General features: G+C 62.0%; 45 protein-coding genes (1 of these 45 running past the window's edge). 21 read left to right on the forward strand and 24 right to left on the reverse strand.

Annotated features, from left to right (window positions below; translation table 11 throughout):
- Positions 1 to 3,967, reverse strand: a 3,967-nt coding sequence (locus HX824_RS20225; protein ID WP_177054979.1) for a DUF6531 domain-containing protein, incomplete at its 3' end; no start/stop codon positions are given.
- 365 nt (positions 3,968 to 4,332) lie between these two features.
- Between HX824_RS20225 and HX824_RS20230 the strand changes: the two genes are divergently transcribed.
- The 7 genes from HX824_RS20230 to HX824_RS20260 all read left to right on the forward strand — a co-directional run bounded on the left by HX824_RS20230 (position 4,333) and on the right by HX824_RS20260 (position 11,776).
- A complete protein-coding gene (locus tag HX824_RS20230; protein ID WP_177054998.1) occupies positions 4,333 to 5,736 on the forward strand; it encodes an amidase in 1,404 nt (467 codons plus the stop codon).
- Positions 5,737 to 5,948: 212 nt separating this feature from the next.
- Complete coding sequence (locus HX824_RS20235) at positions 5,949 to 6,707, forward strand: DeoR/GlpR family DNA-binding transcription regulator (protein ID WP_008433061.1); 759 nt, start codon at positions 5,949 to 5,951, stop codon at positions 6,705 to 6,707.
- On the forward strand, positions 6,685 to 7,965 hold the full coding sequence (locus HX824_RS20240; RefSeq protein ID WP_177054980.1) for a M20 family metallo-hydrolase: 1,281 nt from the start codon (positions 6,685 to 6,687) through the stop codon (positions 7,963 to 7,965). Before HX824_RS20235 ends, HX824_RS20240 begins: the two co-directional genes overlap by 23 nt.
- 8 nt (positions 7,966 to 7,973) lie before the next feature.
- Positions 7,974 to 8,930, forward strand: coding sequence for an aminoglycoside phosphotransferase family protein (locus HX824_RS20245; RefSeq protein WP_177054981.1), 957 nt, complete (start codon positions 7,974 to 7,976; stop codon positions 8,928 to 8,930).
- Positions 8,927 to 9,862, forward strand: a complete 936-nt coding sequence (locus tag HX824_RS20250; protein WP_177054982.1) for a choline kinase family protein — start codon at positions 8,927 to 8,929, stop codon at positions 9,860 to 9,862. The genes HX824_RS20245 and HX824_RS20250 overlap by 4 nt, the downstream gene beginning before the upstream one ends.
- A gap of 130 nt (positions 9,863 to 9,992) precedes the next feature.
- The gene (locus HX824_RS20255) at positions 9,993 to 10,247 is read left to right on the forward strand and encodes a hypothetical protein (RefSeq protein ID WP_003218518.1); all 255 of its coding nucleotides are present in this window, start codon (positions 9,993 to 9,995) and stop codon (positions 10,245 to 10,247) included.
- A complete protein-coding gene (locus tag HX824_RS20260) occupies positions 10,244 to 11,776 on the forward strand; it encodes a sodium:solute symporter (RefSeq protein ID WP_177054983.1) in 1,533 nt (510 codons plus the stop codon). Before HX824_RS20255 ends, HX824_RS20260 begins: the two co-directional genes overlap by 4 nt.
- Before the next feature lie 134 nt (positions 11,777 to 11,910).
- On the opposite strand, the gene HX824_RS20265 is transcribed toward HX824_RS20260, so the two are convergent.
- Entirely contained in the window at positions 11,911 to 13,737 is a 1,827-nt protein-coding gene (locus HX824_RS20265; protein ID WP_008433053.1) for a sigma-54-dependent Fis family transcriptional regulator, read from the reverse strand.
- 237 nt (positions 13,738 to 13,974) lie between these two features.
- On the opposite strand from HX824_RS20265, the gene HX824_RS20270 reads away from it, so the two are divergent.
- From HX824_RS20270 to HX824_RS20295, 6 genes are read left to right on the forward strand one after another with little or no spacing between them, the layout of a single operon-like run.
- Entirely contained in the window at positions 13,975 to 15,069 is a 1,095-nt protein-coding gene (locus HX824_RS20270) for an ABC transporter ATP-binding protein (protein ID WP_003218524.1), read from the forward strand.
- Positions 15,069 to 16,166 carry an ABC transporter ATP-binding protein gene (locus HX824_RS20275; protein WP_177054984.1) on the forward strand — a complete coding sequence of 366 codons (1,098 nt, stop codon included), beginning with the start codon at positions 15,069 to 15,071 and terminating at the stop codon, positions 16,164 to 16,166. The genes HX824_RS20270 and HX824_RS20275 overlap by 1 nt, the downstream gene beginning before the upstream one ends.
- Entirely contained in the window at positions 16,163 to 17,029 is an 867-nt protein-coding gene (locus tag HX824_RS20280) for a carbohydrate ABC transporter permease (protein WP_003218527.1), read from the forward strand. Before HX824_RS20275 ends, HX824_RS20280 begins: the two co-directional genes overlap by 4 nt.
- A gap of 10 nt (positions 17,030 to 17,039) precedes the next feature.
- On the forward strand, positions 17,040 to 17,840 hold the full coding sequence (locus tag HX824_RS20285; protein ID WP_008433050.1) for a carbohydrate ABC transporter permease: 801 nt from the start codon (positions 17,040 to 17,042) through the stop codon (positions 17,838 to 17,840).
- A 10-nt stretch (positions 17,841 to 17,850) separates the two neighbouring features.
- Positions 17,851 to 18,123, forward strand: coding sequence for a DUF2160 domain-containing protein (locus tag HX824_RS20290; protein ID WP_003218532.1), 273 nt, complete (start codon positions 17,851 to 17,853; stop codon positions 18,121 to 18,123).
- A 35-nt stretch (positions 18,124 to 18,158) separates the two neighbouring features.
- Positions 18,159 to 19,901, forward strand: a complete 1,743-nt coding sequence (locus HX824_RS20295) for an ABC transporter substrate-binding protein (RefSeq protein WP_003218534.1) — start codon at positions 18,159 to 18,161, stop codon at positions 19,899 to 19,901.
- A gap of 170 nt (positions 19,902 to 20,071) precedes the next feature.
- Here the strand turns inward: HX824_RS20295 and HX824_RS20300 are convergent, their stop codons facing one another.
- The 7 genes from HX824_RS20300 to HX824_RS20330 all read right to left on the reverse strand — a co-directional run bounded on the left by HX824_RS20300 (position 20,072) and on the right by HX824_RS20330 (position 27,584).
- Positions 20,072 to 21,712 (reverse strand): BatD family protein, encoded by a 1,641-nt coding sequence (locus tag HX824_RS20300; protein ID WP_177054985.1) that lies wholly within the window; start codon positions 21,710 to 21,712, stop codon positions 20,072 to 20,074.
- Positions 21,709 to 23,451 carry a tetratricopeptide repeat protein gene (locus HX824_RS20305; protein WP_177054986.1) on the reverse strand — a complete coding sequence of 581 codons (1,743 nt, stop codon included), beginning with the start codon at positions 23,449 to 23,451 and terminating at the stop codon, positions 21,709 to 21,711. The genes HX824_RS20300 and HX824_RS20305 overlap by 4 nt, the downstream gene beginning before the upstream one ends.
- Positions 23,448 to 24,536 (reverse strand): VWA domain-containing protein, encoded by a 1,089-nt coding sequence (locus HX824_RS20310; protein ID WP_008433043.1) that lies wholly within the window; start codon positions 24,534 to 24,536, stop codon positions 23,448 to 23,450. Before HX824_RS20310 ends, HX824_RS20305 begins: the two co-directional genes overlap by 4 nt.
- Entirely contained in the window at positions 24,529 to 25,023 is a 495-nt protein-coding gene (locus HX824_RS20315) for a DUF4381 domain-containing protein (protein WP_003218539.1), read from the reverse strand. Before HX824_RS20315 ends, HX824_RS20310 begins: the two co-directional genes overlap by 8 nt.
- Positions 25,020 to 25,952, reverse strand: a complete 933-nt coding sequence (locus HX824_RS20320; protein ID WP_003218540.1) for a DUF58 domain-containing protein — start codon at positions 25,950 to 25,952, stop codon at positions 25,020 to 25,022. Before HX824_RS20320 ends, HX824_RS20315 begins: the two co-directional genes overlap by 4 nt.
- 5 nt (positions 25,953 to 25,957) lie before the next feature.
- Positions 25,958 to 26,917 carry a MoxR family ATPase gene (locus tag HX824_RS20325; protein ID WP_003218556.1) on the reverse strand — a complete coding sequence of 320 codons (960 nt, stop codon included), beginning with the start codon at positions 26,915 to 26,917 and terminating at the stop codon, positions 25,958 to 25,960.
- A gap of 310 nt (positions 26,918 to 27,227) precedes the next feature.
- Positions 27,228 to 27,584, reverse strand: coding sequence for a hypothetical protein (locus HX824_RS20330; RefSeq protein WP_003212949.1), 357 nt, complete (start codon positions 27,582 to 27,584; stop codon positions 27,228 to 27,230).
- Positions 27,585 to 28,052: 468 nt separating this feature from the next.
- Here HX824_RS20330 and HX824_RS20335 point away from each other — a divergent pair, with 468 nt between their 5' ends.
- The gene (locus tag HX824_RS20335) at positions 28,053 to 32,912 is read left to right on the forward strand and encodes an NAD-glutamate dehydrogenase (protein ID WP_003212956.1); all 4,860 of its coding nucleotides are present in this window, start codon (positions 28,053 to 28,055) and stop codon (positions 32,910 to 32,912) included.
- Positions 32,913 to 33,108: 196 nt separating this feature from the next.
- Here HX824_RS20335 and HX824_RS20340 read toward each other — a convergent pair whose 3' ends face one another.
- From HX824_RS20340 to HX824_RS20350, 3 genes are all read right to left on the reverse strand, one after another.
- Entirely contained in the window at positions 33,109 to 33,795 is a 687-nt protein-coding gene (locus HX824_RS20340) for a GntR family transcriptional regulator (protein WP_177054987.1), read from the reverse strand.
- A 17-nt stretch (positions 33,796 to 33,812) separates the two neighbouring features.
- Positions 33,813 to 34,517: a FadR/GntR family transcriptional regulator gene (locus tag HX824_RS20345; RefSeq protein WP_003212959.1), complete on the reverse strand. Its 705-nt coding sequence runs from the start codon at positions 34,515 to 34,517 to the stop codon at positions 33,813 to 33,815.
- A 145-nt stretch (positions 34,518 to 34,662) separates the two neighbouring features.
- On the reverse strand, positions 34,663 to 35,973 hold the full coding sequence (locus HX824_RS20350) for a C4-dicarboxylate transporter DctA (RefSeq protein ID WP_008433031.1): 1,311 nt from the start codon (positions 35,971 to 35,973) through the stop codon (positions 34,663 to 34,665).
- A 232-nt stretch (positions 35,974 to 36,205) separates the two neighbouring features.
- On the opposite strand from HX824_RS20350, the gene HX824_RS20355 reads away from it, so the two are divergent.
- Complete coding sequence (locus HX824_RS20355) at positions 36,206 to 36,835, forward strand: DNA-3-methyladenine glycosylase I (protein WP_102604667.1); 630 nt, start codon at positions 36,206 to 36,208, stop codon at positions 36,833 to 36,835.
- Between the two features lie 134 nt (positions 36,836 to 36,969).
- Here HX824_RS20355 and HX824_RS20360 read toward each other — a convergent pair whose 3' ends face one another.
- The 6 genes from HX824_RS20360 to HX824_RS20385 form a co-directional block, all read right to left on the reverse strand.
- On the reverse strand, positions 36,970 to 37,371 hold the full coding sequence (locus HX824_RS20360; protein WP_177054988.1) for a cupin domain-containing protein: 402 nt from the start codon (positions 37,369 to 37,371) through the stop codon (positions 36,970 to 36,972).
- A gap of 83 nt (positions 37,372 to 37,454) precedes the next feature.
- Positions 37,455 to 38,888, reverse strand: coding sequence for a PLP-dependent aminotransferase family protein (locus HX824_RS20365; protein WP_102604666.1), 1,434 nt, complete (start codon positions 38,886 to 38,888; stop codon positions 37,455 to 37,457).
- Between the two features lie 59 nt (positions 38,889 to 38,947).
- The gene (locus HX824_RS20370) at positions 38,948 to 39,715 is read right to left on the reverse strand and encodes an SDR family oxidoreductase (RefSeq protein ID WP_003210776.1); all 768 of its coding nucleotides are present in this window, start codon (positions 39,713 to 39,715) and stop codon (positions 38,948 to 38,950) included.
- Positions 39,716 to 39,734: 19 nt separating this feature from the next.
- The gene (locus HX824_RS20375) at positions 39,735 to 40,802 is read right to left on the reverse strand and encodes a phosphotransferase family protein (RefSeq protein ID WP_177054989.1); all 1,068 of its coding nucleotides are present in this window, start codon (positions 40,800 to 40,802) and stop codon (positions 39,735 to 39,737) included.
- A 130-nt stretch (positions 40,803 to 40,932) separates the two neighbouring features.
- Positions 40,933 to 42,789: a pilus assembly protein TadG-related protein gene (locus HX824_RS20380; RefSeq protein ID WP_177054990.1), complete on the reverse strand. Its 1,857-nt coding sequence runs from the start codon at positions 42,787 to 42,789 to the stop codon at positions 40,933 to 40,935.
- Between the two features lie 91 nt (positions 42,790 to 42,880).
- A complete protein-coding gene (locus HX824_RS20385; protein ID WP_177054991.1) occupies positions 42,881 to 43,831 on the reverse strand; it encodes a 2-hydroxyacid dehydrogenase in 951 nt (316 codons plus the stop codon).
- Positions 43,832 to 43,860: 29 nt separating this feature from the next.
- Between HX824_RS20385 and HX824_RS20390 the strand changes: the two genes are divergently transcribed.
- Both HX824_RS20390 and HX824_RS20395 read left to right on the forward strand, forming a co-directional pair.
- Entirely contained in the window at positions 43,861 to 44,346 is a 486-nt protein-coding gene (locus HX824_RS20390) for a hypothetical protein (protein WP_177054992.1), read from the forward strand.
- A complete protein-coding gene (locus tag HX824_RS20395) occupies positions 44,343 to 44,669 on the forward strand; it encodes a hypothetical protein (RefSeq protein WP_003210784.1) in 327 nt (108 codons plus the stop codon). Before HX824_RS20390 ends, HX824_RS20395 begins: the two co-directional genes overlap by 4 nt.
- Positions 44,670 to 44,684: 15 nt before the next feature.
- Here HX824_RS20395 and HX824_RS20400 read toward each other — a convergent pair whose 3' ends face one another.
- The 3 genes from HX824_RS20400 to HX824_RS20410 all read right to left on the reverse strand — a co-directional run bounded on the left by HX824_RS20400 (position 44,685) and on the right by HX824_RS20410 (position 46,470).
- On the reverse strand, positions 44,685 to 45,221 hold the full coding sequence (locus HX824_RS20400) for a cysteine hydrolase family protein (protein WP_003210786.1): 537 nt from the start codon (positions 45,219 to 45,221) through the stop codon (positions 44,685 to 44,687).
- A gap of 216 nt (positions 45,222 to 45,437) precedes the next feature.
- Positions 45,438 to 46,034 (reverse strand): TetR/AcrR family transcriptional regulator, encoded by a 597-nt coding sequence (locus HX824_RS20405; RefSeq protein ID WP_177008205.1) that lies wholly within the window; start codon positions 46,032 to 46,034, stop codon positions 45,438 to 45,440.
- 52 nt (positions 46,035 to 46,086) lie between these two features.
- Entirely contained in the window at positions 46,087 to 46,470 is a 384-nt protein-coding gene (locus tag HX824_RS20410; RefSeq protein WP_102369271.1) for a tautomerase family protein, read from the reverse strand.
- A 252-nt stretch (positions 46,471 to 46,722) separates the two neighbouring features.
- Between HX824_RS20410 and HX824_RS20415 the strand changes: the two genes are divergently transcribed.
- Both HX824_RS20415 and HX824_RS20420 read left to right on the forward strand, forming a co-directional pair.
- Entirely contained in the window at positions 46,723 to 48,000 is a 1,278-nt protein-coding gene (locus HX824_RS20415; RefSeq protein ID WP_102604662.1) for a serine/threonine transporter, read from the forward strand.
- An 80-nt stretch (positions 48,001 to 48,080) separates the two neighbouring features.
- Complete coding sequence (locus tag HX824_RS20420) at positions 48,081 to 49,727, forward strand: SulP family inorganic anion transporter (RefSeq protein WP_177054993.1); 1,647 nt, start codon at positions 48,081 to 48,083, stop codon at positions 49,725 to 49,727.
- 44 nt (positions 49,728 to 49,771) lie between these two features.
- Here HX824_RS20420 and HX824_RS20425 read toward each other — a convergent pair whose 3' ends face one another.
- Positions 49,772 to 50,266 (reverse strand): DUF934 domain-containing protein, encoded by a 495-nt coding sequence (locus HX824_RS20425; protein WP_003210798.1) that lies wholly within the window; start codon positions 50,264 to 50,266, stop codon positions 49,772 to 49,774.
- Entirely contained in the window at positions 50,250 to 51,908 is a 1,659-nt protein-coding gene (locus HX824_RS20430; protein ID WP_003210800.1) for a nitrite/sulfite reductase, read from the reverse strand. Before HX824_RS20430 ends, HX824_RS20425 begins: the two co-directional genes overlap by 17 nt.
- A 449-nt stretch (positions 51,909 to 52,357) precedes the next feature.
- On the opposite strand from HX824_RS20430, the gene HX824_RS20435 reads away from it, so the two are divergent.
- The gene (locus HX824_RS20435; protein WP_177054994.1) at positions 52,358 to 53,437 is read left to right on the forward strand and encodes an ABC transporter substrate-binding protein; all 1,080 of its coding nucleotides are present in this window, start codon (positions 52,358 to 52,360) and stop codon (positions 53,435 to 53,437) included.
- Positions 53,438 to 53,443: 6 nt separating this feature from the next.
- Here HX824_RS20435 and HX824_RS20440 read toward each other — a convergent pair whose 3' ends face one another.
- Entirely contained in the window at positions 53,444 to 53,659 is a 216-nt protein-coding gene (locus tag HX824_RS20440; protein ID WP_177054995.1) for a DUF2970 domain-containing protein, read from the reverse strand.
- Between the two features lie 141 nt (positions 53,660 to 53,800).
- Between HX824_RS20440 and HX824_RS20445 the strand changes: the two genes are divergently transcribed.
- Positions 53,801 to 57,671, forward strand: the 5' portion of a protein-coding gene (locus tag HX824_RS20445) for an NEL-type E3 ubiquitin ligase domain-containing protein (RefSeq protein WP_256347039.1). The gene runs 2,762 nt beyond the window's last position; the window shows 3,871 of its 6,633 coding nt (coding positions 1-3,871); it begins with the start codon at positions 53,801 to 53,803; the stop codon falls past the right edge of the window.

Raw genomic sequence — 57,671 nt, forward strand, 5'->3', positions numbered from 1 at the left:
CGGGGGCGGTGAGTTCTTGTGGTGTGCCGAGGTGGTCGAGTTGGTAGTGGACGGGTTTTACGTCTTCCGGGCCGTAGCCTTTCAGCAGCGCTAATGGGCGAAAGCTGTTGGGTTCGTAGATATAGCTTTGGTGGTGATCAGCACTGTGTTCGGCAATCAGCGTGTCGCCTTGCCAGAAGAACTCGGTGGTTTGGCTTTTTATCGTTTTGGCGATACGCCGTCCAAACGGGTCGTAGCGATATGTGGCTTCGGTGCCGTCCGGCTGGGTGACGCTGATCAGTCGGTGCTGGCAGTCGTAGCGGTATTCAGTGACCAGTTGCTGAGCCCGACCCCGGCGTTCCCGCAGGAGGTTGCCGAAAGCGTCGTAGTCGTAATGGCGGTCACCTTGCATCAACAGGCGATTGCCTTTGACTACGCTCGGACCGACGCGGTCTTGCATCAGCAGGTTGCCCGCCGGGTCGTGGACGAAGCGTTCCTGCAGGTCGTGCGAGTGGTTGGCGCGGGTCAGGCGGTCGAGCGGGTCGTAGTGGTAGTCGTGCTGGCCTTTGCGGGTGTCGAGGATGCGGGTCAGGTTGCCGCGTTTGTCGTAGTCGTATTGGCGGCGCTGGTGGCGTTGTTCCTGTTGGGTGATCGCGTGGGCGTGCAGGCGGCCCTGGTCGTCATAGTGGTAGTGGCTGAGGAGTTGGCCTTGCTGGCGCTGATGTTCACGGCCGGACTTGAACAGGTGCGAGGTGAGCAGGTTGCCGTTGAGTTCGACGGTGCCGAGGTCGCCACCTTTGTCGTAGTGGAAGGCGAGGCGGTTGTTGTCGGGCAGGCGCAGGTAGTTGAGTTGGCCGCATTCGTCGTAGCGGTAGCGCAACGTGCCCCAGCCCTGGTGTTCGGCGGTGAGGCGGTTTTGCAGGTCGTATTCGTAATGCAGCGGCCAGTGGCCGTCGTCGACGCTGAGGAGATTGCCGAGGCGGTCGTAGGTGTAATCGACAATGCTGCGGTCGGGCAGGGTTTTTCTTACGAGGCGACCGGCAGCATCGCGCGCATAACCGGTAACCAACTGACTGCCGTCATCGCCGTATTCGGTCTTTTCCAGCAGATGCCCGGCGAGGTCGTAGACATAGGCAGTACGCCGGCCATCAAACCCGATTTCCTGCTGGATCAGGCCGTTGGCGTGATAGTCGAGTCGATAGGTTTCGCCGACCTCGTTTTCAATCTCGGTCAGTAACAGCCGAACATTGTCATAACGGTATTTAAGCTGCGTGCCGTCCGGATTAATGCGACGGCTGATCAGGTGCAGACCGTCGGCGTACTCATAGCGCGTAACCCGACCCAGTTCGTCGCGCTCAGCAGTGATTTTTCCGTACGGGTTGTAGCTGAATTCGCGTGTGGCCCCGTCAGGCTGAATCACTTTCAGCAAACGACCTACGGCGTCCCACTGATACTGGGTCAGCGCACCATGCTCATCCTCGCAAGCCACCTGCCGCCCCAGGTCGTCATAGCGATAACGCCGCACACCGCCATTCGCCAGTTTTTCCTCAATGAGCTGGCCGCGTTCGTTCCAGATAAAGCGTTGGCTGCTGTTGTCCGGATACCAAACACCCGTAAGCTTTCCGTGTGGGGTGTAGGTGTATTCGGTGTAATTGCCGTCCGGATCAGTCTTGCGAGTGATATCGCCTTGATCGTTACGCTGGTATTTCCACACCGCGTCACCACGGCGCACAACCCGTACGAACCCGTTGTCATGCTCGTAGGACGTCGGCATATCGTCCCCGGGAAACAGCGCAATCAACCGACCGGCTTCGTCGTACTGATAGGCCGTCACCGCCCCCAGCGGATCCTGCTCGACCGTCAGCCGGCCTTTTTCGTCGTAGGATTTGAAGTGCTGCGCGCCGTCCGGATCGATCCGCTGCACCAGCCGTGCGCGCTGGTCGTGTACGTAGACTTCCTGGCTGCCATCGGCGTTGTGCACGGTGACCGTGCCGTTGTCATCCCACACATACCGCGTGTCCATCTGCGAAAAGCTGGCCCAGTGCCGGACGCACCTTGCCGCCTTGCCGGACCGTTCCCACTCCCAGAAGAAACTCGCCCCACCGGCCAGTTCCCGCTCCAGGATCACCTGCTGATCGTCGTACCGATAACGCTCGCTTTCGCCGACAGCGTTGGTCGCCTCAACCAACCGCCAGGCATCGTCGTACGTGTAGGAAACAACGTTCTGTTCGGTGACCCAGCCCGGCTCCCGCTGCACCTGATAGTCGACGGCAACGATATGGCCGTGCTCATACCGCAGCAGCAATCCCTGGCCAACATGGTTATCGATCCGCTGAATCCGCCCGGAATAATCGCGAGTAATGCGCAGCCGGTTGTCATACGCATCGCTGATCGCCGTCAGCACACCGTCACGGAAGTGGTAGAAAAGCGACGCCTGAGCCAGCACCCATTCATCCGGCAAGGCACCCAGATAAATCGCCGCTTCCGCCAGGCTATTGGTGATCGCCGGCCGTGCAGCAGAGGGCAGGGGAAAGGTGGTGCTGCGGTTTTCGTGATCGGTCCACACCACCGATTCGCCGCTCACCACCAAGCGCTGCGCCAGCGCATGACTCCAGCCAAACCCCAACCCGCAATCCACTTCCACGGCACTGCTGCGATACAACCGCGTCCAGGCAAATGGCAGGACACCCTCCAACGAGCCATCCGTAAGGGTCAGCAGCTCTTCACCGGTAACCATCGAAACCGGGCAGCCATTGGTACAGGTATTCGCCGAACAGACCGAAGCATCTCCATTGGGGTTTTTCGCCGAAGCCGGGGCATCATCCACATGTTCTTGCTTCACCAGCGCCGTGCGCGCCGCCTTAGGCTTTCGGACCAGCGCTGCCGGATTCGAAACCTCGTTTACACCGGCCTTCAACGGCACGGCCGCTGCCTTGATCGACACTGGATCATTTTTAAGCGACACCGGCTTAAGCACACTGGGGTGCCAGTCCAGCCGTGGTGCCTCGCCCAACTTGGCCATCTGCTCGAGTAACACCCGTGCCCGGCCGGACCTGACCTTGCCCAGCACCTGCGGGCCCAAACGCACCGCCACACCCATGCCGCCGGTGGCCAACAGCAACAGCAGGTTGAGCAGTACCTCGGAAGTCATTTCCCCCAGCAGCTCGTTCATGTCCGGCGGCGGAAGCAATTGCGCCCAACTGAACATCGCCGACAGATAGATGAACAGCAGCGGTTCATCGCTCAGCACCAGAAGACCGTTGGCAATGGCCTCATTGCTGAGCTTCAACAGCTCTTCAAGCTCGCCTTGGGAGAGGTACTGCAGGAGCTTTTCGCTATTGGGTTTGATGTCCGCCAGCCAGTCGTACAGGTTTGGAATACCGTCCCAAAGGCTGTACAGCGTGTTCGTAATCCCTCGCACAAACGCGGCGTCCATCAACTTGCGACGGTCGAGGGCGCTGGCGTTTGAGTACTGTTTCCACTGCTCTTCGAAGGTGCTCGTCCATTCACTGCGCAAGCTGCTTTCCAGCGAGCTGATCACCGACTGATAGGAGGCGTAGAGCGCCTTGACGTGATCCTTGGAAACATCGGGGTAGAAGCTGACCTGATACTGCTGGTCGCGCGTGCAGTCGGTGATTTCGAGGATGCCGCTGGGGCCGATGGTTTTATGAATGGGGGGACCGATCAGGCTGCCGTCCTCGGCGATGGCCTGGAGCATGACCGGCGTGTTGCCGATCGGCACAAACCGCTTGCTCTCAAACATATGCACCAGGGTCAGCGCACCATTGGGTTTGCACATTGCAACGGTGGTACTGGGGGCTTTAGAGGAAACAGGCGCGACCAGCGCGACCTCATCCCCAACCTTGAACACCTGCTCGACTTCCAGCGACGAAAAGCTCCAGAAGCTCTCAGCCCAATCGTCAAACGAGTTAAGGCACTCCCTGAAATTACGAAAGACCGCTTCAACGTCCTTCGTCTCCACATCCATGGGAGCCAGGGCCAACCTGCCTATGGCGGGATTCAAGAGGCAGCCCCATCGGGCAGGGCATTAATCGAAAAAAACATCGGCGTTCCCTCGCGCTGTGTGATCAGGCGAGGGACTTTGCAGAGGTTTGTAAGAGAAAGAAGTCAGAGCTATCCGCTGCTACTGATAGGACGTTTCGCCAAATCCCCGGCTAAACCGACCCGTTTTCGTAAGCCAAATCTCCGACAAAAATAAATCCCACAAAACCCACATACGCAACAAATCCAACTTGACAGCGTCCATTCCCTTGGCGTCTATTGACGTACCCGCTGGATCATTTCGCAGATGTCCCAGGATGCTCAATGAAGACTGATACCTCACTGACCCACATGCCCAGCGTCCTGCACGCAGCCGAAAGCATCCGCCAAGGCACACTGACCCCTGTGCAACTGGTCGAGCAAAGCCTCGAAGCCATCAAAGCCCACAATCCCACACTGAATGCCTTCGGCGACGTCTACACCGAATCCGCGCGGGAGCAGGCTGAAATCCTGACCGCAGAAGCGCAGGCCAACCAATTTCGTGGCCCGCTCCACGGCATCCCCTTCGGCATCAAAGACCTGTTCTCCACCGCCAATCTGCGCACCACCCGCGGTTCGCTGACCGGCCTGGACAACGTCCCCACCCAGGACGCCCCGATCATCCGCCGCCTCAAGGAGGCCGGCGCGATCATCCTCGGCAAGACCGCCACCACCGAATTCGGCTGGACCGGCGCCAGCACCTCCCGGGTTTTCGGCAATGGCCGCAACCCCTGGAACCCCCAGCTCACCAGCGGAGGATCCAGTTCCGGCTCGGCCATTGCGGTGGCAGCACGCATGGTCCCGGCCACGCTGGGTTCCGACGGCGGCGGTTCGGTGCGCATTCCCGGCGCCTTTTGCGGTGCATTCGCTCTTAAAGGGTCTCTTGGGCGCATCCCCACCTGGCCCTGGTCCGCCACTGAAATGCTCAGCCACGCCGGCCCGATCACCCGCACCGTGCGCGACAGCGCGTTACTCTTCGATATCCTCTCCGGCCCCGATCCGCTGGATCACCAGGCCTTGCCCGCGCCCACCGAGTCCTACCTGGCGCGCTGCGACCAACCGCTGGGCCCCGTGCGTGTGGCGTATTGCCCGACCTTGTTCGATACGCCGGTGGACCCGGTCATCGCCGTCACCGTCGAAGCGGCGGTGCATTACCTTGCGGATGAGCTGCCGGTCACCGTCACCACCCTGACTCTGGACTGGCAAGACCCGCTGGCCACCTTCGAAACCCTGTGGGTCGGCGGGCGCGGGATCGCCTATGGCAAATCCCTGGCCGATCGCCTCGACCAACTGGACCCGGGTTTCGCTGCGCTGATCAAGCGCTCCGCCGATTACGATCTGGCGGCCTACCTCAAGGCCGTGCAGCAACGTGCACTGTTCGCCAATCAGGTACACGCGCTGTTTAATGACTACGACGTACTGCTGATGCCGACGATGCCGATCCTGCCGTTCGCCGCCGACCGGGTTGCCCCCGAGGGCTGGCCGGGCGAGGAGGGCGCGGTGCCCTGGGCCCGCTGGACGCCGTTTACCTATCCGTTCAATATCACCGGCAACCCCGCTGCCAGCCTGCCCTGCGGCTTCAGCCCGAGCGGTTTGCCGATTGGCCTGCAGGTGATCGGCCCACGTTTTGCCGACGCCCAGGTGCTGCAATTCTGCGCGGCCGTCGAAGCCATCGCCCCCTGGGATCAGCACCTCCCCCCGATGCTGATGCCCTGATTGATTGCACCCGGAGTGGGCTCAAAAGAAGCCCGCCCGTGATAAACGCTTTGTGTTGTCCTGCCCTTTCACACCCTGATGAGTGAGAGGTACCCGTGACCCTGTCCATGGCTGTATTACGTTCTATGCTCCCCGCTGGACCGGCTCGCGCCGCGTTTCGCCGTGGGGCGCGCAATACCGGCCGCCTGAACCTGCCCTGGAATACCTCTTTTATGCTCAACCAGCCACGTCTCGACGAAATCATGCTCCTGCTCACCCAACACCAGCGCGTCAAGGCGTCGGACCTGGCGCAGGCGCTGTTCGTCTCCGAAGAAACCATCCGCCGCGACTTCAAGTACCTGGAAGAAGCCGGCAAGCTGCGGCGCATCCACGGCGGCGCGATCCTGCCGCGGCTCAACGAAGAACAGCCGCTGCAAGTGCGCAGCCGCATCAAGCCCCAGGCCAAGACGCGTATCGCGGTGTGTGCAGCGAAGCTGGTGAGCGAAGGCATGGTGCTGTTCCTCGACACCGGCACCTCGACCCTGGCCCTGGCCCAGCAACTGACCGCGTTCAGCCAGTTGCGCATCATCACCAACTCCCTGGACATCGCCCGCCTGATCACCGAGCAAAGCGCCAACCAGGTGCTGGTGGTGCCCGGCGATGTGCGCCGCAACGACAACGCGCTGATTGGCGCCCACACCCTGGAATTCGTCCGACAGTTCCACTACGACATTGCCTTCATGGGCATCGGCGCTGTCGACCTTGAGCTGGGGTTCATGGACTACCAGGAGCCCGAGGCGCTGCTGCGCCGGGAACTGACCAAACACAGCCTGCGCAGCGTGATCCTGGCCGATGACGCCAAGTTCGGCCACCGCACCTTTATCAATACGCTGCCGTTCAGCGCCATCACGACCCTGGTCACCAATCGTGCGCCGTCCAACGACTTTGCGACCCGCCTGGAGCAAGCCCATGTCGATATCCTTTACCCCTGAGTTGCTGGTGCCCAGTGAACAGGACCTTGAAACCTTCGAGGCGCTGTTCCGCGACACCTCGGCCATCGGCGCGACCAAGGCCGGTGGGCTGCATCGCCTCGCCGCCTCGGCCGAAGACGGCGCCGTGCGCGACCTGTTCGCGGCCTGGCTGACTGAACGCGGTTTTGACGTGCGTGTGGATGCAGTGGGTAACATGTTCGGTTTGATCACCTTTAATCCAGAAGCGCCCTACGTGCTGTGTGGTTCGCATCTGGACAGCCAGCCGAGAGCCGGGCGTTTCGATGGGGTCTATGGCGTACTGGCCGGCGCAGTCGCGGTGGCCAGCCTGGCTCGCCAACTGCGCGAGCGCGGCGAAACGCCGGCGTGCAACCTGGTGGTGGTGAACTGGACCAACGAGGAGGGCGCACGCTTCCAGCCCAGCCTGATCGGCAGCAGCGTGTTCACTGGTGACCTGGCCCTGCAAGACGCCTGGGCCTGCCGCGATGGCGATGGCATCAGCCTCAAGCATGCGCTGCAGCAGATTGGTTATCTGGGAGAGGGCCGCGTCGAGCTGGACGTCGCCGGTTATGTGGAAATCCACGTCGAACAAGGTGATGGCCTTGAGCGCGACGGGCTGGCCATCGGTGTGGTGCGCGACACCTGGGCCGCCCTCAAGCAACGGATTCGGTTCATCGGTGAACAGAACCACACCGGCCCTACGCCCATGGCCGCGCGCAAGGACGCCTTGCTGGCCGCCGCCCACGCGATCACTGCGGTGCGGGCCGAGGCCGACCTGCACGGCGTGCAACTGCACAGCTCGGTGGGGCGCCTGGAGATCTATCCCAATTCCCCCAACGTTGTGCCTTCCAGCGTGACGTTGCATGTCGAGTACCGCTCGCCCGACACCGAATTACTGGCCGCAGCCGGTGCGCGCCTGGACGCCAGCCTCAAGGCCACCGCCAGCGCCACGTCGACCGACTACAGCATCGAAAGCCGCGCCCTGCGTGAGCCGACCCACCTGCACCACGGTTTTGCCGAGTTGGCCTACGGCGTCGGCCAGCAACTGGGCTTGCCCATCGGCAACAGCGTCACCGTGTCAGGCCACGACGCCATCAGCCTGAGCCGGCATTACCCGGTGTGCCTGCTGTTTATCCCGAGCAGCAATGGCGTGTCCCACAACGAAGCGGAATTCACCAGCGAACAGGACATGCGCAACGGCCTGCACATGCTGACCGCGTTGCTGCACCGCGCCTGTTCCACCCCCAACGCCTACCGCTGAGGTCTGCCATGTCGAGTCGTTTGCAAGCAAAGTCACGGCTGCTGGGCGCCCTGGAGGCCGCCGGCTTGTCCGCCCATGTGGTGGTCGAAGAGGGCACCGCCGGGATTGCCTCGCCGGTACGCCTGGCCACCGAGTGGGCCGGTTTTACCGTCAGCGCACCGTGGGGCCAGTGTTACGCCAAAGTCTTGCATGACGACATGCGCGCGCTGATCGACATTGAACGCACTGCCCGCGCCACCCAACTGGCAGCTGATTGCGACGTGACGCCGGGTGTGCGCCTGGTGGATGCCACGGCCGGCGTGTTGCTGCTGGATGCGTTGCCCACCAGCGAGTGGCGTTGGGCCCGCCTCGACGAATTGATGCAGCCCCAGCGCCTGCAAGCGCTCTGGGCCCTGAAGAAACAATTGCACCAAGGCACCTCGCCGGGCTTCACCCGCTCGCCGCTGCAAGACATCCAGCACCTGCGCGAATTATGCGTGCGCTACAGCGTGGCCTTGCCCATCGACCACGCCTGGATCAGCACCTGCATTGACCTGGCCTGGACCTCGCTGCAACTGAACGCCAGCGACTCGGTGCCGCTGCACGGCGACGGCGTGGCGAGCAACGTGATGATCGGCCCGGACGGCGCCTTGCAACTGATCGACTTCGATTACGCCGGCAGTGGTGATCCCTGGTACGACGTGGCCATCAGCCTTAACGAGTTGTACGTCTTCGAAAACGACTGGCGCGAAGGCATCCATGCCTGGGCCGGCGAGTGCCGTGAAAGCGACTATGCGCGCTGCCGCTTGTACGCCTTGATCAACGATTGGTACTGGACGCTCTGGGGCCTCTGGGTCGGCGCTACCTCGGCGCGGCCGCTGGAGTTTTCCAAGGTCGGGCAGTGGACGCTGTTGCGCTGCCGCCAAAGTCTGCAAGACCCGCGGTTTGAAGGTTGGCTACGTCAGGTACAGGAGGGGCAGGCATGAAAGCGTTAGGTGAGGCGTGTACGCCACAAGAGTGTCAGCTGGAAGCGGCGGTGCACGGGGTTGCCAGTTGGGGCGGCACCGGCATTCGTTATGAACCGGTCAGCGGCGGGATTTCCAACACCAACTGGCGGGTGGAAGTGGCCGGGATCGACACTGCGTATTTCTTCAAGGTGCCGGGCGTGGGCACCGAGATGTTCATCGACCGCCGCACGGCCCACGACGCCAGCCTCAAGGCGGCGCAAACCGGCTATGGCGCGCCGGTGTTCGCATTCCTTGAAGAGTTCGGCGTGGAAGTCTTCGAGTTCATGGAGGGCTGGCGCGCCTCCTCCAACCACGACTTCCTCGACCGCGATGTGCGCCACAACGCGCTGCACGCCCTCAAGGCGTTCAACGACCAGCCGCCACTGGTGCAGACCAAGACCGTGTTCGACATGATTGCCGAGCACCAGCGGCAGGTGGAGCAACTCAACGGCTGCAAGCCCGCCGACGACGCCTGGCTGCGCCGCCAATGCGACCGCGCCCGGGGCGTGCTGCAAGCTTCCGGCATCGACCTGGCTCCCTGCATGAATGACACCCTGGCGGGTAATTTCATGCTCAACGACCGTCGGCAAATTCGTCTGGTGGACTTCGAATACGCCTCCAACAACGACCGGCATTACGAACTGGCGCTGTGGTTCGGCGAGATGTTTTTCACTGATGAAATGGAACTGGCCCTGATCGAGGATTACTTCGGCCAGGTCACCCCGCAGAACCTCGCGCGCATCAAGTTGCACAAGGCCCTGGCGGACATCAAATGGTCGACCTGGGCGATGGTGCAGCACGCGGTGTCGCAGCTGGATTTCGACTTCTACAAATACGGCACCTGGAAGCACATGCGTGCCCGCAGCATCATCAACGATTCGCAATGGGAAACCTGGCTAAGACAGGCTTGAGCCTGCGCCAGACAACAATAATGCATTGAATGAAGTCACTTGGGCGCTGATTGGTGCCTGCGTTTTCACTGCTTGATTTTTGTTTGATCACACAAAAAAACGATCCACAAATTCAAGGAGCACCCGACTCATGAAATCTGATAGCGCACCACCCGGACGCCTGAAAAGCCAACTCTTCGGCGTGTACTTTTTCCTGTTGCTGATGCTCGCCTTATTCCCGCCGTTCTATTTGAGCGTGAGCGGCAGTACCGCGTTGGTACTGGGCATACCGTTGCCGATCTTCTACTGGATCGCCATTGCAGTCCTCGCAGGCCTGGGCCTGTGGGCGTTGTACGTCGCCGAATTGAAGGCCGGCGAAATACCCGAAGAGGGGGATGCGCAATGATCAGCACCGCCAGCGATGCCAACCTCTTTATCACCTTCGGCGTCATCGGCCTGTTCCTGGCCGGGATGATCGCCGTGCTGTACGCCACCAACCGCGAGAGCACGAGTTTTTCCGATTACGCCGTAGGCGGGCGCTCCTATGGGCCGTGGTACATCGCCATGTGTTACACCAACTCGTGGTGGCCGGGCTCGACCTTTACCGCGTTTTTCGCCCTGACCATCGGCGGCGCCCTGGGCTTCTACGGCATGGTCTACGCCACCCTTGGCGTGACGGCAATGTACCTGATGGCCCGCCGCGCGTGGACCTGGGGCCAGCGTTTCAACCTGCGCACCCAGCCGGACTTGCTCGGCATGCGCTTCAACAGCCCGGTGGTCAAGCGCGTGGCCTCGATCATCGGCATCATCTCGGTATTCCCGTGGGTGGTGATGGGCATCCAGGCGTTGGCGATGTTGTTCCAGTTCGCCAGCTTCGGCCGCTGGGGCGTCACCACCTGCCTGGTCGCCGGCGTGGTGGTGGTGCTGGTGCGCCAGTACTGGACCGTGAGCATGGGCATGCGCGGGCTGATCATGACCGACATGTTCCAGGGCCTGATCGCCTATGTCGTGTGTGCGGCGCTGTGTGTGTTCCTGCTGTTCGGCGACCAGGCGTCGTTCTCCAACCTGGCGCACCTGCCGGCGAAAATGTTGCTGATTCCCGGCGCCAGCGGCACCGGTTACGGCCCGCTGTACATGTTCAGCCTGATCTTCACCGGCGTGATCGGCTCGATGTGCTGGCCCATGAGCTTCCAGCGCATCTACACCGCCAGCGGCGTCAAGGCGGTGAAGAAAGGCACGCTGTACACGATCCTGTTGGTGGGTGGTTTCTACGGGATTCTGATGCTGTTTGCCGCGGCCATCAGCCAGGACCCGAACGTCATCGCGCACCCGCAACAAGGCTGGTTCCTCTCGCTGTTCGACATCGGCGGGCCGTGGATGCTGGCGCTGGCGATCGTCATCGTACTGGCGGCGAGCATCGGTCACGTCGACGGCTGCGTGCAGGTCTGCGGCACCCAGTTCGCCAACGACCTGGCCACCTGGAACACCCCGCGTACCGATCGGCAACTGACGCTGCTGGCCAAGTCCGGGATGGTGGTGTTTATCGTCGCCGCCTCGGTGCTGGCGTACCTGACCTTTGATTACGCGCGGTTGCAATTGCTGGCGCAGATTTCCTACCAGGGGATTATCCAGTTGGCGGTGCCGCTGTTCTTCGGCATTTTCAGCCGCCGCGGCAACAAGGAAGGCGCGATTGCCGGGATGCTGGCGGGGATCGTGGTGGCGATTGTGCTGACGACGATGTACCCGGACGACATTCCCGGGCTGGGGTCGTTGACCAGCGGGATTGTGGGGCTGGTGGTCAATGCGGGGATTTTTGTGGCGTGTGCATGGGCGATCAAGCCGAGTGAGGAGGAGAGTGCGCGGGTGGAGCAGTTGTTTGAGATGGCGGCGCCAGGGCGCAAAGTGCCAATGGGGGCAAGGCCGGTCCTGAACTGAACCCACTTCTCAAACCCAATGTAGTTCCAATGTGGGAGCGGGCTTGCTCGCGAATGCAGACTGTCAGTTAAAGCATCAGCGACTGATATACCGCATTCGCGAGCAAGCCCGCTCCCACATTTTTGATTGTGTTTCTACACAGAATTCCCGTTTTGTCGCAGGCGTTTGTAGAGGGTATTGCGGCTGACGCCAAGTTCTCTGGCCAGGTGAGAGATATTCCCGCCCACCGCCTTCAGTCGCTCATTCAGGTCCAGACTGTCATCCACTGCATCACACACCGGCACCACCCCATTCAAATCCACAAAAAAATCATCCGGCAAATGTTCCGCCCGAATCGGCTGCTCTTCCGCCATGGCCAGTGCCACCTGCAACACGCTGCTCACCTGGCGTAGATTGCCCGGCCACGGATGCTGTTCAAACAAGGCCAGCACCTCGTTACTCAACCCGGCCCACTGCGTCGGCTCGCGATGCTGTTGCCACAGCTGCTTGAACAGCGCCTGTTTATCCGTGCGCTCCCGTAGCGGGGGGAGCTCCAGGGTCAGGCCGCCGATGCGGTAATACAGGTCTTCGCGAAAACGCCCGAGCTGTACCTGTTCGCGCAGCGAGCGGTTGGTGGCGGAGATGATCCGCAAATCCACCGGGTACAACTCGCTGCTGCCTACAGGCTGCACACAGCGTTCCTGCAATACCCGCAACAGCCGGGCCTGGGTCGGCAGGGGCATGTCGCCGATCTCGTCGAGGAACAGCGTGCCTTTGTCTGCCTTGCGGATCAGCCCGATGCTGCCTTTCTGGTTGGCGCCGGTGAACGCGCCTTTTTCATAGCCGAACAGTTCCGACTCCACCAGTTCGGCGGGGATCGCTGCGCAGTTGACCGCGATAAACGCTTGTTGGCTGCGGGAACTGGCCTGGTGCAGGGCTTTGACGAACACTTCCTTGCCGACACCGGTTTCACCGTGGATCAGCAACGGAATATCCTTTTCCAGCAGGCGCTCGGCCTGACGCACGGCCTTTTCCACGCGGGCATCGCCGAAGTGCAGGGTCTTGAGACTGATGGCCGTGGGGCCAGGTTCGCGGGGCTTTTTCGTTTCCACAAACACGCGAGCCTGCACTGGCGCCTGTTTCGGCCGTTTCAGCAGGCACTGGAAACGGTTGCGTCCGGCGGCTTGCAGCGAGAAGGGCAGGCCTTCGGGCTGGTTGAGCAGTTCCAGCAACGAGACCTTGAACAGGCTGTCGATCAATACCCGCGACAGGCTGATGCCCAGCAGGTTGTCCGCCCGGCGATTGGCTGACAGTACCTGGCCGCTTTCATCAAAAATCAGCAGCCCGGCCCACTGGCTGTCGAGGTTGTTCAGCCCGGTGTTGAACGTCAGCTGGAAATGCTCACCGCGAAACAGGTTGAGGATCAGCCGGTTCTCGACGGTCTGGCTCATCATCTTGACCATGCCGAGGGTGTGGGAGGGCGGCAGGTAGCTGTCGCTGGACACATCCAGCACCGCGATGATTTCCCGCTGCGCATCGAAGATCGGCGCTGCCGAGCCGGTCATGAAACGGTTGGCCTTGAGGAAGTGTTCGTCATGTTCGATATGCACTGCCTGGGCACAGGCCAGGGCGGTGCCGATGGCGTTGGTGCCGCTGGAGCGCTCCATCCAGCTGGCGCCGGCGCTGAAACCACGGGCCAGCTTGGGGTCGATAAAGCGTTGGGTGCCCCACGAAGTCAGCACCTGGCCCTGGTTGTCGGCAAGCATGATCAGGCAGTTGGAATTGCTGAGGATGTTTTCGTAGTAGGGCAGCACTTCCTGGTGGGTGGTCTGCACAAGGGAATGCTGGCTTTCCAGCAACTGGCTGACGCCGTCTGCGGGCAGTTGGTCGAAGCTCGGTGTGCTCTGGTGATCCAGGCCATAGGCCCGGCAGCGGCGCCAGGAGTCCTGGATGATGGCATCGTGCGCCAGCGGTGTGCTCATGGCGGTGACCCTTGCTTTATTGTTGTTCTGGGGTGCGGAAGGCCCGTTCAGTGTTGTTCAGAACTGTTCATTGTCAACCCGCCGATTGTTCAGTTGTTCAGCCTGACCTGTTCATTTCTGTTCAGAGGCGAATCGCTGTTTTGCCTAACTCGTTGACCGGCCTGAGGTTTGGGTTGTTGGCACGGAACTCGCTCTGTGCTCCTGCCAGAACCATTCCAATAATAAAAAGGTCGTGTCATGTCATTGACCCTGGAGCACGTCACTCGCGTTGTCGAAGGCCAAACCTGGATCGACGACGCCAACCTGCGTTTCGAAGCCGGTTCCTTCAATGTATTGCTGGGCCGCACGCTCTCCGGCAAGACCAGCCTGATGCGCCTGATGGCCGGCCTGGACAAGCCCGACAGCGGGCGCATCCTGATGAATGGCGTGGACGTCACCCAGAAGCCGGTGCGCCTGCGCAATGTGTCGATGGTCTATCAGCAGTTCATCAACTACCCGACCATGACCGTGTTCGAGAACATCGCCTCGCCGCTGCGCCAGGCCGGAGTCTCTGCCGAGCAGATCCAGAGCAAAGTCCTCGAAACCGCGAAAATGCTGCGTATCGAGAAATTCCTCCAGCGTCACCCCCTGGAACTCTCCGGCGGCCAGCAGCAACGCACCGCCATGGCCCGGGCGCTGGTCAAGGATGCCGAGCTGATTCTGTTCGATGAACCCCTGGTGAACCTGGACTACAAACTGCGCGAAGAACTGCGCCAGGAAATGCGCGAGCTGTTCAAGGCACGCCATACCATCGCGATCTACGCCACCACCGAACCCAACGAAGCCCTGGCCCTGGGCGGCACCACCACGATTCTGCATGAGGGCCGGGTGATCCAGAGCGGCAAGGCGGCCGAGGTCTATCACCAGCCGCAAACCGTGCTGGCGGCCGAGCTGTTTTCCGAGCCGCCGATCAACCTGATGCCCGGGCGCATCAGTGGCAATGAAGTGAGCTTCGCCAACTTCGTGCACTTCCCGCTGAACGTCGACCTGCGGCCCATCGGTGAGGGCGAGTTTCGCTTTGGCGTGCGTCCCAGCCATATCAGCCTGGTGCCGAGCAACGACGATGACCTGGAATTGGCCGTGACCGTGGAGGTCGCCGAGATCAGTGGCTCGGAAACCTTCCTGCATGTGCGCAGCGAACACTTCCTGCTGGTGCTGCATTTGCCCGGGGTGCACGAGTACGACGTCGACGCGCCGATCCGCATCTATATCCCCACCCACAAACTGTTTGTGTTCGATGGCCAGGGACGGCTGGTCCAGGCCCCCGGGCGACGTGTCGCGAGGGTTGCCTGATGGCCGAGATCCATTTGCAGAACCTGGCCCACAGCTACAGCTCAAAGCCAAACGGCCCTGAGGACTACGCGATTCGCGAGATGAACCACGTCTGGGAGCAGGGCGGCGCCTACGCGTTGCTGGGGCCGTCGGGCTGCGGCAAGTCGACCTTGCTCAACATTATCTCCGGCCTGCTCAGCCCGTCCGAAGGCCAGGTGCTGTTCGACGCCAAGGTGGTCAACGAGCTGACCCCGGAAAAACGCAACATCGCCCAGGTGTTCCAGTTCCCGGTGGTGTACGACACCATGACCGTGTTCGATAACCTGGCTTTTCCCCTGCGAAACCAGGGCATGGCCGAGGCGAAGATTCACAGCAAGGTGCAGGAAATTGCCGAGGTGCTCGACCTGCAAAACCTGCTGGACAAAAAGGCCCGCAACCTCACTGCCGATGAAAAACAGAAAGTCTCCATGGGCCGCGGGCTGGTGCGGGATGACGTGTCGGCGATCCTGTTCGACGAACCGCTGACGGTGATCGACCCGCACCTGAAGTGGAAGCTGCGGCGCAAGCTCAAGCAGATCCACGAGCAGTTCAACATCACCATGGTCTACGTGACGCATGACCAACTGGAAGCCTCGACCTTCGCCGACAAGATCGCGGTGATGTATGGCGGGCAGATCGTGCAGTTCGGTACGCCCCGGGAGTTGTTCGAGCGGCCCAGTCACACCTTTGTCGGCTATTTCATCGGCAGCCCTGGGATGAATCTGATTGAGGTGCAGGCAGAGGCGGGCGGTGTGCGCTTTGCCGGGACACATCTGGCGTTGCCCGAGGCGTTGCAGCAGCGCATTGGCGAAATGCCTTACAAAAGGCTGCAGGTCGGCATCCGCCCGGAATTTATCCATGTGTGGGATGAGCACAATCCCGACGCGCTACAGGCGCAAGTCACCCATGTGGAAGACCTCGGCACCTACAAGATCATGACCCTCAACCTCGATGGCGCACCGTTGAAAGTGCGCCTGGCCGAAGACAAACCGGTGCCCGAGGGCCAGGCGTCCATCAGCTTTCCGGGGCAGTGGCTGATGGTGTATGCCGATGACTACTTGCTGGAGGTGCAGCCATGAACAAGGTGCAGAACAACAAGGCCTGGTGGCTGGTATTGCCGGTGTTCCTGCTGGTGGCCTTCAGCGCGGTGATCCCGATGATGACCGTGGTCAACTACTCGGTGCAGGACATCTTCGACCAATCCAGCCGCTACTTCGTCGGCGCCGACTGGTACAAACAGGTGCTGCTGGACCCGCGCCTGCATGACTCGCTGCTGCGTCAGTTCATCTACTCGGCGTGTGTGCTGTTGATCGAGATTCCGCTGGGCATCGCGATTGCCCTGACGATGCCCACCAAGGGCCGATGGTCGTCGCTGGTGTTGATCGTGATGGCGATTCCGCTGCTGATTCCGTGGAACGTGGTCGGCACCATCTGGCAGATCTTTGGCCGTGCCGACATTGGCCTGATGGGTTCCACGCTCAACGCGATGGGCATCAGCTACAACTACGCCGCCAACACTATGGACGCCTGGGTCACGGTGCTGGTGATGGACGTGTGGCACTGGACGTCCCTGGTGGCGCTGCTGTGTTTCTCGGGGCTGCGGGCGATCCCGGATGTGTACTACCAGGCGGCGCGGATTGATCGGGCGTCCAGCTGGGCGGTGTTCCGACATATCCAGCTGCCAAAACTGAAGAGCGTGCTGTTGATCGCGGTGATGCTGCGCTTCATGGACAGTTTCATGATCTACACCGAACCGTTTGTGCTGACGGGCGGCGGGCCAGGGAACGCCACCACCTTCCTCAGCCAGACGCTTACCCAGATGGCCGTAGGCCAATTCGACCTGGGCCCGGCGGCGGCGTTTTCGCTGGTGTACTTCCTGATCATCCTGTTGGTGTCCTGGCTGTTCTACACCGCCATGACCCACTCCGACGCCAACCGCTGAGGCCGCCAACATGAGCAAGCGCAAGGTAATCCCGCTGCTGGTCTACATCCTGTTCCTGCTGGTGCCGATCTACTGGCTGCTGAACATGTCCTTCAAGAGCAACACCGAAATCCTCGGCGGCCTGACCCTGTTTCCGCAGGACTTCACCTTCGCCAACTACAAGGTGATCTTCACCGACCCGAGCTGGTACACCGGCTACCTCAACTCGCTGTACTACGTCAGCCTCAACACCGTGATTTCCCTGAGCGTGGCGCTGCCGGCGGCCTACGCGTTCTCGCGCTACCGCTTCCTCGGCGACAAGCACTTGTTCTTCTGGTTGCTGACCAACCGCATGGCGCCGCCGGCAGTGTTTTTGCTGCCGTTCTTCCAGCTGTATTCGTCCATTGGCTTGTTCGATACGCATATCGCGGTGGCCTTGGCCCATTGCCTGTTCAACGTGCCGCTGGCGGTGTGGATTCTCGAAGGTTTCATGTCGGGCGTGCCCAAGGAAATCGACGAAACGGCCTACATCGACGGGTACAGTTTTCCCAAGTTTTTCGTGAAGATCTTCATCCCGCTGATTGGCTCGGGGATCGGCGTCACGGCGTTTTTCTGTTTCATGTTTTCCTGGGTCGAGCTCCTGCTGGCACGCACGCTGACGTCGGTGAACGCCAAACCCATCGCCGCAGTGATGACCCGTACGGTTTCGGCCTCCGGCATCGACTGGGGCGTGCTGGCGGCGGCGGGGGTGTTGACCATTTTGCCGGGCATGCTGGTGATCTGGTTCGTTCGCAACCATGTGGCCAAGGGCTTTGCCCTGGGCCGGGTCTGAGGAGTCGATGATGGAATGGATGGCCTGGACCACCCCGACTGCACTGTTCTTTGCCGCGATCGGCCTGCTGCTGGTGGGCATGACGACCTGGGAATTGCGCTCGCCGAGTATCCCCCGGCGCGGCTTTTTACCGATCAGCACCACCCGTGGTGATCGTTTGTTTATCGGTCTTCTCGGCAGCGCCTACCTGCATTTGTTGGTGATCGGCGTAACCGGCTGGAGCATCTGGGTGGCGTCCGCGCTGTCTCTGGTGTGGCTGTTGTCTGTGATGCGTTGGGGCTAGCTGCCCCTTTTGAACCCCAAAACCAGGAGGTCTCTATGTTCGATAAAAACAATAAGCTGCGACATAGCATTTCATTGGCGGCCGTGCTGGCGCTCAGCGGGCTCAGTGCTGCGGCCTGGGCGGATGCTTATGAAGACGCTGCGAAAAAATGGATCGGCAGTGAGTTCAAACCGTCGACCCTCACCGAAGCCCAGCAGCTTGAAGAGCTGAAGTGGTTTATCAAGGCCGCGGAGCCGTTTCGTGGGATGAAGATCAACGTGGTGTCGGAAACCCTCACCACCCACGAGTATGAATCCAAGGTGCTGGCCAAGGCCTTCAGCGAAATCACCGGGATCAAGCTGACCCACGACTTGCTGCAGGAAGGCGACGTGGTGGAAAAGCTGCAAACCCAGATGCAGTCCGACAAGAATATCTATGACGGCTGGGTCAACGATTCCGACTTGATCGGTACGCACTTTCGCTATGGCAAGACAGAATCCATCACCGACCTGATGGCCAACGAAGGCAAGAACTTCACTTCACCCACCCTGGACATCAAGGACTTCATCGGTATTTCGTTCACCACTGCGCCCGACGGCAAGATCTACCAATTGCCCGACCAGCAGTTCGCCAACCTGTACTGGTTCCGCGCCGACTGGTTCGAACGGGCAGACCTGAAAGCCAAGTTCAAGGAGAAGTACGGCTATGAACTCGGCGTGCCGGTGAACTGGTCGGCCTACGAAGACATCGCCAAATTCTTCAGCGAAGACGTCAAGGAAATCGACGGCAAGCGCGTCTACGGGCACATGGATTACGGCAAGAAAGACCCGTCCCTGGGCTGGCGCTTCACCGATGCCTGGTTCTCCATGGCCGGTGGCGGCGACAAGGGCCTGCCCAACGGTTTGCCGGTGGACGAATGGGGCATTCGCGTGGAGGACTGCCACCCGGTGGGCTCCAGCGTCACCCGTGGTGGCGACACCAACGGCCCGGCGGCGGTGTATGCCACGCAGAAATACGTGGACTGGATGAAAGCCTATGCACCACCGGAAGCGGCGGGCATGACCTTCTCCGAATCCGGTCCGGTGCCGTCCCAGGGCAACATCGCCCAGCAAATCTTCTGGTACACCGCGTTTACCGCCGACATGACCAAGCCGGGCCTGCCGGTGGTCAACGCCGACGGCACGCCGAAATGGCGCATGGCGCCATCGCCCGTCGGGCCTTACTGGGAAAAGGGCATGAAGAAGGGCTATCAGGACGTAGGTTCCTGGACGTTCCTCAAGTCGACGCCCGAGAAGCAGAAACTGGCGGCCTGGCTGTACGCGCAGTTCGTGACCTCGAAAACCGTATCGCTGAAAAAGACCATCGTTGGCCTGACGCCGATTCGTGAGTCCGACATCAACTCCCAGGCCATGACCGACCTGGCGCCGAAACTCGGCGGGTTGGTGGAGTTCTACCGCAGCCCGGCCCGGGTGGAGTGGACCCCGACCGGCACCAACGTGCCGGACTATCCACGGTTGGCGCAATTGTGGTGGAGCCATATTTCGGAAGCGGCCAGCGGAGAGAAGACGCCGCAGCAGGCGCTGGATGGGTTGGCCAAGGATCAGGACGCGATCATGACGCGCCTGGAACGCTCCAAGGTGCAGCCGATTTGCGGGCCGAAAATGAACGAGGAACGGGACGCGCAATACTGGTTTGACCAGCCGGGGGCGCCGAAACCGAAGCTGGCGAATGAGAAGCCACAGGGTGAGACGGTCAGTTATAACGAGTTGCTGAAGTCGTGGGAGGCGGCGCGCAAGTAACCCAGACGCCGCAGATCAAAATGTGGGAACCCGGTTTGTGTGGGAGCCGGGCTTGCCCGCGATGGCATCACTTCGGTCTGTCAGTCAGACCGCGGTGATGCCATCGCAGGCAAGCCAGCTCCCACACAAGCCCGGTTCCCACATTGGGTTTTGGGTGTTTCTGAGAGGGGCTATTTGGGATACAGCGGCGGCAAGCTGGTGCTGTCCCCCGCAGGGTCCTGCTCGCGCTCCGCCATCGGAATCGCCTTCACCGCCCGCCACAATTCCTCTCCCTGCCAATACTGCCCACTCTCGCTGTACAGCGCGCCGTTCAACCCATCCAGCGCATCCGACAACGGCACAAACCGCGCCGCCATATCCGCCAGGGTCTCCGGCTGCTGTCGCGCCCAGGCATCCAGCGCCTGACGCGTAGCCTGCGGGTCATTCGCCTGGCTCGCCCGCTTGAGGTCGTCCAGTAGGGTTCGCGGGCTCGGGCCGGTTTGCGCGGCACGCAAAATCGCCGGCTGCCAGCGTGCACGCCACCACAAACCGAAGCCCAGCAGGGTGGTGCAGGCCAGGATCAGGCTGGTCAGTTGCCAGATCCACAGGCTGTCGTTGTCCGGCGCGGTGATCACGGTCGGGCTGGCCGGCGTGTCCACGATCAGGCTCGGGTTGGTCGCCACTTGCAGGGTGCGCGCCGGCAGGCTGGTGCGTTCCAGATGGTCTTCGTGGGTGTTCCACCACACCACGTCCACCGCCGGCAGTTCAAGCGCGCCAACGCGGTTGGGCACCAGCGCTTCGCGGTCTTCACGGCTGCCGATCAGGCCACGGTCGTTGTTCTGGTTGCTCAGCACCGGCTGGTCCGGGTAGCGGCGCAGGCCGGGGATGTCGCTCAGTGCCAGCGGTGGCAGTTGCGCGCCGGCCAGGCCTTCGGCTTTCAAGGTCAGGCTGCGGGTCAGGGAGTCGCCCACCTGTACGTGATCGGGCTCGGGGTTCCAGCTTTCCGTGAGGGTCAGGCTGCGGGCCGGCAGCCAGGGAGCGTCGGCCGGGTACATTGCCGGCTTGGCCTTGACCGTCAACGACAGCTCCGGCGAACTGACGTGAATCAGCTTGCCGGGCTTGGAACCCTGGGGGTTGTTGTCCTGGGCGGGCCGTGGCTCTACCAGGGTGGCGCTGAACGTCTGCGTCGGAATGGTCAGCGTGCCGCTGTGCTGCGGGTAGATGGCATAGCGGGTTTCGATCACACCGTGGCGGATGCCGTTGATGACTTTCTCGTAGGTGCGCGACTCGCCCAACTGCTCGATGCGCGTATCGGCGACCTGCAACGGCGTGAGGCTGCTGTCGTCATACAGCGACACCGAGTGGTAGACGCGCACGGTCAGCAACGCCTGGGCCTGGACGTAGACGCTGTCCTGGTCGAGGTTGGTTTCGATGAACACAGGAGCCAGTTGGGCCTCGGTGTTCTGGCTGACGGTTTCCACCACTTGCAGGGTAATCGGCTGGGTCTTGAGTTCGCCGATCTGCAACGGTGGAATCACCACGGTGCCGTTCTCCTTGGGCAGCAGGGTGATGATCCAGCGGGTGGTGGCGTGGTTGTCGCCGCCCAGGGTGGTGAGCTGGTTGATCTGGCGCGTGCCGCTCACTTCAAACAGCGGGTCCAGCGGCGCCAGGTCCGGTTTGCCGAACAGCGTGACATCGTTGGACTCCACCGTCAGTTCCACCGTCTCCCCGGAATTGATGCGGCTGCGGTCGACACTGGCCACCAGGCCGGCGGCCTGGGCCTGGCTGGCCCACAACGCGAGGGTGAGAAGAAAGGCGGTGCAGCGGTTCATCGAGTCTTGTCCTGATGTTGTTGCTGTTCGTACCAGAATTTGCGTCGCAGCAGCTCGCCGGGGTTGTCCGGGATCTGCCGCAGCCATTGTTCCAGGGCCTGGCGCTGCTCGCCTTCAAGCGTGCCGTCGACCGGGCGCAGGGGCGGGGTGGTGGTTTGTTCATCACCCAACTCGCTGCCGGGTACCTCGTTGCTGCCGGCGTGGGGCGTGGCCCCGGTTTGCGCGTCGGTCGCGCCGGGCTGGCCCTGGCCTTGGGACGTCTGCTCGCCACCGGTGGCGGTCTGGCTGCTGGCGCCCGGTTGCGCAGTCTGGCCGGGTTGGGTGGTTTCGTCATCCTCGTTTTTTGCAGGCTTGGCCGGCTCGGTTTTTTCCGGTTCCTGTTGCATCAGGCTTTCCACCAGCGCCTTGTTCTTCAGCGCCGGCTGCAAGTCTGGCTGGGCTTCGAGGGCTTGTTCGTAGGCATCGATCGCCGCTTCCAGCTCGCCGCTTTTGGCCAGCGCATTGCCTCGATTGTAGTGGGAGTAGGCGTCGCTGCCTTCGGCAAACCGCTTGGCGGCTTCGGCATAGTTGCCCGCTTCATACAGTGCGACGCCTTGCCATTGCGGGTCTTCGAAATGTTCGGCTGCTTCGGCCGGGCGTTTTTTCTTCAGCAGCAGTTGGCCCTGTTGGTCGGGGCGCAGCCACAGGTCCTGGAAGTCGAAGGCATAGCTGGGCTGCGGCGCGCCCAACAGCAGCAACGGCAGGAAGAACAGCCAGCCCCGGCGCCCGGCGCAGGCAGCGAGCAGCAGCAGTGGCAAGAGCAACCAATAACCCTGGTCGGCCCAGGTATCGAGGTGCAGCAGTTGGCCGTCATTGCGCAGGCTTTGCGGGCCGTCCAGCATCCCGAGGTGGCGCAGGTCCTTGTCGTCCAGGCGTGCCTGGCGGTAGAGGCCGCCCATTTCGCTGGCGAAGGCCTTGAGGGTCGGGCTGTCCAGGCGCGGCACGAGGATCGCGCCTTGGGCGTCCTTGAGGAATTCGCCGCTTTCCTGGGTCACCGGCGTGCCTTCACGGCTGCCGATGCCAAGGATCGACAAGCTCGGCGCCTGGTTGCCTTGCAACTGCAGGCGGATGCCCTGGCGCTCCTGCTTGGACAGGGACGATCCGATCAGCAGCAGTCGGCCCTGGCCGAGGCCGCCATGCTTGAGCAGGCTCAGGGCTTTTTCCACCGCCAGGTCTGCGCGGTGGCCGGGCTCGGGCATGATCGAGGGGCGCAGGGCTTCCAGCAGGTTATGGCTGGTGGCCAGGTCGTCCGAGAGTGGCACCAGCGTATGCGCGCTGCCGGCGTAGACCACGATGGCGGTCTGCGCATGGATGCGGGCCTGAAGCAGGTCGAACAGCTTGCGCCGTGCCTGTTCGAGGCGGCTGGGCGGGCTGTCGGTGGCGAGCATTTCCGGGGTCAGTTCCAGCAGCACCACCAGCGGGTCGGCGGGCTTCTGGCTGGACTGTTCGACGCGTTCCCAGCTCGGGCCCAGCAACGCCAGCACGGCCAGCAGCCAGGCGATGCCGAGCACCACCCATGGCGACTTGCTTTCGCGGCCACTGCCGCCGCTGAGCAGCGCGGCATGGAACGCCGGCGGCAGAATCATCTGCCAGCGCCCGGCGCGTTTCTGGCGGTGCCACAACTGCCACAGCAACCAGCCGAGCAGCGGCAGCAGCAACAGCCACCAGGGACGGAACCAGTGCGGCCACAGGGCGATCATCGACGCCTCCGCAAACGCAAGCGTTTGAGGCGTTCACGCCATTCAGGATTGGGTTGCAGGAAACGGCCCTTGCTTGAGAGTTTGCTGAACAGGCGTTGCAGGGCGTTATCCGGCCAGCGTTCCTGGATCACCAGCAGCATGCTGAGGATCAGCGCCAACGCCAGCGGCGCGCTGTACAGCGCCTGGGCGGGGCGGGCCTGGGTGGGTTGCTGGGCCACGGGTTCGAGCTGGTCGAGGGTTTCCTTGATCTTCAGCAGTTCGTTGCCGTCGCGGGCGCGGAAGTAGCGGCCGCCGGTGGCCTCGGCGATGGCCTTGAGGGCCGGTTCGTCGAGGTCGAGGCTCGGGTTGACGCCGAGGATGCCCAGGGAGCCGGTTTGCTCGGGGTCTGCGCCGATGCCGATCGGGTAGATTTTCACGCCTTCTTCGGCGGCCAGGCGGGCGGCGGTCAGCGGGTCGATTTCGCCGGCATTGTTGGCGCCGTCGGTGACCAGGATCAGCACCCGGCTTTGCGCCGGACGCTGGCGCAGGCGCTTGAGGGCCAGGCCGATGGCGTCGCCAATCGCGGTGTTTTTACCGGCGATGCCAATCCGTGCCTCATCCAGCCAGGTGCGCACGGTGCGCCGGTCAAAGGTCAGCGGCGCTTGCAGATAGGCCTGGCTGCCGAACAGGATTAATCCCACGCGATCACCTTCGCGGCCTTCCAGGAAATCTCCCAGCAGGTGCTTGACCAGGCTCAGGCGGCTGACGTCTTCGTCTTGCCATTGCATGTCGGGGAAGTCCATCGAGCCGGATACGTCCACCGCCACCAGCAAGTCGCGGCCGCTGGCTGCAATCGGCAAGGGTTCGCCCAACCATTCCGGGCGGGCGGCGGCGGTCAACAGCAGCAGCCACAGGAACACAAACGGTGCTTGCTGGCGCCATCCCGGCAGGTTGACCCGCGCGCGGCGGCGGGCCAGGCCTTCGAGGTCGCTGAGGAAGCTGACTTTCAGCGCCGGTTCGCCGCTGTCGGCCACCGGCAGGATGAGGCGCAGCAACCAGGGCAATGGCAACAGGGCAAAGATCCACGGCCAGGCGAACTCAAACATGTTTGCGAATCCAGGTGTCGACGGCCTGGGTCAGCCCGGCGATGGCCTTGTCGTCGAGTTTGCATTCGGGCTTGTAGGCGCCTTCCACCAGCACCATCCAGCGGGTCAGGCCGGCGGCGGGGCAGCGGTTGTCGAGGAACGCCAGCCACTTGCGGCCATTGAGGGTGTGGCTCTGGCTGTAGGGGTAGTCGTTGCGGCACAGGCGCTTGAGCAGGCCGTTGAGTTGTTGCAGCCAGGCACCGGCCGGTGCGCCGTCGTAGGGTTTGGGCATCAGCGCCAGTTCGGCGAGGGCGGCGATGCGCAGCGGGTCCAGGGGTTGTTCGGCACGGGCCAATGGGCGCTTGGCTGGCAGGAAGCGGCGCAGCCACCACAGGCCCCAGCCCGCCAACGGGATGATCAGCAGCAACAGCCACCAACCCGGCGCCGGCGGCCAGAAGCCGATCACCGGCGGGGCGATCAGGGGTTGCAGTTGGTCGAGGCTGCTCATTGCTTTTTAACCGGGCGTTGCGGGTTCAGGTATTCGCGCAGTTGCTCGACCATTTCACCCTGGGTACTCAAGGGCATCAACAGCACCCGCAGCTTTTGCGCGAGCAGTTCCCAGCGTGCGCTGCGGGCTTCGGCCTGGGCCTTGTAGGCCTGGCGCAGATCAAAATTCAGAGTGTCCAGTTCCAGCTGTGCGCCGCGCTCGGCGAAGCGCAGCAGGCCGGCGGCGGGCAGGGCGTGGTCCAGCGGGTCGGAAACCGGCAACAGCAGCAGGTCGCAATGCCGTGACAGCAGGCTCAGCTGTTGCTCGGCGCCTTCGGTCAGGGCGCGCTCGTCACAGATCACAATCACCAGGCTGCCCGGGCGCAATACTTCCCGGGCTCGGCGCAAGGCCATGCCGAGGGCGTCGGCTTCGGGGCGGCGTTCGGTGTTGAGGCTCTGGTTGACCCGTACCAACCGGTTGAGCAATTGCAGCAGGCTTTGCTTGCTGCGCCGGGGTTTGATTTCGTAGTGCTCGCTGTCACCGAACACCAGCCCGCCGACCCGGTCGTTATGGCCCAGCGCCGCCCAGCCGATCAGGCTCGCCGCCTGAGCCGCCAGCACCGATTTGAACATCTGCCCCGAGCCGAAAAACAAGCGGCAGCTTTGCTCCACCATGATGAAGATCGGCCGTTCGCGCTCTTCATGAAACAGCTTGGTGTGTGGCTCCTGGGTGCGTGCAGTGACGCGCCAGTCGATGGTGCGCACATCGTCGCCGGCCTGATACACCCGCACCTGGTCGAAATCGACCCCGCGCCCGCGCAGTTTAGAGTGGTGCAGGCCGATCAGCGGGCTGCGCTGGCTCGGCGTGGAAAACAGCTGCACTTCCCGCACGCGATGACGCATCTCGATCAATTCGCTCAGGGTGACACGGGTTCCATCGCCAGCGTTCATGGACGTCAAGCGACGGCAACGACGTCGAGAATGCGTTGCACCACGCGGTCCTGGTCGATGCCGGCCGCTTCGGCCTCGAACGACAGAATGATGCGGTGGCGCAGCACGTCGAACAGCACCGCCTGGATGTCTTCCGGGCTGACGAAATCGCGGCCGGCCAGCCAGGCGTGGGCCCGGGCGCAGCGGTCCAGGGCAATCGAGCCACGAGGGCTGGCGCCATAGGCAATCCATTCGGCCATTTCCGGATCGAACTTGGCCGGGGTGCGAGTGGCCATGACCAGTTGCACCAGGTATTCCTCCACCGCATCGGCCATGTACAGGCCGAGGATTTCCTTGCGCGCGGCGAAGATCGCCTGCTGGCTGACGCGTCGCTCGGGCTTGGTTTCACCGTTGAGGGCTTCGCCACGGGCCTGCTGCAGGATGCGGCGCTCGACGGCGGCATCGGGGAAGCCGATTTTCACGTGCATCAGGAAACGGTCGAGCTGGGCTTCGGGCAGCGGGTAGGTGCCTTCCTGCTCGATCGGGTTTTGCGTGGCCATCACCAGGAACAATGGCGACAACTCGTAAGTGCTGCGCCCCACGCTGACCTGGCGCTCGGCCATGGCTTCGAGCAATGCCGACTGCACCTTGGCCGGGGCACGGTTGATTTCGTCCGCCAGCACCAGGTTGTGGAAGATCGGGCCTTGCTGGAACACGAAACTGCCGGTTTCCGGGCGATAGATCTCGGTGCCGGTGATGTCGGCGGGCAGCAGGTCGGGGGTGAACTGGATGCGATGGAACTGGGCCTCGATCCCTTCGGCAAGCTCCTTGATGGCCTTGGTCTTGGCCAGCCCGGGAGCGCCTTCAACCAGCATATGGCCATCGGCGAGCAGGGCAATGAGCAAGCGCTCGATGAGTTTTTCCTGGCCGAGAATCTGCGTTGAAAGAAAGGTTCGCAGCGCAAGCAGCGCTTCACGATGTTCCATCGATGACGGTTCCTGGAGAGGTGAGACTGGGCATTGCGAAAAATGCCAGGCCTGGGGGCGTTACTTTAATGCATCGGAGGGGGTGGAGACTAACGGCGCGGGGGGTATTTTTCGGGAAATGTGGGAAATGTCTGAGGTTTTTTCCGATAGGCGCCTGCCTTTGTGGCGAGGGAGCTTGCTCCCGCTGGGTTGCGCAGCAGCCCCAGCAAGGCTGCCGAGTTTTTCCAGGCAGAACGCAGTTGGCTGGATTGGGGCCGCTTCGCAGCCCAGCGGGAGCAAGCTCCCTCGCCACATTGTGCGGGTTTGGCAACTAGGCCCGGATATAGGTCCCGGTGCCCTTGAGAATGTTCTGCAGGGTTTCTTCCACTTCGGCCAGATCCGACTCGGCGGTGCCGTGGGTGATTGCCAATTGATCGTGGCCGCCCAATGCATCGGCATCCGCCGCGCCAATCTCCACCAACAGTGTCGTGGCACTCAGGGTGATCTTCAGCCCGTCCAGGGTCGACGGCTCGTAATCCCAGGTGACTTCCACCTCGTCCTCGTCCGGATAACGGGTCACCATGAACATCTCGCCCTTGTCGCCGTGGCAGCAGAGCATGGCCATGTTGTCTTCTTCGTCATCGCACGGGTTGACGATCAGGTGGGCGGTGGTGAGTTGCAATGGCATGGTTAATCCTGTCTGGGGGAGGGCGAAGCAGGGCAATTGTGCCATTGCGGCGAATTTTGTGCTGCATCGTGTGTCAGACCTTGTGGCATGACCTGGCGGGCAATATCAGTCATTTCCGGTACTCGGCGCCCCGGGATTTCTCCGAAAACACCCGGTTGCCCAAGTCGCAACCCGCCGGCAGCGTGCCGATGACCGAATATGTCGCAGCGTCGCAAGCAGCTTGCTTCCTACACTCGTTAAGCTGCGCAACGGATGTGCCTCGCCAGGAGTCTGACCTGCCCGTCGTACCGTCACCTGGCAAGGTGCGCATCTTATGGAAGTTGAATGTGACCTCATTGTCTTGTCCAGCTTCACCCACCTGTCACTCTGAATTCGTTACTGTAGACCGCGAACAGAGCTGACGGTCTCCCCGCAAGGGGATAACACGCGACGCTTCCATCAATAACAAGCCCAAGCGGAGTACCACAGATGGCGTTCTTCACCGCAGCCAGCAAAGCCGACTTCCAGCACCAACTGCAAGCGGCACTGGCGCAGCACATCAGTGAACAGGCACTGCCACAAGTGGCGCTGTTCGCTGAACAATTCTTCGGCATCATTTCCCTGGATGAACTGACCCAGCGTCGCTTGTCCGACCTGGCCGGTTGCACCCTGTCTGCCTGGCGCCTGCTTGAGCGCTTTGATCACAACCAACCGCAAGTGCGGGTCTACAACCCCGATTACGAACGTCATGGCTGGCAATCGACCCACACCGCGGTCGAAGTGCTGCACCACGACCTGCCATTCCTGGTGGACTCGGTGCGTACCGAGCTGAACCGCCGTGGCTACAGCATCCACACCCTGCAAACCACCGTACTCAGCGTGCGTCGTGGCAAGAAGGGCGAACTGCTGGAAATCCTGCCCAAAGGCACCCAGGGCGAAGACGTTCAGCAAGAATCGCTGATGTACCTGGAAATCGACCGTTGCGCCAACGCCGCCGAGCTGAGTGTCCTGAGCAAGGAACTTGAGCAGGTACTGGGCGAAGTGCGCGTTGCAGTCGCCGATTTCGAACCGATGAAAGCCAAGGTCCAGGAGCTGCTGGCCGGTATCGACGCCAGCCCGTACGTGATCGACGGCGAAGAAAAAGCCGAGATCAAGAGCTTCCTGGAATGGCTGGTGGGCAACCACTTCACCTTCCTCGGCTACGAAGAGTTCGTGGTACGTGACGAGGCGGACGGCGGTCATATCGAATATGACGCCAACTCGTTCCTCGGTCTGACCAAACTGCTGCGCCCGGGCCTGACGGCCGACGAGCTGCGCATCGAAGACTACGCGGTGAACTACCTGCGTGAGCCGGCCGTGCTGTCGTTCGCCAAGGCTGCACACCCAAGCCGCGTGCACCGCCCGGCCTACCCGGACTACGTGTCGATCCGCCAGATCGACGCCGACGGCAAGGTCATCAAGGAATGCCGCTTCATGGGCCTCTACACCTCCTCGGTGTACGGCGAAAGCGTGCGGGTGATTCCTTACATCCGTCGCAAGGTGACGGAAATCGAGCGTCGCTCGGGCTTCCAGGCCAAGGCGCATTTGGGCAAGGAACTGGCCCAGGTGGTCGAGGTTCTGCCCCGCGATGATCTGTTCCAGACCCCGGTGGACGAGCTGTTCAGCACCGTGATGTCGATCGTGCAGATCCAGGAGCGCAACAAGATCCGCGTGTTCCTGCGCAAAGACCCGTACGGCCGCTTCTGCTACTGCCTGGCCTACGTGCCGCGGGACATCTATTCCACCGAGGTGCGCCAGAAGATCCAGCAAGTGCTGATGGATCGCCTGAAAGCCTCGGACTGCGAGTTCTGGACGTTCTTCTCCGAGTCCGTACTGGCTCGTGTGCAGTTGATCCTGCGGGTAGACCCGAAGAACCGCCTGGACATCGACCCGCTGCAACTGGAAAAAGAAGTGGTGCAGGCCTGCCGCAGCTGGCAGGACGACTACTCCAGCCTGGTGGTGGAAAGCTTCGGCGAAGCCCATGGCACCAACGTGCTGGCTGATTTCCCGAAAGGTTTCCCGGCCGGCTACCGCGAGCGTTTCGCCGCGCATTCGGCCGTGGTCGACATGCAGCACTTGCTCAGCCTGACCGAAGCCAACCCGCTGGTGATGAGCTTCTATCAGCCGCTGGGCCAGGTTTCCGGCCAGCGCGAGCTGCATTGCAAGCTGTATCATGCCGATACGCCGCTGGCGCTGTCCGATGTGCTGCCGATCCTGGAAAACCTCGGCCTGCGTGTCCTGGGTGAATTCCCGTACCGCCTGCGTCATGCCAATGGCCGCGAGTTCTGGATTCACGATTTCGCGTTCATCGCCGCCGAAGGTGTGAACCTCGATATCCAGCAATTGAACGACACCCTGCAGGACGCATTCGTGCATATCGTGCACGGCGATGCCGAAAACGATGCGTTCAACCGTCTGGTGCTGACGGCCGGCCTGCCATGGCGCGACGTGGCGCTGCTGCGTGCCTACGCCCGTTACCTGAAGCAGATTCGCCTGGGCTTCGACCTGGGTTACATCGCCAGCACCCTGAACAACCACACCGACATCGCCCGCGAGTTGACCCGGTTGTTCAAGACCCGTTTCTACCTGGCGCGCAAGCTCACCGCCGAAGACCTCGAAGACAAGCAGCAACGCCTGGAACAAGCGATCCTCACGGCCCTGGACGACGTTCAGGTGCTCAACGAAGACCGCATCCTGCGTCGCTACCTGGACCTGATCAAGGCCACCCTGCGGACCAACTTCTACCAGGCTGACGCCAACGGCCAGAACAAGTCGTACTTCAGCTTCAAGTTCAACCCGCACGCTATTCCTGAGCTGCCCAAGCCGGTGCCGAAGTTTGAAATCTTCGTCTACTCGCCTCGGGTTGAAGGCGTGCACCTGCGCTTTGGCAACGTCGCTCGCGGCGGCCTGCGCTGGTCCGACCGTGAAGAAGACTTCCGCACTGAAGTGCTGGGCCTGGTAAAAGCCCAGCAAGTGAAGAACTCGGTGATCGTGCCGGTGGGCGCCAAGGGCGGTTTCCTGCCGCGTCGTCTGCCATTGGGCGGCAGCCGGGACGAGATCGCGGCCGAGGGCATCGCCTGCTACCGCATCTTCATTTCCGGCCTGTTGGACATTACCGACAACCTGAAAGACGGCGCCCTGGTGCCACCGTTGAACGTGGTGCGCCACGACAACGATGACCCGTACCTGGTAGTAGCAGCGGACAAGGGCACTGCGACCTTCTCCGACATCGCCAACGGCATCGCCATCGACTACGGCTTCTGGCTGGGTGATGCGTTCGCTTCCGGTGGTTCTGCCGGTTACGACCACAAGAAAATGGGCATCACCGCCAAGGGCGCGTGGGTGGGGGTGCAGCGTCACTTCCGTGAGCGCGGCATCAACGTCCAGCAAGACAGCATCACCGTGGTGGGCGTGGGCGACATGGCTGGCGACGTGTTCGGCAACGGCCTGTTGATGTCCGACAAGCTGCAACTGGTCGCCGCCTTCAACCACCTGCACATCTTCATCGATCCAAACCCGAACCCGGCCAACAGCTTCGCTGAACGTCAGCGCCTGTTCGACCTGCCGCGCTCGGCCTGGACCGACTACGACACCAGCATCATGTCCGAAGGCGGCGGTATCTTCTCGCGCAGCGCGAAGAGCATTGCCATCTCGCCACAGATGAAAGAACGCTTCGACATCCAGGCCGACAAGCTGACCCCGACCGAACTGCTGAATGCCTTGCTCAAGGCGCCGGTGGACCTGTTGTGGAACGGCGGTATCGGCACCTACGTCAAGGCCAGCACCGAGAGCCACGCCGATGTGGGCGACAAGGCCAACGACGCCCTGCGCGTCAATGGCAACGAGCTGCGCTGCAAGGTGGTGGGCGAGGGCGGTAACCTCGGCATGACGCAGCTGGGTCGTGTGGAATTCGGCCTCAATGGCGGCGGTTCCAACACTGACTTCATCGACAACGCCGGTGGTGTGGACTGCTCCGACCACGAAGTGAACATCAAGATCCTGCTCAACGAAGTGGTGCAGGCCGGTGACATGACCGACAAGCAGCGCAACCAGTTGCTGGCGAGCATGACCGACGAAGTCGGCAGCCTGGTGTTGGGCAACAACTACAAGCAAACCCAGGCCCTGTCCCTGGCTGCCCGCAAAGCCTTCGAGCGCGTGGCCGAGTACAAGCGCCTGATGAGCGACCTGGAAGGCCGTGGCAAGCTGGACCGTGCCATCGAGTACCTGCCGACCGAGGAGCAGCTCAACGAGCGCGCCGCTGCGGGCAAGGGCCTGACCCGTCCGGAGCTGTCGGTACTGATCTCCTACAGCAAGATCGACCTCAAGGAAGCGTTGCTCAAATCCCTGGTGCCGGATGACGACTACCTGACCCGTGACATGGAGACCGCTTTCCCGCCGAGCCTGGTGGCGAAGTTCTCCGAAGCCATGCGTCGCCACCGTCTGAAGCGCGAGATCGTCAGCACCCAGATCGCCAACGACCTGGTCAACCACATGGGCATCACCTTCGTTCAGCGCCTCAAAGAGTCCACCGGCATGAGCCCGGCGAACGTGGCGGGCGCCTACGTGATCGTGCGAGACATCTTCCACCTCCCGCACTGGTTCCGTCAGATCGAAGCCCTGGACCACCAGGTCTCGGCCGACGTGCAACTGGAGCTGATGGACGAGCTGATGCGCCTGGGCCGCCGTGCCACGCGCTGGTTCCTGCGCAGCCGTCGCAACGAACAGGATGCGGGGCGTGATGTTGCGCACTTCGGTCCGCACCTTGCCGCGCTGGGCCTCAAGCTCGACGAACTGCTGGAAGGCCCGACCCGCGAAGGTTGGCAGAACCGTTACCAGGCTTACGTCGAAGCCGGTGTGCCGGAGTTGTTGGCGCGCATGGTTGCAGGCACTACCCACCTGTACACCCTGCTGCCAATCATCGAAGCCGCCGACGTGACAGGCCAGAGTGCGGCAGACGTCGCGAAGGCTTACTTCGCCGTCGGCAGCGCCCTGGACTTGCCGTGGTACCTGCAGCAGATCAGCAGCCTGCCCGTGGGCAACAACTGGCAGGCCCAGGCCCGCGAAGCCTTCCGCGATGACGTGGATTGGCAGCAACGGGCGATCACCATTTCCGTACTGCAAATGGCCGATGCGCCAGAAGACATGGAAGCCCGCGTGGCCCTGTGGCTTGAGCAGCACCAGGACATGGCTGATCGCTGGCGCACCATGATGGTGGAGATTCGTGCTGCAGTCGGCACGGACTACGCCATGTACGCGGTAGCCAACCGTGAGTTGCTGGACCTGGCGATGAGCGGTCAATCGGTGCTGTAACTGGCTTGATTGAGCGGTAAAACCAAAAGCCCGGTATCGAAAGATATCGGGCTTTTTTGCATTTGATTATCGGCGTGTTATCTCAACTTGTGGCGAGGGAGCTTGCTCCCGTTGGGCTGCGCAGCAGTCCCGTTTTTGGGGCCGCTGTGCGTCCCAGCGGGAGCAAGCTCCCTCGCCACAGGTTAAAACAGTGTGATCAATTGCTGCGTAGTAGCTTGGCTTCCAGATGATCCAGATGCAGGGTCATCAAGTTGACGGCTTTGCCGGCATCGCCATGCTCCACCGCCTCCACAATCGCCCTATGTTCCTGCCACGCACAATACGTGCAAGCCTTGGCCTCAAACTGCGCAATCGCCAATGAGGTCAGCGGCACCAGGCTGTTGAGAAACTGTGCCAGCGGCGCGTTGCCCGCAATTGCCGCCAATTGCAGGTGAAATTCCCCGGAAAGGCGAATCGCCGGGCCACGTTCGTCACGCTCGATGCAGTCGCGCTCCCGTGCGATCAACTCCCGCAGTTGGCGGATCTGCGCCGGTTTCGCCTGGGCACACGCCAACTGCACCACGGTGATTTCCGTCAGGCGCCGCGCCTCGAGAATCTGCTGGGTCTGTTGTGCATCCGGTGCCGCCACCTGGGCGCGGTGGTTGGGCCGCAGGATGATCACTTGCTGGTGCGACAGCCGCGCCAGCACCCGGCGAATCACGCTGCGGCTGACGCCAAAACTTTGCCCGAGGCTCTCCTCGGTAAAACGGCTGGCGGGGGCGATGCGTTGCTCGAGAATGGCGTCGAACAGTGCCGGGTAGATGTCGTCCACCGAGAGTTTCGGCTTGCCCACCAGGCGCAACGGCGTAAAGGGGAAAGGGGTGTGCAGGGCGTGAGCGGTCATGCGCGGTCTCCTGGAAGTCAGCTACCCAGATGGTCATCCGGGATGTTCAAGCGAATGCCCATGCGCAAGCCTTCCTGCAGGATATGCCGGCGCATTTCGGCGCTGGCCAGGGCGCTGTTCTTGTTGCGGATCGCGCGCACCACGGCGTCGTTTTCCTGCAAGCGTTCCGCCAGGTGTTCGGGGGAGTTGCGCAGCACCTGGGCGCTTTGCTTGAGGGCGTTGCTGGTCTGTTGCACCACGTTCTGGAAGATCGGGTTGGAGGTCAGGGCGAACAGTTCTTCGTGGAACGCGATGTAGGCGTTCATCCCGGCTTCGCTGTCGCCGGCGTCGAGGGCTTCGCGCATGTCCATCAGGGTCAGGCGCAGTTGCCCGACTTCCTTGCTGCTGATGGATTGCGCCACCAGGCCGACGATAAAGGGCTCGAGGGTGTAGCGCAGTTGCAGGATGTCTTCGAGGCTGGCGTCGGCCACGCCGCTGTCCTGGGCCTGGGATTCGCTGAGGGTGGTTTCCAGCACCACCACGCCCTTGCCGGGCATGGAGCGTACCAGGCCGAGGGTTTCCAGCACGATCACCGCTTCGCGCAGGCTCGGGCGGCTGATGCCCATTTGCTCGGCCAGTTCACGCTGGCCGGGCAGCATCTCGCCGCGCCGCCACTGACCCCTCGCCAGGGCGGCGCGCAGTTTTTCTACCACTGAATTGACGACGGTTGACGAGGTAATCACGTGTGGCTCCCTTTAAATTGAACTGTCTGCTTTGTGTGGCGAGGGAGCTTGCTCCCGCTGGACTGCGCAGCAGGCCCATTTTTTGGGGCCGCTTCGCGCCCCAGCGGGAGCAAGCTCCCTCGCCACAGGGGGTGAGTCTGTCTCATCAGAACTCTTGGTGGGCGGGCAGCACCGGTTTCTTGGCCTGGAAGGCATACCCTTGTTGACCGTCCAGCACCTTGTTGGCGCGCTGGATATCGATGTCTTTTTCCCAGCGGGCGATGGCCACGGTGGCGACGCAGTTGCCGATCAGGTTGGTCAGCGCCCGGCCAATGCCCATGAACCAGTCCACCGCCAGCACCAGCACCAGGCCCACCACCGGAATCGCCGGGATTGCGGTGAGTGTCGCCGCCAGAATCACCAGTGCCGAACCCGGAATCCCGTGGGCGCCCTTGGAGGTGATCAGCGACACCAGCAGGATGGTCAGCAGGTCGGTCATCGACAGCGGTGTGCCGGTGGCATTGGCGATAAACACGATGGCCAGGGTCAGGTAGATGGAGAAACCGTCGAGGTTGAACGAGTACCCCGTCGGAATCACCAGGCCCACGGTGGAGCTGCCAATCCCGAGGTGCTCCAGTTTACGCATGATCTGTGGCAACACGGCATCGGAGGACGCGGTGCCCATCACGATCAACAGTTCTTCCCGCAGGTACTTGAGCAGCGGCATCATCCGCAGGCCCGACAGGCGCATCACCAGCCCCAGAATCACCGCGACGAACAGGAAGCACGTAAGGTAGAACAGGCCCACCAGGCTGCCCAGGTGTTGCAGGGAATCCAGGCCGTAGGTGCTGGTGGTGAAGGCGATGGCGCCGAACACGCCGATGGGCGCCAGGCGCACGATCATGCCCATGATGCGGAAGATCACGTGGCTCAGCTCGTTGATCAACCGCGAGATGCCGGAAGCGGCTTCGCCCACCAGGTTCAGTGCGCTGCCGAACAACACCGAGAACAACAGCACTTGCAGCACGTTGTTGTCCGCGAAGGCGCCGATCACCGAGTTGGGGATCAGGTCCATCAGGAACTGGCTGGTGCCCTTGATGTGTTGGCCGCGGTCTGCCAGTTCATTCAGGCCGGCAGACGACAGTTGCTCCAGGTGGATATTGGCGCCGGTGCCGATCCCGGTGCTGAAGGCCATGATCAGGCCGATCACCAGGGCCACGGTGGTCAGTGCTTCAAAGTAGATCACCGACTTGAGGCCGATGCGCCCGACTTTCTTCAAGTCGCCGGCACCGGAAATACCGCTGACCACCACGCAGAAGACGATCAGGCCAATCAGCATTTTGATCAGCTTGATGAAGCCGTCACCCAGGGGTTTGAGTTGCGAGGAGAATTCAGGGAGGGCGAGGCCGCAGATTATGCCGATCACCAGGCCAATCACGACTTGCAGGAAAATCGAACGCGAGCACCATCTGAGCATGGGAAGGATCTCTATTCGGTGCCCTGGTGGGTCCAGGGCTTAATTGTTGTGGTCTGACCGGTATGTCCAGTGCGGGGCCAGTCTACGCTCGGTTTTTTTCAAGTCGCAAGTAAATATTATGCGGATGGCAGGTCCCGGTCTGACCAGTTGGTCCGCAAGGTTCGTACTTGAGCGGTTGGCGGCCCGGAATTTTTTTCGCTTATCATCCCGGGCTTGGTTCACAGGGTGAGTTATGGATATTCCAGGATTGATCACGGACGCGGCGGGCGTCACCAGCTGTACGTGGCGCACGGCGGCGCCGGAGTACCCGGATTACCACGACCACGAATGGGGCGTGCCGGTGGCCGATGACATTGCGCTGTACGAGAAGATTTGCCTGGAAGGTTTTCAGGCCGGCATGGCGTGGATCACCATCCTGCGCAAGCGCGAGGCGTTTCGGCGGGCGTTCGAGGGCTTTGATTTTCGCCGGGTGGCGCAGTACACCGAGCAGGACATCGAGCGATTGATGGCCGACCCGGGCATCGTGCGCAATCGCGCCAAGATCGTGTCCACCATCAACAACGCCCGGCGCGCCTGTGAGCTGGTGGATGAGACCGGCTCGCTGGCGGCGTGGTTGTGGTCGTTTGAACCGGCCGCCGATGAGCGCCCGGCCGTGGTGGACATGGCGTACTGGACGGCCAACCCCACGTCAGCCGCGTCAACGCGCTTGTCCAAGGCCCTGAAAAAGCGTGGCTGGAGCTATGTGGGCCCGACCACGATGTATGCGTTCATGCAGGCGATGGGCATGGTCAACGACCACCTTGAAGGCTGTACCTGCCGGCCTCGAATCGAACACCTGCGCCACCACTTCAAACGACCCTGAGCCACTGACTGTGCGCGGTTAAAACTGTGGGAGCTGGCTTGCCGGCGATGGCGGTGGATCAGCAAACACAACTGTGTCTGATGCACCGCCATCGCAGGCAAGCCAGCTCCCACAGGAGGGTGCGGTGGCGCGGGTTAGTGGGGCAGCGGCGTGAGCACGTCGGCCTTGTCATCCATCACCATCACTACCAGCAGTTTCGCCGGTTGGGTCTGGCTGGCATTGCTGGATTCAAAGTGCCGCGAGCCGGCAGGTTCATAGAACGACTGGCCGACCTTGTAGGTGATCGCCTTTTCATCGTTGACCCGCGAGATGATTGCACCTTCCAGCACATAGGCCACGGCCGTGCCGGTGTGGCTATGGGGCACGGTGGCCTGGCCCGGGGCGTAGTCCACGGTGAGCATCACGGTTTTCTTGCCGGGGACGTTGGCCAGGGCGTGTTCCTGCAACACGTTGATCTTTTCCTGGTTGTACACCGGGTCGTGGGCAAAGGCGCTTAACGAGGCCAGCAGCAGGGTGGTGCCGAGCAGTACTTTCATGGTGAGGCTCCGAGTGAGTCGAGACCCGTTCACCCTAGGCCCCGATCCGGATTTGACCAATAGCCAATCCGGCGGAAATTCCCTCAGCCAATCTGTCGCAGGATATCCCGCACCACGTCCAGCGCCGGGTCAATGTCCAGGGTTTCGATCGCGCCAAACCCGATCTTCAGTCCCTCGCGTACCGGTGTGTCGTGGAAAAACACGCTCAGCGGATAGAGCCCCACGTCAGCCTCCCGTGCCAATTGGGTGAGCTGCGGAATATTCACCGGCACCTTGCACAGTGCGGCCAGATGGAACCCGGCCACGGTGGGCACCACGTCGAACCACGGCGAGAGGTCCCCCGCCAGGCGCTGCAGAATCCGTTCCCGGCGCCCGGCATATACCCCATGGCAGCGCCGAATGTGCTTGAGCAGGTAGCCTTCGCTGATGAACTTGGCCAGGGCCCATTGCGGCAGGGTGGAGCTGTGCTGGTCGGTGAGTTGCTTGGCCTTGAGCACCGCGCCGAAAATCGCCGGCGGCAACACCGTGTAGCCCAGGCGCAACTCCGGCAGCAGGGTTTTGGAGAAGGTCCCGACGTAGGCGACCACGCCGCGGGTGTCCATGCTTTGCAGGGAGTCGGTGGGGCGGCCCTCGTAGCGGAATTCGCTGTCGTAGTCATCCTCGATCACGATGGCGCCCAACGCCAGCGCACGTGCCAGCAACGCCTCACGGCGCGGCACGCTCATGGGCATGCCCAGGGGGAACTGATGGGACGGTGTCACGTAGATCAGCCGCGTGCCGTCGGGAATCAAGTCGACCCGCAGGCCGTGTTCGTCCACCGGCACGCCCACCACGGTCGCCCCCATGGCGTCGAACATCAGTCGCACCGGGGTGTAGCCGGGGTCTTCCATGGCGACGACGGTGCCCGGTTCCAGCACCACGCGGGCGATCAGGTCAAGCGCCTGCTGGGCGCCGTTGGTGACTACGATGTCGTCTTCGCTGCACCTGACCCCACGGGAAAATGCGATATGCCCGGCGATTGCACTGCGCAGGGCCGGCAAGCCTTCCGGCCGGCTGTAGAAGCCGCTGTCCTGTGAGATACGGCGCAAGGCATCGAGGGTGCAGCGCCGCCATTCATCCTGGGGGAACTGGCTGCGGGCGGTGGCACCGCCGATAAAGTCCCGGCTCGGGCGGGTTTCACGGTTGGGGTGACCCATGGGCGCGGGAAGGGCCTGCCACTTGGCCAGGTTGGCGGCGCAGGCAAGGTCGGCGGCACTTTGCAGGTGTTCGCGGCGCGTGGCCCAGGCGTTGACGAACGTGCCACGGCCGATCCTGCCGACCAACAACCCTTCGTAGGTCAGCGCCGCGTAGGTGTCTGAGACTGTCTTGCGCGACACGCCCAGTTGCAGGGCCAGCAAGCGGCTGGGAGGCAATTGCGACCCGGCCACCAGTTGTCCCGACTCAATGGCCGTGCGCAATTGCTGGTAAAGCTGTTCGGCCAGGTCCTTGCGGCCCTTGATAACGACGTGCAGTTCCATGTTTCATCCAGAGGCAAGCAATCACCCGCAAGATTACCGCAAGTCACCCGCCAGCCGAATCAGGACAGGAAACCACCGTCCACATTCAGCGATACACCGGTGGTGTAGCTCGACGCATCGCTGGCCAGGTACAGCACCGCGCCGGCCATCTCGCTCGGGTCGGCCACGCGCTTGAGGGGGATCTGCGCCAGGGCCATTTTCAGGATCGAGTCGTTCTTCACCAGTGCCGAGGCGAACTTGGTGTCGGTCAGGCCCGGCAGCAGTGCGTTGCAACGAATGCCGAACGGCGCGCATTCCTTGGCGAAGACTTTGGTCATGTTGATCACGGCGGCCTTGGTCACCGAGTAGATGCCCTGGAACACACCCGGCGAAATCCCGTTGATCGAGGCCACGTTGATGATGCTGCCACCGCCGTTTTCGCGCATCAGCTTGCCGGCTTCCACGGACATGAAGAAGTAGCCGCGAATGTTCACGTCGACGGTCTTCTGGAACGCGCCCAGGTCGGTGTCCAGCACGTTGCAGAACTGCGGGTTGGTGGCGGCGTTGTTGACCAGGATATCCAGGCGGCCGAACTGTTCGCGGATCGCGGCAAACACGTTGGTGATCTGTTCCATTTCGCCGATATGGCAGGCAATTGCCGTGGCCTTGCCGCCGTCGGCGATGATCGCGTCGGCCACGTGCTGGCAGCCGTCGATCTTGCGGCTCGACACGATCACGTGGGCGCCTTGCTGGGCCAGCAACTTGGCGATGGCCTCACCGATACCGCGGCTGGCGCCGGAAACGAAAGCGATCTTGCCGTCGAGGTCGAACAGTTGGGTCTTGGACATGGTTTTTCCTTGAAGAGGGTCAGAGGGAAGACTGTTTGATGACATTCAGGCTCATCTGCTCAAGCAGCTTGTTCATGTGAATGAACTGCGCAAAGCGTTTGTCCTGGGTCTGGCCATGGAAGAAGCGGTAGTAGATCTGCTGCACGATGCCGGCCAGGCGGAACAGGCCGTAGGTGTAGTAGAAGTCGAAATTGTCGATCTGGATCCCGGAGCGTTCGGCGTAGTAGTCGACGAACTGGCGGCGGGTAAGCATGCCGGGGGCGTTGCTCGGCTGGCGGCGCATCAGTTGCACCGGGGCCGGGTCGGCCGCTTCGATCCAGTAGGCGAGGGTGTTGCCCAGGTCCATCAGCGGGTCGCCGAGGGTGGTCAGTTCCCAGTCCAGCACGCCGATGATCTGCATCGGGTTATGCGGGTCGAGGATCACGTTGTCGAAGCGGTAGTCGTTGTGGACGATGCTCGAGGTGGAGTGGTCGGCCGGCATCTTGTCGTTGAGCCAGGCACGTACCGCTTCCCAGCTTGGGGCGTCGGGGGTCAGGGCTTTTTCGTAGCGGTCGCTCCAGCCGCGAATCTGCCGCTCCACGTAACCTTCGGGCTTGCCCAGGTCGGCCAGGCCGCAGGCGCTGTAGTCGACCTGGTGCAGCTCGACGAACTTGTCGATAAAGCTTTTGCACAAGGCTTCGGTTTTCGCCGCGTCCAGGCCCAGTTCCGGCGGCAGGTCCGAGCGCAGGATGATCCCGTTGACCCGCTCCATCACGTAGAACTCGGCACCGATCACTGACTCATCGGTGCAGTGCACGTAAGCCTTGGGGCAGTACGGGAAACCGTCCTTGAGCTGGTTGAGAATCCGGTATTCGCGGCCCATGTCGTGGGCGGACTTGGCCTTGTGGCCAAAGGGCGGGCGGCGCAGCACGAATTCCTGGCCGGGGTATTCCAGCAGGTACGTCAGGTTGGAGGCACCCCCGGGGAACTGGCTGATTTTGACGCTGCCGCTCAAGCCCGGGATATGGGCCTTGAGGTAGGGATCGATGAGGCTGGCATCAAGTTCTTCGCCGGGGCGAATCTGGGTCGATTGGTCATTAAGCGCCATGCTTATCCCTTCTGCTTATTCTTAAGGCCTTGGACTATTGGCTAATCTAATGCGCGCGGCCGCCAAGCCACAAGGTTGGGGCGGCTTAATAGGTTAGCGTGTTGGCCGATGATCAGCGGGCTTGATGTGCTCAGATCACCAGAACTGCGCGCCCGCCGGGGTTGCAGGACAGGTTGGCACCGATTTCGACTTTTGCCAGGTCGATGCCCAGGCCGGCGAGCAGGTTATTGACCAGCGGGTCGAGGAGCGGGCTGAGCAGTCCGGAGATGATGCCGCTGAGCAGATTCAGTACGCCGGTGACCAGGCCGACCACCAGGTTCAGCACCAGCCCAATCAGTCCGCCCTGTGTCGGTGGATGGTTGATCAACTGGATGCCATTGAGGGTGTTGCTCAAGCTGCCCACCACGTTGTTGGAACTGAAACTGAAGTAGTCCGGGGGGCTTTTCAACTCGGGCGGCGACAGGTAAGTGTGGTTCCGGACGGTCTTGGCCACGCTGCTGTCGATCTTCAGGCTGATGCCACCCACGCCATACGGTTGCCGGGGATCGCAGACACCGTTGCTACAGGTCTTCACCCCAAGGTCGAGTAATGGGAATTCGTCAACGTTCAGTGGTGCTGTGGAGGAAAACAGGTTTTTTGGGTCGATCTGGCCCACCATCAGCCTAACCGCCGAGGTGGTACCGAGCACCGACAAGGCTTTGTCCGCAGGCCCGTTGCAGCGATATCCGGTGACCGTGCTGCTGCCGCTGGCGGCTTCCAGTGCTACATCGATTTGCTGGCCGATTTTGGGGTCAAAGGAGCTGCCTAACAAGATGCCCACCAGCGCCGTTACCCCGCCCAGTAAATCGTTCACCGCGCCGATTGCCGGCAGTTTCACCGAGATCAACGTCCTGACTTGCGCGGTCCTGACGTAGATCGGCTGGGTGGCGATCAGCTTGGGGTTACCTATGGCGGAAACCTGTGCCGGTTCAATGACCTTGGTCTTGACCGTGATATTCAGCAGTCCCAGCACATCCACCGGCAACTCCACCGCGACCGCGTTGTACTTGTTCGACAGTTGCACAAACCCCTGGATCAGGTTGAACAGTTGCAGGTTAACGTCCAGGGCGCTCTTGTCGGTGCCGTTCTGGATGGTCAGCAGGTCGCCCAGGTGCAGGATCTTGGTGCCGGGTGCAATCAGCTTGATCGCTTCCAGGTTATTGATCACCACCTTGACCGCATCGCCCCCCAGCTTGAGTACATCTATCGCGGCCTGGATCAGATCGCCGACGCTGGCGTCGGTCTTGAGCAACTCGTCGTAGTTGCCGGCGCTGACCTTCAATTGAATCGCCAGCGCGTCCAGGTAACTGAGCAGGTTGATATCGGTATTGATCAGGCCCTTCCAGCCCACCGCGTCGAGTTGCAATTTGCCCCCCAGCAGTCCGCCGATCAACGCATTGAGTGCGGCGGACTTGGTGCTGTCCACGGTCAGCAAGGTGCTGCGGATGGTCAGTACGGCCACCGGTGGCGCGGGCACGGCGGCCACGGCCACTGCCTGCAACCGGATGGTCGGCTCGAAAGGGCCGGTGGAGAGCAGCATGAACAGGCGGTTGGCGATACTGGTGACGACGCGGTGGGTGGCGATGACCTGGATCGCATCGGACCTTGAGGGATTGGGGCTGAAGGCGCGCATGAAGTCAGCCCCGGTGACCAGGGTGCCACAGGTGGTCGCCAGGGTACGGTCTGCGTTGAGCGGGAAATCATTGCGGGCTGCGCTTTGGATCGCGAATTGCGCGGCGTTGGTATTCGGCGTCACGCAGGCGCCGCCGCGGGTGACCACTTCCAGCGCCGCGGTGTCGGCAACCCGTTGCAGCTTGCGCTTTTCCAGGTACAGCCGGCCGCTGTCGACCACCAGCAACAGGAACAACAGTGCGATCCCCAGGGTCATCGCACCCATCAGTCCTATTGCGCCGCGTTGGCGGGCCGAGCCGGGTCCTTGGCAAACCATCCTGCGTTCCTTCGCCGGTCCAGTACCGGCATCCTGAGTATCCCCTCAGGCAGTGTAGTCAGGTTTTGCAAGGATTCATGGCTATTGGCCATTATTTTCGCGGAGGCAGTGCCACGGGCGTCAGCACAGGGCGGCCGGCAAAGTATTCCAGCAGGTTGTCCGCCACGCGCTGCACGGTGTCATGGGCGGCTTCCGGCGACAGGCCGGCGACGTGGGGCGTGAGCACGGTATTGCTGAGGCGCTTGAGCGCGTCGGGCACGTTGGGTTCATCGTCGAACACGTCCAGTGCCGCGCCGCCGATGCGCCGTTGCTCCAGGGCGGTAATCAGGTCGGCGGTGACCACCACGCTGCCACGGCCGATGTTCACCAGGAAACCGTTGGGCCCCAGTGCGTCGAGGGCCTGGCGGTCGATCAAATGTCGCGTGCTGGCGCCGCCCGGGGTGGCCAGGATCAGGAAGTCCGAGGCCCGCGCCAGTTCCACGGCGGTGGCGCAGTAGGTGTAGTCCACGTCCTCGCGGGGCTGGCGGTTGTGATAACTCACCTCCATGCCAAAACCCAGGGCGGCCCGCTTGGCGATTTCCAGGCCCACGGCGCCCAGGCCGAGAATGCCCAACTGTTTGCCGGCCAGGGAAGGGCGCATTATCTTGGGCCATTCGCTGCGCCGTATCGCTGCGTCCGCCCGGGGAATGTCCCGCACCAGGCACAGCAACAACGCCATGGCGTGGTCGGCCACCGACGGCGCATTCACCCCGGCACCATTGGTGACCACGATTCCACGGTTGCTGGCGGCTTGCAGGTCCACGTGTTCATACCCGGCGCCGATCACGCAGATGATCTCAAGCAGCGGCAGCGCGGCGATTTCCTCGGCGTACAGGCCCAGCGGGCCACGGGTCAGCACCGCCTGGACCTGCCCGCCGTGGGTCTTGATGGCCTTGGCGCGTTCGGCCGGGGTGGGCGCAAGAATCACGTGAAAGCCATTGCCTTCGATGATCGGCAGGTAGTCGTTGATGGTTTCAACCAGGACCAGAACGGTGACGGGCATCGGAAGGTTCTTCCTGAAGGATTAGAGGCTTGGATTATGCGGGATTTGTAGTCCCGATCGTTTCTTTACCGCAGAAAAATTTCATTTCTCACCAGCCTAATCTGATTTTCCAGACCGCTCGTCCCAGGCCTTTTTACTGCAGCAGACTTCGACGACTTTCCTTAGCAGAGACGTCATGGATGCATGTTCCTGCCACCTCCGAAATCGTCGAGTGGACCTCTTATGGCTACAAGCACAGCCCATCAAAAAACCTAGCTTGGGAAGATATTGTCAGCAGCACCCGATACGGCCCGGCCAAATACAAGCCCGGTATAAATATTGAAAAGCTTGAGCGAGAAGCCTATAAAAATGGAGTGCCAAGCACTCATGCAAAACCCTGGAAACTCAGGGAGTATCCGCAAGTCATAGGTGCCAGTGATGGCAAGCCCAGCTACTGGGTTCGAATTGAGTCAAGCGCGGGCGTCATACATGGTCATCCGGTTTCCGAGCAGGAATTCAGGAGGTTAACAAGTTGATCTCACTAGGCTTTATTGACGGAAACGTCACCCATGATGATCTCTCCATCTTGCAGGATGGGGCGATGGAGAGTCAGGTTCACCTGTTGAAAGAGGACATGCTTCAGGTTGAATACGCCGGTGGGCTTATATTGGATGTCGGCTGGTACCCCTCCTTCGATACCCATGGTGGGTTCCGCATCAATGTAATAAGAAATTACGACTGGGACCGCCCAGTGATTGCGTTAACGGCGCACGCAGCCGGTGATCTGGTGGAGCAACTGGCTGTTGCGCAGAGCGCGATCAATGGCGAACTGCGCAACGTATTGAGAACCTCGGCTTAGGTAAAGCTCCAGGCTTTAGAAGCAGATATCGTCAGCTTTCACACGCTGCACAAATGCCCCGGCCAAGGTTGCGTTATGGTGCTCGATAATCGATGCGGCCGATAACGCCGGAGTGTCCATGCAAGTATGGGCATCCTCCGGCAGCAGCACCGAGAACCCCAGCTCCACGGCCACTCGGCACGTCGTGTCGATGCAGTACTGGGTTTTCATCCCGACGATCACCAGTTCATTCACCTGTGCCGCCGCCAGTTGCTGCGACAGCTCGGTACCGAGAAAACAGCTGGGCCGGGTTTTATTGAAAACCGTGTCGCGAGCTTCATCAACCTCCAGTGCTGGCCATAGTTGCCAAAACGGGCTGCCCACCTCGATGGGCGAACCCGCAGGGCCGGTGTGACGTGCAGCGAAAACCGGCACGCCAACGTGTCGGGCGCGCTGAATCAGCTGGTTGATGTTGTCGAGTACGCGCTGGCGTTCGTAGGGTTTTTCCGGACCATCGTACAGACCGGTCTGCATGTCGATGATCAGCAGGGCGGGGCGCTTGTTGTCAGGCATGGTGCTGCTCCTTGTGTTTGCCAGATGGCGGAGCAATAAAAAGGCCCCGTCCATTGCTGGCGGGGCCTTGGGTAAATCCGGGTGGCTTAGTTTGCGCGCCACTCATCGCTACCACACGACCCGCCGGAAGCGGTCGTGGTGGTGGTGCGGGTGAGGGCCAGCTGAATAAGGTTCATGGGCCGATCATGCTGGCGCTGGCGTTTGGCTGTCAACGCGTCAGCCGAGGTTTTTTTCCGGGATCAGGAGATTCCTGGCGGCAGCGAGGAATTCATCAGACAGGCCGTTGCCTTTGGTCGCACGTGCCAGGGTGAGGGCGCCGACCATCATCGCGTACTGGGCAATGGCGGCCTGCCGGTCACCTTCGGGGGTTCCGGTGGCCTGGGTAGCGGCCAGGATGCCCATGGACGCTTCAAAGCCCCGGATAAAGCTGCGTTGCAACGCGCTGTCGGCGGCTTCATGGCACATCTCCCCGGCAAAAGCCGCAACCGGGCAACTGTCCCCGGGGTTGTCACGATTGGCGGCCGACAGATACGGATCAATCAACGCCAGGCGCGCAGCCTCGGGATCAGGGCTTTGCTCGACCCTGGCCTGCCAGCGCTCGCTCGATTGCTCGAATGCCCGGTTGCAGGCTTCCGTGGCCAGCGCCTCGCGGGACTCGAAGTGCCCGTAGAAACCGCCATGGGTCAGCCCGGCGGCGGCCATCACGTCCGACACGCTGATGCCATGGATGCCCCGTTCACGAAACAGCCGCGTGGCGGCCTCGACGATGATTTCGCGGTTGAGTTCGGCTTGTTTGCGGGACACGCGTGGCATCGAGGGCTCTCAGGATCAGGTGGTGGCAGGGATGGGCGGCATCATAAAACGTTTAGCTGGCGTACTGCGCGATCCCGTTGCCGAACGACCAGTTTTCCTTCTTGACCTCCACCAGGCTGATAAACACATCTTCCAGGCGCACCGCCAGTTCACGGTGCAAGCTCTCGGCAATGGTTTTGTACAGCAGCTTTTTCTGCTCGGTACTGCGGCCTTCGTTCAGAGTGATCTGGATGATCACCAGGTTGTCGGTGCGCTGGATGCCCAGGTACTCCGGGTCATAGATGAAGTGGTGTTCATCGTGCTCGGTGAGGATCTGGAAGTTGTCGTGTTCAGGCACGCCGATGGCCGTGTGCATGGCGTTGTAGATCAATACGCCGACGCGCTTGGCGTAGGTGACGTCGGGGTTTTTCCGAAGGTCGATGCGCACGATTGGCATGGCAGGTAGTCCAGTGAGGGGCGTGCTTTAAAAATACATGACGTGATGAATTTATAAAATAGATTTCTTATGAAATGTAAAATTGACGCTGCCAAAATCGCCTTCAATCCTCTGCACCGCACAACCATTCCTCAGCTAAGTCTTTGCTTCTTCAAGCGAATCCCGGACAATCGCGCCCCTGTTTCGGTCGTGGCGCTGCCTGTCAGGTTTTTCTGACTCGTCTCGACTGAGTGAATGCGGAGATCCGAACGGATGAATGATCAGGCCAATAGCGTCGACGAACGCTACGCAACGACACCTGCAACCCTCACAAGCTGGAGCCGCCAGGACACCACCTGGATGCTCGGCCTGTTCGGTACGGCCATCGGCGCCGGCACCTTGTTCCTGCCGATCAACGCGGGCCTTGGCGGCTTCTGGCCGTTGGTGATCCTCGCGCTGCTGGCATTCCCGATGACGTTTTTCGCGCACCGTGGCCTGACCCGCTTTGTGCTCTCGGGCCGTGAAGGCTCGGACATCACCGACGTGGTCGAGGAGCACTTCGGCCTCAAGGCCGGTGCCGCGATCACCTTGCTGTACTTCTTCGCGATCTTCCCGATCCTGCTGATCTACAGCGTGGCGCTGACCAACACCGTCGGCAGTTTCATGGAACATCAACTGCACATCGCGCCGCCGCCGCGGGCGATCCTGTCGCTGGTGCTGATCCTCGGCCTGCTGGCCGTGGTGCGGTGTGGCGAGCAGGTGATCGTCAAGGCCATGAGCCTGATGGTGTATCCGTTTATCGTCGCCTTGCTGTTCCTCGCCGTGTACCTGGTGCCGCACTGGAACGGCGGCATCCTCAGCACCGCCAGCACCGTGCCGGCCCCGTCGGCGCTGCTGCATACCCTGTGGCTGGCGATTCCGGTGATGGTGTTCTCGTTCAACCATTCGCCGATCATCTCGGCCTTTGCGGTGGACCAGAAGCGCCAGTACGGCGAACACGCCGAGGAACGCAGCTCGCAGATCCTGTCCCGGGCACACATCCTGATGGTAGTGATGGTGCTGTTCTTCGTGTTCAGTTGCGTACTGACCCTGTCGCCGGCGCAACTGGCCGAAGCCAAGGCGCAGAACCTGTCGATCCTGTCCTACCTGGCGAACCACTTCAGCAACCCGACCATCGAGTTCGCCGCGCCGCTGATCGCGTTTGTGGCGATTGCCAAGTCGTTCCTGGGCCATTACATCGGCGCCAGTGAAGGCCTCAAGGGCCTGGTGCTCAAAAGCGGCCGTCGCCCGGCTGCCAAGACCCTGGACCGCATGACGGCTGCCTTCATGCTGGTGGTGTGCTGGATCGTCGCGACCCTCAACCCTAGCATCCTCGGCATGATCGAGACCCTGGGCGGGCCGATCATTGCGTCGATCCTGTTCCTGATGCCGATGTACGCGATCCGCAAGGTACCGGCGATGGCCAAGTACCGTGGCCAGGCGTCCAACGTGTTCGTCACGGCGGTGGGCCTGGTGGCGATTACCGCGCTGATTTATTCGCTGGTGTCCTGACAGCACCCGGTTTCAGTGCAATGATCACGGCCAATTCGCAGACAGCGGATTGGCCGTTTTTTTTGCCAGGGAATTAGGGATTGAACACCAAGCCTGAGAGCGACACCACGCCGAACCGTGCACAAGACTTGCTGGCCGGCCTGTCCATCGCCGGCCTGTTGCTGCCCGAGGCCGTGGCCTATTCCAGCATCGCCGCGTTGCCGCCCCAGGCGGGCGTGATCGCCTTGTTTGCCGGGTTGTTGTGCTACGGCCTGTTTGGCACCAGCCGCTTTGCGATTGTCTCTGCCACATCGTCCTCGGCGGCGGTGCTGGCGGCGGCCACGGCAACGCTGGCGGGAGACGACCCGGCACTCAGGCTGAGCCTGGCAATGGGCCTGGTACTGGTGACGGGGGCGTTTTTCCTGTTGGCCGGGATGCTCAAGCTGGGCGGGCTGACCTCGTTTATCGCCAAGCCGGTGTTGCGTGGCTTTGCCTTTGGCCTGGCGCTGACGATCATCCTCAAGCAGTTGGCCAGCGTGGTGGGCGTGCACCTGACCGATAACAACCTGATTCGCTTCCTGCCCCAGCTCCTGGAGCAACTGCCGCGCTGGAACTGGGCCGCCGCTGCCGTTGCGGGCGTCGCGTTGCTGCTGCTCTGGCTATGCGCGCGAGTTCGGCGCCTGCCGGGCGGGTTGCTGGTGGTGATCCTCGGGATTGCCGCCGGCCAGTGGCTGGATCTGCAGGCCCATGGCGTGGCGTTGATCGGCGTCATCGACCTGCGCCTGGAACTGGCGCATTTGCCGGTATTGCCGTTCGCCGACTGGCTGCGCCTGGGAGAGTTGGCGTTTGCCATGGTGATGATTCTTTACGCCGAGTCCTACGGCTCCATCAGCTCCTTCGCCCTCAAGCATGGCGATCGCGTGTCATCCAACCGTGACCTGCTGGCGCTGGGGGCCGCCAACCTGCTGTCCGGGCTGTTCCAGGGCATGCCCACCGGCGCCGGGTATTCGGCGACATCGGCCAATGAGGCGGCGGGAGCCAACTCGCGGCTGGCGGGAGTCGTGGCGGCGCTGGTGGTGTTGGTGATCGTGCTGACGGTGCTGCCTCTGGTGGCGCTGACGCCGGAGCCGGTACTCGCCGCCATCGTCATCTATGCGTTGGGCCGTGGCTTGAGCCTGCAGCCCCTGGGCCGCTATTTCTCCTGGCGCCGCGATCGGTTGCTGGTGATCTGCGCGGTGGCAGCGGTGTTGGTGCTGGGGGTGCTGGATGGGTTGTTGGTGGCCGTCGGAATCAGCGTGGTGTTGATGCTGCGGCAGATGTCGTCGGCGGACGTGCGTGAGCTGGGGCGCATTGACGGTGGGCATGATTTTGTCGACTTGCTCCATCACCCGAGCGCCGAACAGATCCCCGGCGTGCTGATCGTGCGGCCCAGTGAAGCGCTGTTCTTCGCGAATGCCGAGCGAGTGCTGGGGGCCGTGTTGAGCCTGATGCGACATTCCACGTTACCGCTGCACACCATCGTGCTCAGCCTGGAAGAATCCCCCGACCTGGACGGCACCAGCATCGAGGCGTTGCAGGCGTTTTTCGTACAGGTGCGAGGGGAGGGCAAATGCCTGGTGCTGGCCCGCGTACGGCATGAGGCGCAGGAGGTGTTGCAGACGCTGCCTGAGGCGTGTGCGCCCCAGGTGCTGATCAGCGGGTTGAGTGTCGATGGTGCAGTGCAACTCGCGTTGCAACCCACCGCCTGAATGCAAAAAGCCCCGACTGGTCGGGGCTTTTTATTGACGCGAGCTTACCGGCGGCGGAACAACGGCAACGGTTCATCCGTCGCGGCCTGGTACGTCACCGAGAAATCCTTGAGGCTTTCCAGCGCTTCATACGGGTCTTTGTCCGCGCGCAAGGCGAAGGCATCGAACCCGCAGCGGCGCAGGTAGAACAACTGGTCGCGCAGCACATCGCCAATCGCCCGCAGCTCGCCCTTGTAACCATAACGGTCACGCAGCAGGCGGGCGTTGGAGTAGTTTCGACCGTCGGTGAAGGCCGGGAAGTTCAGGGCGATGACCTGGAAGTGCTCCACGTCATCACCGATCTCTTCGGCTTCTTCATCGGCGTCCAGCCATACACCCAGGCCGCCGTCGCGGGCCTTGAGGGCGTGAGCGTGCTCGCGCCACAGGGCCAGTGGCACGATCAGGTCGTCGCAGTTGGAGATGCCATCGAAGCTCGCATCCTTGGGCAGCAGGTGCCAGGTTTCGTCGAGGACTTCGTTGTTCTTAATGATTCGCTGCATAGACGCGCTCCTTGAACAGGTCAATGCCGATGCGCTGGTAAGTGTCGATGAAACGCTCATCTTCGGTGCGCTGTTCGACGTACACGTCGATCAGCTTGCCGATCACGTCAGGCATGGCTTCCTGGGCGAAGGACGGGCCGAGGATCTTGCCCAGGCTCGCATCGCGGCTGGCGCTGCCACCCAGGGACACTTGGTAGAATTCTTCGCCTTTCTTGTCCACGCCCAGGATGCCGATGTGGCCGACGTGGTGGTGACCACAGGCGTTCATGCAACCGGAGATGTTCAGGTCCAGCTCGCCGATGTCGAACAGGTAGTCCAGGTCGTCGAAACGGCGCTGGATCGATTCGGCAATCGGGATCGACTTGGCGTTGGCCAGGGAGCAGAAGTCGCCGCCCGGGCAGCAGATGATGTCGGTCAGCAAGCCGATGTTCGGCGTGGCAAAACCCTGCTCGCGCAGCTCGCCCCACAGGGTGAACAGTTGAGACTGTTCAACATCGGCGAGGATGATGTTCTGCTCGTGGGAGGTGCGCAGTTGGCCGAAGCTGTAGCGCTCGGCCAGGTCGGCGACGCCGTCCAGTTGCTTGTCGGTGATGTCACCCGGTGCAACACCGGTAGGTTTCAGCGACAGGGTCACGGCGACATAGCCCGGCTTCTTGTGGGCCAGGGTGTTGCGGGTGCGCCAGCGGGCGAAACCCGGGTGCTGCGCATCGAGCTCGGCCAACGCGGCGTCCTGATTGCTCAGGGCCTTGTAGTCGGGGTCGACGAAATGCTTGGCAACGCGGTGCACTTCGGCGTCGGTCAGGGTGGTCTGGCCGCCGCGCAGGTGTTCCATCTCGGCGTCGACTTTCTGGGCGAACACCTCGGGGGTCAGCGCTTTTACCAGGATCTTGATCCGGGCCTTGTACTTGTTGTCACGACGGCCGTAGCGGTTGTAGACCCGCAGGATCGCGTCGAGGTAGCTCAACAGGTCCTGCCACGGCAGGAATTCGTTGATGAAGGCACCCACTACCGGCGTACGGCCAAGGCCACCGCCGACGAGCACACGGAAGCCCAACTCGCCCGCCGCGTTGTGCACCGGCTCCAGGCCGATATCGTGCACTTCGATGGCGGCGCGGTCCGAGGTCGAGCCATTGATGGCGATCTTGAACTTGCGCGGCAGGTAGGCGAATTCCGGGTGGAAGGTGGTCCATTGACGGACGATTTCACACCATGGGCGGGGGTCGATCAGCTCGTCAGCGGCAACGCCGGCGAACTGGTCGGTGGTCACGTTGCGCAGGCAGTTACCGCTGGTCTGAATGGCGTGCATCTGCACGGTGGCCAATTCAGCCAGGATGTCCGGCACGTCTTCCAGGGCCGGCCAGTTGAATTGAACGTTCTGGCGAGTACTGATGTGGGCGTAGCCCTTGTCGAAGTCGCGGGCAATCTTGGCCATCATGCGCGTCTGACGGGAAGTCAGTTGGCCATAAGGCACGGCAACCCGCAGCATCGGCGCAAAGCGCTGAACATAAAGGCCATTTTGCAGGCGCAGAGGGCGGAACTCTTCTTCGCTCAGTTCACCTGCCAGATAGCGTCGGGTCTGATCACGGAACTGCTTGACGCGGTCCTCGATGATGCGCTGATCGTATTCGTCGTATACGTACATATAGGTCCTGTTCTCGGCAAATCTGCGCGCACGGCCGCGCACTCCCAACGGAGCCGGCGCACGATACCAGTTTGCGTTTATGCGCAAAAGTGATGTTTGAGTATATGCAAATAACCAAATGGCCTAATGAGAACGGTTATCGCGATACCCACATTTGTCATGCGGGCAATCATGAACTTTACTGTGCTCGTGTCTTTGTGCAATCACCTATAAAACCGACAAGAGGCGATGCTATGAGCAATCCGACCAAAGCCCGCAAAAGTGACAGCAGTGTCGATGCGTGGGCCATTCTGTTCTTGATTATCCTGGTGGTTTCCACTGCCGTGTTCTGGGTCAGCCATCAATAAAAGGGCGTTATCGAGCCTTGTTGTCGACAATCGGCAATTAGCCGAGATTGACCGGCCTGATGCCATTATCATGGGCCGTCATTCCGAAGGGCTCAGGCAACGATGTTGAAGGTTCTCTGCAAGTGCTTGCTGGTGCTGAGCATGCCGTTCTGGGCCATCGCCCAGGCGACGTCGGTGGTGTTTCTCAACCCTGGCAATTCGACCGAGACCTTCTGGGTCAGCTACGCGCAATTCATGCAGGCCGCCGCCAGGGACCTCGGCCTGGATTTGCGTGTGCGCTATTCCGAGCGCAACCCCGAGACCACGCTGGTGCAGGCCCGTGAAGCCCTGCAAGGCGCCGAGCGCCCGGACTACCTGGTGCTGGTCAACGAGCAGTACATTGCCCCGCAGATCTTGCGCCTGGCCCAGGGCAGCGGGGTCAAGCTGCTGATCGTCAACAACGCGCTGACCGCGGACCAGACTCAACTGCTGGACGCCGGCAAATACCCTGACTGGATCGGCAGCATGGTCGCCGACGACGAACAGGCGGGCTACTTGATGCTCACCCAGTTGTTGCGCCTGCATGGGCCTGTCGCCCCCGGCCAGACCCTCGACCTGATCGCGTTCTCCGGGGCCAAGACCACTCCCGCCGCGCAACTGCGCGAGCAAGGCTTGCAGCGCGCCCTGGCGGATCATCCGCAGGTGCGCCTGCGCCAGTTGGTGTATGGCGAGTGGAGTCGCCAGCGCGCTTTCGACCAGGCCACGCAGTTATTCAAACGCTACCCGCAGACCGCGCTGGTGTGGGCGGCCAACGATGAAATGGCGCTGGGGGCAATGGATGCACTCAAAGGCAGCGGGCGCACGCCGGGCAGGGACGTGTTGTTCAGCGCGGTCAACAGTTCGCCCGAAGTGTTGCAGGCGCGCCTTGAGGGGCGCCTGAGTGTGCTGGTGGCCGGGCATTTCACCCTTGGCGGCTGGGCGATGGTGGTGCTGCATGACGATGCCCGCGGCCTGGGCATGGCGCAGTACGGTGGGCGTGAGCGCAAGCTCGGGCTCTTTCGATTGATTGATCCGCCACAAGCCAGGCGCCTTTTAGAGATGCAGGGGCGCGAGGACTACGGCGTCGACTTTCGAGCACTGTCAGCCCAGGGCAAGCCAGCCACCTATCGCTACCCGTTCAGCCTGCAACTGCTGATGCATTGACCGGCTTCAAACACCGGCCAGGTGCAGCACCAGCTTGACGATGGCAAGCAGGGTCAAGGCAAACACGGCGGTAAACACAATACCCAGGATGACAAAGTGGCTGGGCTTGCCATGGGTAAAGTCGCGGGCGCGATTCTTCCCGCTCTGCACCCCGAAGGCGGCTGCCATCACGCTGTGAAGCATCTGCCAGAAAGTCGGTGGCTTGTTGTTGGAATCGTCCATAAAGGCCTCGCGGTAGGGATCAAACCCATGGATGAGGATAGCCAAGTTCCCGCAAAACACCGGCTGTAGCTATCTACCGCCCTGGCGGTTGGCCCGTTCGCTGTACTGGGACTCCTTAACAGAGTCATCAGGAACGAGCGCATGCCAACCTTACCCGCCCCGACAGAGCAGGGGCTACACACCGCATTGATCAAGAACAGCTTGCCCGGCTGGATTGCCCGCAGCGCGGCTGCGGACATCCGACGCTTGAAGCCGGGCCTGCTGCCCGGGCGCGTCCCCGAGGATGCACCACCTGCCTGGCTCAGTAACGCGCCCCAGGGGTTGCGCCAGGCCTTCGCCGACAGCCAGTTGGCCAGTCGCCGCGCCCACGAGCGGCTGGCCAAGACTCTCGACGGCCTCAAGGGCATCACCGAGTTCGCCCAGCCGCTGCTGGAAGACGCCTGGCGCAAACGGTTCGGTGAGGTACCGGACGTCCACAAGCACCAGTTGCACTACCTGCGTTACCGTCAGGTGCCGCAACAGCATTCGCTGTTGCAGGCAGCATTGCTCAACTTTGAAGGCAATGAAGACTTTGCCGATATCGCCCTTGAGCAAACCAGCGCGCTGGCCCCCGAAGGGGCGTTGTTCACCGAGTACTACGGCGAAATTCTGAACGACCATTCACGCCGGGCCCGCTATCGCTACCGCGAAAAGCTCGCCGTCACCCCGGACCAGTTTGCTGCGCTCTGCCGCACGCTGGACCTGGGCCGGCAATACCAGGCGCATTTGCAACAAGTGTTCGAGGAGGCGGGCACCAAGGCCTTGGTGCGCGAGCAGATGATCGACGCGCACAAGAAACTGCTGGCCGTCAGGCTGCACACGGCGCGGATGAAGAACGAAGTCAGCGACAGTGCCTATGCCATGCTCAACGCCTTGCTGGCCGGTACCGAACGGCCGCAGTTGGATGGCAAGCCCGTTGCCTGCAGCCAATTGGCGATTCTCGGCTGCAAGGTGGGTGAAGTCGTACTGATCGGGCCGGGCGTCGGCGCGATGGCAGATGCCCGGCAGCCGTTGGGCTGGGGCACTGTGCTGGTGCCCGGCGCCTCGCTCGGGGAGTTGCTGGTGCCGGCCGCGGCCGACCAGCGGCTGGTGGCGTGGATCCCCGGTGCGCCGTTGTACCCGCTCAAGGAATACCCGTCGATAAAGGCGTTCGAGGCGGAACTGGCGATCAACCTGCGCTCCCCGGAGTATCAGCGGCTGTTTGCCAGCCTGGTGCCGCAAGACGAAGCCCCGGCTTTCCTGCAACGACTGAAGACCAAGCTCTTTACCTTCGAGTGGAACTCCAGAGGCTACATGGAGCAGGTCTACGACCCGAACATCAACCTGGCGCGCCGCGAAAGCCTGATCAGTGGCGAGCTGTTCGGAGCGCTCTATGACAACCACCTGCAACGCCTGAAAGATAACGCCAGAACGCTCGCCGTACCCACCGCCGAGGCGGATCGCAAGGCTGCCCAGGAACGCCACGAACATTGGCTGAGTATTGGCTTGAATGTGCTGAACGTGGCGGCCTTTGTCGTGCCCGGCCTGGGGGAGGTGATGCTGGCGGTTACGGCTGTGCAGCTGGGCCTGGAGGTCTACCATGGCATCGAGGCGTGGAAGGAAGGCGACATGGATGCCGCCTGGGGACATCTGGAGTCGGTGGCGCTGAACGTGGCCTTCATGGCCGCCCTCGGCGGTTCGACGGCCCTGGCCGGTCGCGCGCCGAAAATCCAGGTGTCCCGCTGGGTGGATGGCCTGGTACCGGTCAAACTGCCCAGTGGTGAGGCTCGGCTGTGGAAACCGGACCTGGCGCCGTACCGCAGCGAGGTGGTGCTGGCCCCGGCTCTCAAGCCCAATGCCCGGGGCCAGTACGAGACAGGCGGCAAGATTTATGTGCGTATCGGCGAAAACCTGCATGAAAAGGTCTTCGACAGCCGAATCCGCAAGTGGCGGATCAAACACCCGGAAAATCCCGAGGCTTACCAACCGATCCTTGAACACAACAACGCCGGTGCCTGGCGGCATGTGCATGAGCGGCCCTTCAAATGGGACCGCCTGACCCTGTTGCGACGACTGGGGCCTGCCACTGAAGAATTCTCTGATACGACACTGGGCATTATTGGGGATATCAGTGGGGTCCAGGATGACGTGTTGCGCAAGGCGTATATCGAAGGCAGGCCGCTGCCCGCCGTGCTGGCCGATACCCTGGAGCAGTTCCGCAGCCAGCCAGTGGCGGAAACGGCGCCGCTGGCTGGCGAAGAGGCGGTGCTGCAACGGCGCTTCCCTGGATTGTCGAGGCGAGCCATCCAGGAAATTCTTGATACCGCCAGCGAACAGGAGCGCTTGCAACTGCGCAGTCAGCGTGGAGCCTCGGCGCGCCTGGACAATGCCGCTCGCCGCGCAGTCCAACAAGGCCGCCTGAGCCGTGCCCTGGCGGGGCTGCATCGTCAGGCCGACGCCGGTGCCGACACGGACCGCCTGGCCCTGCATTGCCTGCAACACTTGCCGGGCTGGCCCACCAATCTGCGCCTGGAAGTGCGCTTTCAGGCTGTCGAAGGACCGTTACTGAACAGCATTGGCCCGCAAGATGCGCCGCTGCGCAGATACCTGGTCAAGCAGGGCGAAGCCTTCCAGGCCTACGACGAGCGCGGTGTCGCGCTGAACAGCCGGACCACCGGGCGGCGTAATTTCTTCCAGTCCGTCGTGCATGCGATCCCCGCTGCGGCCCGACCTGGCCTGGACATGCCCGTGGCGACCCTGGACCGGGAACTGCAACAGGCGGTGGCCAGTTATGCCACCCGCCGCCGTAGCCAAATGTCCAATGTGCTCGGCCTGCGCGCACCGCGTTCGCGGCCCGTGTTGACAGGGGCGGGGGGCGTCCTGGGTTACCCGTTGAGCGGTCGGGGCAAAGGCTTTGACGTGGATGCATCGCTGACGGCGAGGGTGCAGGCGCTCTATCCGAACCTCAACGCCGGGCAGGCCAGCGATTTTGTCCTGAGCCGATTGCAGGCCGGTGAAAGCGCCCAACAGATCTTCACCCTGTTGGGGAACCGCCAGCGTGAGTTTGACCTGTTGCAGGCAGAGCTTGATCAGTGGACCGCCGCTGCTGCCGGGCAGGCGGGCGGGGCCAGCCAGCAACAACGGGTAGCGGCCGACATCATCGGTTGCTGGCGCCAGGGCATTTACCGCGAGCGGCCGCCCCAGAGCATTCTGTCGTTGGGCAGCGTGACGGACCTTCCGCGGCTGAGTGCAGACTTTTCCCATGTGCAGGCGCTGAGCGCACATGCCGAGCTTTTGTTGGGTGATCAGGGCGTGCGCCTGGCCGATCAGTTTTCCCGGGTGCGACACCTTGAGGTGTTTCTTGACGCAACGCCGGGCACCGGACTGGTCGACGGGCTGAACCGCTTCGTCGATCTCAACCAACTGACGTTGAATGGTCGGGACGTGGCCTATTCGGTCCCCTTCATTCAACGCCTGGGGGCAATGGAGCGCTTGCAGAACCTGTCCGTCGCGGGGCTTTCGCAAAACCTGGACGTCAGCGCCCTCACGCACCTGCGCTCGCTGCGCATGGAGGGCTCGGTGCAGGAGTGGCCACAGGGGGTGGCGTCACTTGAGCTCCTTGAGAGGCTCGACCTGTGGCGAACAAACATCCGTTCGGTGCCCCCGTCGATGCTCATCGGGCATGAACGCCTGTGGCGCGGCTTGAACCTGCGGTGGGCCGCGTTTGACCGCCGGGAATTCATGGCGGTGTATGAACATGTGCGGGGCAATCCGGCTCACCTGCTCAATGAGCAAGCCCTGGTGCAGGGTTACTGTGAAGGCGTGATGGACCGCTTGAAAAATGTGCACTGGGGGTTTGGCATAGACGTTGTCTCTCAGTTCCGGCAGCAGGGTCTGACCACTGAACAGATACTGGCCCGCACTCACCAGGTATTCGACGAACAGCTCGCCCTGAGCCGGGACCTGGAGGAGTGGGCGGCCAGGGAGTTGCGGG

Origin of the sequence: Pseudomonas sp. D4002, from assembly GCF_013385665.1 — a bacterium.
Classification (GTDB): Bacteria; Pseudomonadota; Gammaproteobacteria; order Pseudomonadales; family Pseudomonadaceae; genus Aquipseudomonas.

Coding starts and splice junctions, on each gene's coding strand:
- HX824_RS20230 (WP_177054998.1), top strand. CDS start 4,333: ATGCCCAGCGTCCTGCACGCAGCCGAAAGCATCCGCCAAGGCACACTG.
- HX824_RS20235 (WP_008433061.1), top strand. CDS start 5,949: ATGCTCAACCAGCCACGTCTCGACGAAATCATGCTCCTGCTCACCCAA.
- HX824_RS20240 (WP_177054980.1), top strand. CDS start 6,685: ATGTCGATATCCTTTACCCCTGAGTTGCTGGTGCCCAGTGAACAGGAC.
- HX824_RS20245 (WP_177054981.1), top strand. CDS start 7,974: ATGTCGAGTCGTTTGCAAGCAAAGTCACGGCTGCTGGGCGCCCTGGAG.
- HX824_RS20250 (WP_177054982.1), top strand. CDS start 8,927: ATGAAAGCGTTAGGTGAGGCGTGTACGCCACAAGAGTGTCAGCTGGAA.
- HX824_RS20255 (WP_003218518.1), top strand. CDS start 9,993: ATGAAATCTGATAGCGCACCACCCGGACGCCTGAAAAGCCAACTCTTC.
- HX824_RS20260 (WP_177054983.1), top strand. CDS start 10,244: ATGATCAGCACCGCCAGCGATGCCAACCTCTTTATCACCTTCGGCGTC.
- HX824_RS20265 (WP_008433053.1), bottom strand. CDS start 13,737: ATGAGCACACCGCTGGCGCACGATGCCATCATCCAGGACTCCTGGCGC.
- HX824_RS20270 (WP_003218524.1), top strand. CDS start 13,975: ATGTCATTGACCCTGGAGCACGTCACTCGCGTTGTCGAAGGCCAAACC.
- HX824_RS20275 (WP_177054984.1), top strand. CDS start 15,069: ATGGCCGAGATCCATTTGCAGAACCTGGCCCACAGCTACAGCTCAAAG.
- HX824_RS20280 (WP_003218527.1), top strand. CDS start 16,163: ATGAACAAGGTGCAGAACAACAAGGCCTGGTGGCTGGTATTGCCGGTG.
- HX824_RS20285 (WP_008433050.1), top strand. CDS start 17,040: ATGAGCAAGCGCAAGGTAATCCCGCTGCTGGTCTACATCCTGTTCCTG.
- HX824_RS20290 (WP_003218532.1), top strand. CDS start 17,851: ATGGAATGGATGGCCTGGACCACCCCGACTGCACTGTTCTTTGCCGCG.
- HX824_RS20295 (WP_003218534.1), top strand. CDS start 18,159: ATGTTCGATAAAAACAATAAGCTGCGACATAGCATTTCATTGGCGGCC.
- HX824_RS20300 (WP_177054985.1), bottom strand. CDS start 21,712: ATGAACCGCTGCACCGCCTTTCTTCTCACCCTCGCGTTGTGGGCCAGC.
- HX824_RS20305 (WP_177054986.1), bottom strand. CDS start 23,451: ATGATCGCCCTGTGGCCGCACTGGTTCCGTCCCTGGTGGCTGTTGCTG.
- HX824_RS20310 (WP_008433043.1), bottom strand. CDS start 24,536: ATGTTTGAGTTCGCCTGGCCGTGGATCTTTGCCCTGTTGCCATTGCCC.
- HX824_RS20315 (WP_003218539.1), bottom strand. CDS start 25,023: ATGAGCAGCCTCGACCAACTGCAACCCCTGATCGCCCCGCCGGTGATC.
- HX824_RS20320 (WP_003218540.1), bottom strand. CDS start 25,952: ATGAACGCTGGCGATGGAACCCGTGTCACCCTGAGCGAATTGATCGAG.
- HX824_RS20325 (WP_003218556.1), bottom strand. CDS start 26,917: ATGGAACATCGTGAAGCGCTGCTTGCGCTGCGAACCTTTCTTTCAACG.
- HX824_RS20330 (WP_003212949.1), bottom strand. CDS start 27,584: ATGCCATTGCAACTCACCACCGCCCACCTGATCGTCAACCCGTGCGAT.
- HX824_RS20335 (WP_003212956.1), top strand. CDS start 28,053: ATGGCGTTCTTCACCGCAGCCAGCAAAGCCGACTTCCAGCACCAACTG.
- HX824_RS20340 (WP_177054987.1), bottom strand. CDS start 33,795: ATGACCGCTCACGCCCTGCACACCCCTTTCCCCTTTACGCCGTTGCGC.
- HX824_RS20350 (WP_008433031.1), bottom strand. CDS start 35,973: ATGCTCAGATGGTGCTCGCGTTCGATTTTCCTGCAAGTCGTGATTGGC.
- HX824_RS20355 (WP_102604667.1), top strand. CDS start 36,206: ATGGATATTCCAGGATTGATCACGGACGCGGCGGGCGTCACCAGCTGT.
- HX824_RS20360 (WP_177054988.1), bottom strand. CDS start 37,371: ATGAAAGTACTGCTCGGCACCACCCTGCTGCTGGCCTCGTTAAGCGCC.
- HX824_RS20365 (WP_102604666.1), bottom strand. CDS start 38,888: ATGGAACTGCACGTCGTTATCAAGGGCCGCAAGGACCTGGCCGAACAG.
- HX824_RS20370 (WP_003210776.1), bottom strand. CDS start 39,715: ATGTCCAAGACCCAACTGTTCGACCTCGACGGCAAGATCGCTTTCGTT.
- HX824_RS20375 (WP_177054989.1), bottom strand. CDS start 40,802: ATGGCGCTTAATGACCAATCGACCCAGATTCGCCCCGGCGAAGAACTT.
- HX824_RS20380 (WP_177054990.1), bottom strand. CDS start 42,789: ATGGTTTGCCAAGGACCCGGCTCGGCCCGCCAACGCGGCGCAATAGGA.
- HX824_RS20385 (WP_177054991.1), bottom strand. CDS start 43,831: ATGCCCGTCACCGTTCTGGTCCTGGTTGAAACCATCAACGACTACCTG.
- HX824_RS20400 (WP_003210786.1), bottom strand. CDS start 45,221: ATGCCTGACAACAAGCGCCCCGCCCTGCTGATCATCGACATGCAGACC.
- HX824_RS20405 (WP_177008205.1), bottom strand. CDS start 46,034: ATGCCACGCGTGTCCCGCAAACAAGCCGAACTCAACCGCGAAATCATC.
- HX824_RS20410 (WP_102369271.1), bottom strand. CDS start 46,470: ATGCCAATCGTGCGCATCGACCTTCGGAAAAACCCCGACGTCACCTAC.
- HX824_RS20415 (WP_102604662.1), top strand. CDS start 46,723: ATGAATGATCAGGCCAATAGCGTCGACGAACGCTACGCAACGACACCT.
- HX824_RS20425 (WP_003210798.1), bottom strand. CDS start 50,266: ATGCAGCGAATCATTAAGAACAACGAAGTCCTCGACGAAACCTGGCAC.
- HX824_RS20430 (WP_003210800.1), bottom strand. CDS start 51,908: ATGTACGTATACGACGAATACGATCAGCGCATCATCGAGGACCGCGTC.
- HX824_RS20435 (WP_177054994.1), top strand. CDS start 52,358: ATGTTGAAGGTTCTCTGCAAGTGCTTGCTGGTGCTGAGCATGCCGTTC.
- HX824_RS20440 (WP_177054995.1), bottom strand. CDS start 53,659: ATGGACGATTCCAACAACAAGCCACCGACTTTCTGGCAGATGCTTCAC.